This is a genomic window from Streptomyces sp. NPDC007164 (assembly GCF_040634135.1).
GTDB classification, from domain to species: domain Bacteria; phylum Actinomycetota; class Actinomycetes; order Streptomycetales; family Streptomycetaceae; genus Streptomyces; species Streptomyces sanglieri.
The window spans coordinates 1-57,671 of record NZ_JBEYFB010000024.1 but is presented as its reverse complement, the minus strand read 5'-3'; the positions used below and the strand labels follow the sequence as shown (position 1 = coordinate 57,671).

47 protein-coding genes and 3 pseudogenes (1 of these 50 running past the window's edge) are annotated in these 57,671 nt (G+C 69.3%); 38 read left to right on the top strand and 12 right to left on the bottom strand.

Going from position 1 to position 57,671, the window contains the following annotated elements:
• Positions 1 to 124, bottom strand: the 5' portion of a protein-coding gene (locus tag ABZ622_RS26345; protein ID WP_360547170.1) for a nitrate- and nitrite sensing domain-containing protein. The gene continues 2,777 nt to the left of window position 1, outside the view; the window shows 124 of its 2,901 coding nt (coding positions 1-124); it begins with the start codon at positions 122 to 124; the stop codon falls past the left edge of the window.
• Between the two features lie 285 nt (positions 125 to 409).
• On the opposite strand from ABZ622_RS26345, the gene ABZ622_RS26340 reads away from it, so the two are divergent.
• The 8 genes from ABZ622_RS26340 to ABZ622_RS26305 all read left to right on the top strand — a co-directional run bounded on the left by ABZ622_RS26340 (position 410) and on the right by ABZ622_RS26305 (position 8,369).
• Positions 410 to 841, top strand: a complete 432-nt coding sequence (locus ABZ622_RS26340) for a (4Fe-4S)-binding protein (protein ID WP_360547168.1) — start codon at positions 410 to 412, stop codon at positions 839 to 841.
• A 146-nt stretch (positions 842 to 987) separates the two neighbouring features.
• A complete protein-coding gene (locus ABZ622_RS26335) occupies positions 988 to 3,915 on the top strand; it encodes a Na+/H+ antiporter subunit A (protein WP_360547166.1) in 2,928 nt (975 codons plus the stop codon).
• On the top strand, positions 3,912 to 4,514 hold the full coding sequence (locus ABZ622_RS26330; protein WP_360547164.1) for a Na(+)/H(+) antiporter subunit C: 603 nt from the start codon (positions 3,912 to 3,914) through the stop codon (positions 4,512 to 4,514). The genes ABZ622_RS26335 and ABZ622_RS26330 overlap by 4 nt, the downstream gene beginning before the upstream one ends.
• Positions 4,511 to 6,163: a Na+/H+ antiporter subunit D gene (locus ABZ622_RS26325; protein ID WP_360547162.1), complete on the top strand. Its 1,653-nt coding sequence runs from the start codon at positions 4,511 to 4,513 to the stop codon at positions 6,161 to 6,163. Before ABZ622_RS26330 ends, ABZ622_RS26325 begins: the two co-directional genes overlap by 4 nt.
• Complete coding sequence (locus tag ABZ622_RS26320) at positions 6,160 to 6,786, top strand: Na+/H+ antiporter subunit E (RefSeq protein ID WP_360547161.1); 627 nt, start codon at positions 6,160 to 6,162, stop codon at positions 6,784 to 6,786. The genes ABZ622_RS26325 and ABZ622_RS26320 overlap by 4 nt, the downstream gene beginning before the upstream one ends.
• Positions 6,783 to 7,118, top strand: a complete 336-nt coding sequence (locus tag ABZ622_RS26315) for a monovalent cation/H+ antiporter complex subunit F (protein WP_360547160.1) — start codon at positions 6,783 to 6,785, stop codon at positions 7,116 to 7,118. Before ABZ622_RS26320 ends, ABZ622_RS26315 begins: the two co-directional genes overlap by 4 nt.
• Positions 7,115 to 7,468 carry a monovalent cation/H(+) antiporter subunit G gene (gene mnhG, locus ABZ622_RS26310; protein WP_360547159.1) on the top strand — a complete coding sequence of 118 codons (354 nt, stop codon included), beginning with the start codon at positions 7,115 to 7,117 and terminating at the stop codon, positions 7,466 to 7,468. The genes ABZ622_RS26315 and mnhG overlap by 4 nt, the downstream gene beginning before the upstream one ends.
• Before the next feature lie 76 nt (positions 7,469 to 7,544).
• Positions 7,545 to 8,369, top strand: a complete 825-nt coding sequence (locus ABZ622_RS26305) for a hypothetical protein (protein WP_360547158.1) — start codon at positions 7,545 to 7,547, stop codon at positions 8,367 to 8,369.
• A 21-nt stretch (positions 8,370 to 8,390) separates the two neighbouring features.
• Here ABZ622_RS26305 and ABZ622_RS26300 read toward each other — a convergent pair whose 3' ends face one another.
• Complete coding sequence (locus tag ABZ622_RS26300; protein ID WP_360547157.1) at positions 8,391 to 9,185, bottom strand: helix-turn-helix transcriptional regulator; 795 nt, start codon at positions 9,183 to 9,185, stop codon at positions 8,391 to 8,393.
• A 101-nt stretch (positions 9,186 to 9,286) separates the two neighbouring features.
• Between ABZ622_RS26300 and ABZ622_RS26295 the strand changes: the two genes are divergently transcribed.
• The 3 genes from ABZ622_RS26295 to ABZ622_RS26285 all read left to right on the top strand — a co-directional run bounded on the left by ABZ622_RS26295 (position 9,287) and on the right by ABZ622_RS26285 (position 14,095).
• Positions 9,287 to 10,102 carry a sulfite exporter TauE/SafE family protein gene (locus ABZ622_RS26295; protein ID WP_360547156.1) on the top strand — a complete coding sequence of 272 codons (816 nt, stop codon included), beginning with the start codon at positions 9,287 to 9,289 and terminating at the stop codon, positions 10,100 to 10,102.
• Positions 10,103 to 10,540: 438 nt separating this feature from the next.
• Positions 10,541 to 13,126: an SdrD B-like domain-containing protein gene (locus tag ABZ622_RS26290; protein ID WP_360547155.1), complete on the top strand. Its 2,586-nt coding sequence runs from the start codon at positions 10,541 to 10,543 to the stop codon at positions 13,124 to 13,126.
• A 135-nt stretch (positions 13,127 to 13,261) separates the two neighbouring features.
• A complete protein-coding gene (locus ABZ622_RS26285; protein ID WP_360547154.1) occupies positions 13,262 to 14,095 on the top strand; it encodes a hypothetical protein in 834 nt (277 codons plus the stop codon).
• Positions 14,096 to 14,193: 98 nt separating this feature from the next.
• Here the strand turns inward: ABZ622_RS26285 and ABZ622_RS26280 are convergent, their stop codons facing one another.
• On the bottom strand, positions 14,194 to 15,561 hold the full coding sequence (locus ABZ622_RS26280) for a right-handed parallel beta-helix repeat-containing protein (protein ID WP_360547153.1): 1,368 nt from the start codon (positions 15,559 to 15,561) through the stop codon (positions 14,194 to 14,196).
• Between the two features lie 30 nt (positions 15,562 to 15,591).
• Here ABZ622_RS26280 and ABZ622_RS26275 point away from each other — a divergent pair, with 30 nt between their 5' ends.
• The 6 genes and pseudogenes from ABZ622_RS26275 (at position 15,592) to ABZ622_RS26250 (ending at position 20,655) form a co-directional block, all read left to right on the top strand.
• Complete coding sequence (locus ABZ622_RS26275; RefSeq protein WP_360547151.1) at positions 15,592 to 16,803, top strand: Dyp-type peroxidase; 1,212 nt, start codon at positions 15,592 to 15,594, stop codon at positions 16,801 to 16,803.
• 519 nt (positions 16,804 to 17,322) lie between these two features.
• Positions 17,323 to 17,904, top strand: a complete 582-nt coding sequence (locus tag ABZ622_RS26270) for a YdeI/OmpD-associated family protein (protein ID WP_360547149.1) — start codon at positions 17,323 to 17,325, stop codon at positions 17,902 to 17,904.
• 238 nt (positions 17,905 to 18,142) lie between these two features.
• Positions 18,143 to 19,093, top strand: a complete 951-nt coding sequence (locus ABZ622_RS26265; RefSeq protein WP_360547147.1) for an alpha/beta hydrolase — start codon at positions 18,143 to 18,145, stop codon at positions 19,091 to 19,093.
• Positions 19,094 to 19,549: 456 nt separating this feature from the next.
• Positions 19,550 to 19,780: pseudogene (locus ABZ622_RS26260) on the top strand (transposase); the annotation flags it as partial.
• 170 nt (positions 19,781 to 19,950) lie between these two features.
• Positions 19,951 to 20,109, top strand: a complete 159-nt coding sequence (locus tag ABZ622_RS26255; RefSeq protein ID WP_360547145.1) for a hypothetical protein — start codon at positions 19,951 to 19,953, stop codon at positions 20,107 to 20,109.
• Positions 20,110 to 20,157: 48 nt separating this feature from the next.
• Positions 20,158 to 20,655: a DUF1877 family protein gene (locus ABZ622_RS26250; protein WP_360547143.1), complete on the top strand. Its 498-nt coding sequence runs from the start codon at positions 20,158 to 20,160 to the stop codon at positions 20,653 to 20,655.
• A gap of 295 nt (positions 20,656 to 20,950) precedes the next feature.
• Here ABZ622_RS26250 and ABZ622_RS26245 read toward each other — a convergent pair whose 3' ends face one another.
• Positions 20,951 to 21,775, bottom strand: coding sequence for an IS5 family transposase (locus ABZ622_RS26245; RefSeq protein ID WP_360547141.1), 825 nt, complete (start codon positions 21,773 to 21,775; stop codon positions 20,951 to 20,953).
• 231 nt (positions 21,776 to 22,006) lie between these two features.
• On the opposite strand from ABZ622_RS26245, the pseudogene ABZ622_RS26240 reads away from it, so the two are divergent.
• Both ABZ622_RS26240 and ABZ622_RS26235 read left to right on the top strand, forming a co-directional pair.
• Positions 22,007 to 22,501 (top strand): annotated as a pseudogene (locus ABZ622_RS26240) (transposase); the annotation flags it as partial.
• Entirely contained in the window at positions 22,432 to 23,199 is a 768-nt protein-coding gene (locus ABZ622_RS26235; protein WP_360547139.1) for a transposase, read from the top strand. The pseudogene ABZ622_RS26240 and the gene ABZ622_RS26235, both read left to right, overlap by 70 nt.
• 150 nt (positions 23,200 to 23,349) lie before the next feature.
• On the opposite strand, the gene ABZ622_RS26230 is transcribed toward ABZ622_RS26235, so the two are convergent.
• The 3 genes from ABZ622_RS26230 to ABZ622_RS26220 all read right to left on the bottom strand — a co-directional run bounded on the left by ABZ622_RS26230 (position 23,350) and on the right by ABZ622_RS26220 (position 26,309).
• The gene (locus tag ABZ622_RS26230; protein WP_266910946.1) at positions 23,350 to 24,879 is read right to left on the bottom strand and encodes a UDP-N-acetylglucosamine 1-carboxyvinyltransferase; all 1,530 of its coding nucleotides are present in this window, start codon (positions 24,877 to 24,879) and stop codon (positions 23,350 to 23,352) included.
• Between the two features lie 270 nt (positions 24,880 to 25,149).
• On the bottom strand, positions 25,150 to 25,773 hold the full coding sequence (locus tag ABZ622_RS26225; protein ID WP_360547136.1) for an RraA family protein: 624 nt from the start codon (positions 25,771 to 25,773) through the stop codon (positions 25,150 to 25,152).
• Between the two features lie 26 nt (positions 25,774 to 25,799).
• On the bottom strand, positions 25,800 to 26,309 hold the full coding sequence (locus ABZ622_RS26220; RefSeq protein ID WP_360547134.1) for a hypothetical protein: 510 nt from the start codon (positions 26,307 to 26,309) through the stop codon (positions 25,800 to 25,802).
• A 229-nt stretch (positions 26,310 to 26,538) separates the two neighbouring features.
• Here ABZ622_RS26220 and ABZ622_RS26215 point away from each other — a divergent pair, with 229 nt between their 5' ends.
• The 5 genes from ABZ622_RS26215 (at position 26,539) to ABZ622_RS26195 (ending at position 30,780) form a co-directional block, all read left to right on the top strand.
• Complete coding sequence (locus ABZ622_RS26215) at positions 26,539 to 26,664, top strand: hypothetical protein (protein ID WP_360547133.1); 126 nt, start codon at positions 26,539 to 26,541, stop codon at positions 26,662 to 26,664.
• A gap of 42 nt (positions 26,665 to 26,706) precedes the next feature.
• The gene (locus tag ABZ622_RS26210) at positions 26,707 to 27,831 is read left to right on the top strand and encodes a hypothetical protein (protein WP_360547131.1); all 1,125 of its coding nucleotides are present in this window, start codon (positions 26,707 to 26,709) and stop codon (positions 27,829 to 27,831) included.
• A gap of 84 nt (positions 27,832 to 27,915) precedes the next feature.
• The gene (locus ABZ622_RS26205; RefSeq protein ID WP_360547129.1) at positions 27,916 to 28,860 is read left to right on the top strand and encodes a hypothetical protein; all 945 of its coding nucleotides are present in this window, start codon (positions 27,916 to 27,918) and stop codon (positions 28,858 to 28,860) included.
• A gap of 185 nt (positions 28,861 to 29,045) precedes the next feature.
• Entirely contained in the window at positions 29,046 to 29,864 is an 819-nt protein-coding gene (locus tag ABZ622_RS26200) for a phytanoyl-CoA dioxygenase family protein (RefSeq protein ID WP_360547127.1), read from the top strand.
• Positions 29,865 to 29,913: 49 nt separating this feature from the next.
• The gene (locus tag ABZ622_RS26195; RefSeq protein ID WP_360547125.1) at positions 29,914 to 30,780 is read left to right on the top strand and encodes an AraC family transcriptional regulator; all 867 of its coding nucleotides are present in this window, start codon (positions 29,914 to 29,916) and stop codon (positions 30,778 to 30,780) included.
• Positions 30,781 to 31,091: 311 nt separating this feature from the next.
• On the opposite strand, the gene ABZ622_RS26190 is transcribed toward ABZ622_RS26195, so the two are convergent.
• Positions 31,092 to 32,702: an MFS transporter gene (locus ABZ622_RS26190; RefSeq protein WP_360547123.1), complete on the bottom strand. Its 1,611-nt coding sequence runs from the start codon at positions 32,700 to 32,702 to the stop codon at positions 31,092 to 31,094.
• A 710-nt stretch (positions 32,703 to 33,412) separates the two neighbouring features.
• On the opposite strand from ABZ622_RS26190, the gene acnA reads away from it, so the two are divergent.
• Positions 33,413 to 36,127 carry an aconitate hydratase AcnA gene (acnA, locus tag ABZ622_RS26185; protein WP_360547121.1) on the top strand — a complete coding sequence of 905 codons (2,715 nt, stop codon included), beginning with the start codon at positions 33,413 to 33,415 and terminating at the stop codon, positions 36,125 to 36,127.
• A gap of 81 nt (positions 36,128 to 36,208) precedes the next feature.
• On the opposite strand, the gene ABZ622_RS26180 is transcribed toward acnA, so the two are convergent.
• Both ABZ622_RS26180 and ABZ622_RS26175 read right to left on the bottom strand, forming a co-directional pair.
• Positions 36,209 to 36,406 (bottom strand): DUF397 domain-containing protein, encoded by a 198-nt coding sequence (locus tag ABZ622_RS26180; protein WP_360547119.1) that lies wholly within the window; start codon positions 36,404 to 36,406, stop codon positions 36,209 to 36,211.
• Entirely contained in the window at positions 36,403 to 37,233 is an 831-nt protein-coding gene (locus ABZ622_RS26175; protein ID WP_360547117.1) for a helix-turn-helix transcriptional regulator, read from the bottom strand. Before ABZ622_RS26175 ends, ABZ622_RS26180 begins: the two co-directional genes overlap by 4 nt.
• A 204-nt stretch (positions 37,234 to 37,437) precedes the next feature.
• Between ABZ622_RS26175 and ABZ622_RS26170 the strand changes: the two genes are divergently transcribed.
• Positions 37,438 to 38,082, top strand: a complete 645-nt coding sequence (locus ABZ622_RS26170) for a histidine phosphatase family protein (protein WP_360547115.1) — start codon at positions 37,438 to 37,440, stop codon at positions 38,080 to 38,082.
• A 107-nt stretch (positions 38,083 to 38,189) separates the two neighbouring features.
• Here ABZ622_RS26170 and ABZ622_RS26165 read toward each other — a convergent pair whose 3' ends face one another.
• Positions 38,190 to 42,035, bottom strand: coding sequence for a GH92 family glycosyl hydrolase (locus tag ABZ622_RS26165; protein WP_360547113.1), 3,846 nt, complete (start codon positions 42,033 to 42,035; stop codon positions 38,190 to 38,192).
• 499 nt (positions 42,036 to 42,534) lie between these two features.
• Here ABZ622_RS26165 and ngcE point away from each other — a divergent pair, with 499 nt between their 5' ends.
• The 9 genes from ngcE (at position 42,535) to ABZ622_RS26120 (ending at position 54,937) form a co-directional block, all read left to right on the top strand.
• Positions 42,535 to 43,983 carry an N-acetylglucosamine/diacetylchitobiose ABC transporter substrate-binding protein gene (gene ngcE / locus ABZ622_RS26160; protein ID WP_360547111.1) on the top strand — a complete coding sequence of 483 codons (1,449 nt, stop codon included), beginning with the start codon at positions 42,535 to 42,537 and terminating at the stop codon, positions 43,981 to 43,983.
• 50 nt (positions 43,984 to 44,033) lie between these two features.
• Positions 44,034 to 44,957, top strand: coding sequence for a sugar ABC transporter permease (locus ABZ622_RS26155; RefSeq protein ID WP_360547109.1), 924 nt, complete (start codon positions 44,034 to 44,036; stop codon positions 44,955 to 44,957).
• A 142-nt stretch (positions 44,958 to 45,099) separates the two neighbouring features.
• Positions 45,100 to 45,966, top strand: a complete 867-nt coding sequence (locus ABZ622_RS26150; protein WP_360547269.1) for a carbohydrate ABC transporter permease — start codon at positions 45,100 to 45,102, stop codon at positions 45,964 to 45,966.
• 191 nt (positions 45,967 to 46,157) lie between these two features.
• On the top strand, positions 46,158 to 47,357 hold the full coding sequence (locus ABZ622_RS26145) for an ROK family transcriptional regulator (RefSeq protein ID WP_360547107.1): 1,200 nt from the start codon (positions 46,158 to 46,160) through the stop codon (positions 47,355 to 47,357).
• A 121-nt stretch (positions 47,358 to 47,478) separates the two neighbouring features.
• The gene (locus ABZ622_RS26140; RefSeq protein ID WP_360547105.1) at positions 47,479 to 48,576 is read left to right on the top strand and encodes a substrate-binding domain-containing protein; all 1,098 of its coding nucleotides are present in this window, start codon (positions 47,479 to 47,481) and stop codon (positions 48,574 to 48,576) included.
• A 394-nt stretch (positions 48,577 to 48,970) separates the two neighbouring features.
• Positions 48,971 to 49,765: an ATP-binding cassette domain-containing protein gene (locus tag ABZ622_RS26135; protein WP_360547267.1), complete on the top strand. Its 795-nt coding sequence runs from the start codon at positions 48,971 to 48,973 to the stop codon at positions 49,763 to 49,765.
• Between the two features lie 110 nt (positions 49,766 to 49,875).
• A complete protein-coding gene (locus ABZ622_RS26130) occupies positions 49,876 to 51,105 on the top strand; it encodes a sugar ABC transporter permease (RefSeq protein WP_360547265.1) in 1,230 nt (409 codons plus the stop codon).
• Between the two features lie 233 nt (positions 51,106 to 51,338).
• Entirely contained in the window at positions 51,339 to 53,267 is a 1,929-nt protein-coding gene (dxs, locus tag ABZ622_RS26125; protein WP_360547103.1) for a 1-deoxy-D-xylulose-5-phosphate synthase, read from the top strand.
• Between the two features lie 155 nt (positions 53,268 to 53,422).
• The gene (locus tag ABZ622_RS26120) at positions 53,423 to 54,937 is read left to right on the top strand and encodes an amino acid permease (RefSeq protein WP_360547101.1); all 1,515 of its coding nucleotides are present in this window, start codon (positions 53,423 to 53,425) and stop codon (positions 54,935 to 54,937) included.
• 49 nt (positions 54,938 to 54,986) lie between these two features.
• Here ABZ622_RS26120 and ABZ622_RS26115 read toward each other — a convergent pair whose 3' ends face one another.
• A complete protein-coding gene (locus ABZ622_RS26115) occupies positions 54,987 to 56,093 on the bottom strand; it encodes an LCP family protein (RefSeq protein ID WP_360547099.1) in 1,107 nt (368 codons plus the stop codon).
• 181 nt (positions 56,094 to 56,274) lie between these two features.
• On the opposite strand from ABZ622_RS26115, the gene galE reads away from it, so the two are divergent.
• The 3 genes and pseudogenes from galE to ABZ622_RS26100 form a co-directional block, all read left to right on the top strand.
• Positions 56,275 to 57,285, top strand: a complete 1,011-nt coding sequence (galE, locus tag ABZ622_RS26110; RefSeq protein ID WP_360547097.1) for a UDP-glucose 4-epimerase GalE — start codon at positions 56,275 to 56,277, stop codon at positions 57,283 to 57,285.
• 40 nt (positions 57,286 to 57,325) lie between these two features.
• Complete coding sequence (locus tag ABZ622_RS26105) at positions 57,326 to 57,475, top strand: hypothetical protein (protein WP_360547095.1); 150 nt, start codon at positions 57,326 to 57,328, stop codon at positions 57,473 to 57,475.
• A 91-nt stretch (positions 57,476 to 57,566) separates the two neighbouring features.
• Positions 57,567 to 57,671, top strand: a pseudogene (locus ABZ622_RS26100) (transcriptional regulator); the annotation flags it as partial.

Genomic DNA, 57,671 nt, shown 5'->3' with positions numbered 1-57,671 from the left:
GCTGCCCCTGAGCGGCCTGGCGTTGGAAGTCGAGCAGGGTCTGACCACTGGTGACGGCCCAGAGGGCGGCCAGTGCGACGCCGGGAACGATGGCCAGAACGAGCAGGGCTGTCCGCAGCGACATGGTGGTCGATCCGGTCCGCCTTGAGGCGCGCGTGCGCAGGGCGTGCTCCTTGATGATGCCAGCCTCGGGACTGGTCAAATCCGTTGAGAACTTCGACAGATAGATATTAGTCACAGCGAAAAAATGAAAAGAAAGCGGGCTCACAGGTGCATCACTGATCACACACATCTCCGCCACCGTGATCCGGATGGGCCGGTTCGTCCCGGTCCGAGTAGCGGGCCGGGAGGTCCGGGGGGAGGCTTGAACCGTCCGTACCGATCACGAACCGAGCCAGGAAGGTCACCGGTGGCCACCGAACAGCCCCCGCGCCCCGCGGTCAGGTCCTACGACGGCGAGGGCATCACCGTCGACTACGACGTGCACCGCTGTCTGCACGCCGCCGAATGCGTGCGCGGCCTCCCGGCGGTCTTCGACACCGCCCGCAAGCCGTGGATCCGGCCGGCGGACGCCCCGGCCGACGACATCGCCGACGTCATCCACCGCTGCCCCAGCGGCGCCCTGCAGTACCACCGCACCGACGGCGCCCCCGACGAGGAGCCCGAGGTGCCGACCCATGTCTCGCTGCACTCCGACGGCGTGCTCCACCTGCGCGGGGACCTCGAAGTGGCCACCCCCGAGGGGCCGCGCCAGGAGACCCGGGTGATGCTCTGCGGCTGCGGACGCACCGGGAATCGGCCGTACTGCGACCACAGCGGGGTCTGCGGCGAGCACGGGTGAACCCACCGCGCGACGACGGGCGCGGCGCGCCGTACGGGTGAAGCACGGCCGGGGATATATCTGTATTGGGTGCTGTTCGCCCGTTATGCATCGCCCAGGCCCGGGACGCCCGTCCGCGGCGGGCGCGGAACGTCCCCCGGGGCCGTATGACCGCGCTCATCGTCTGCCACTTCGTCCTGGCCGCCTTCGCGCGACCGCTGGTACGGAGGCTGGGCAGACGCGCCTTCGTCGTCCTCGCGCTGCCACCGGCCGCCGCCACCGCGTGGGCGGCCACGCAGTGGAACACCGCGGCGTCCGGCGCCGCGGTCACCTGGTCGTGGCGGTGGATGCCGGCGTACGACGTCACCGTCGCGCTGCGGTTCGACGCGCTCGCCGAGCTGATGGTGCTGCTCGCGGCCGGAATCGGCACCCTCGTCCTGCTCTACTGCGCCTCGTACTTCACCGACGGGACCCCGCGACTGGCCGGATTCGCCGGTAATCTCCTGGCCTTCGCGGGCGCCATGCTCGCCCTCGTCCTGGCCGACGACCTGATCTCGCTCTATGTGTTCTGGGAGCTGACCACGGTCTTCTCGTTCCTGCTGATCGGGTACGACAGCGAGCAGAAACACAGCCGCCGCTCCGCGCTCCAGGCACTGACCGTGACCACCCTCGGCGGTCTCGCGATGTTCGTCGGCTTCCTGATCATCGGTGACGCGGCGGGCACCTACCGCATCTCCGCCATCCTCGCCGATCCGCCCCGGACGAGCCTCGCCGTCTCCGTCGCGGTCGTGCTGATCCTGTGCGGGGCCCTGTCGAAGTCGGCGATCTGGCCGTTCAGCCTCTGGCTGCCCAACGCCATGGCCGCACCCACCCCCGTCAGCGCCTACCTGCACGCCGCCGCGATGGTGAAGGCCGGGGTCTACCTGGTCGCGCGGCTCGCCCCCGGCTTCGCCGACGTGCCCGTCTGGCGGCCCGTCGTGATTGTCCTCGGCGGCGCGACCATGCTGCTCGGCGGCTGGCGGGCGCTGCGCCTGAACGACCTCAAACTCGTCCTCGCCTACGGCACCGTCAGCCAGCTCGGCTTCCTCACCCTGCTCGCCGGGACAGGCGACCGGGACACCGCGCTGGCCGCCGCCGTCATGATCCTGGGTCACGCACTGTTCAAGGCCCCGCTGTTCCTCGTCACCGGCATCGTCGACCACGCGGCCGGCACCCGTGACCTGCGTCGACTCTCCGGCGTCGGCCGGGCGCTGCCGCACGTCTGCACGGTCGCGGTGCTCGCCGCCGCGTCCATGGCGGCGCTGCCTCCGCTGCTCGGATTCGCCGCCAAGGAGGCCGCGTTCGACGCGCTGCTGCACGGATCGACCGCCGACCGCTGGGCGCCGGCCGTCACGGTCGCGGGCTCGGCGCTGACCGTCGCGTACACCGTGCGGTTCGTCTGGGGCGCCTTCTTCCGCAAGCCCGCGGTCGAGGACACCCCGGTGCACCGGGTCGGCCCGGCCTTCCTCGCGCCGCCCGCCCTGCTCGCGGTCTGCGGGCTGGTGCTGGGCCCGGGCGTCGGCTGGACCGACCGGCTGTTCAGCGCGTACGCCGACGCCTTCCCGCCGTCCGCGCACCCGTACCACCTCGCGCTCTGGCACGGCTTCGGGACCGCACTGCTGCTCTCGGCCGTCGCCACCGCGGGCGGTGTGCTGCTCTTCGCGGGGCGCACCACCGTGACCCGGCTCTCCCGGCTGATCGCCTGGCCGACCGCCGACAGCGTCTTCGGGTACCTGCTGCTCGGCCTGGAGCGGTTCTCCCTCCAGCTCACCGGCTTCGTCCAGCGCGGCTCGCTCTCCGTCTACCTCGCCACCACCCTGCTGGTGATGCTGGCCGGCCAGCTCACCGTCCTCGGCGTCGACCGGCCCTGGCGCGGAGCGGTGGCCCCGCGCGTCTGGGACGTCCCGCTCCAGGGTGCCGTCGCCCTGCTGACCTGCGCGGCGGCGCTCTGCTGCCTCACCGTCCGCCGCCGGATGAAGGCCGTGGTCCTGGCCGGCCTGACCGGATACGGCGCGGCGCTGCTCTTCGTCGTCCAGGGCGGCCCGGACCTGGCGCTCACCCAGTTCTGCGTCGAGACCGTGTCGATGATCGTGTTCGTGCTGGTGCTGCGGCGGATGCCGGTGCACTTCCAGGAGTCGGTCAGCACCTGGCGGCGCGCGGTGCGCATCCCGGTGGCGCTGGCCGCGGCGGCCACGCTCGGCGTGGTGGTGTGGGTCGCCTCGGCCGCCCGTACGGCCGACCCGGCGGGCGCGGCCATGGTCGAGGAGGTCTCCCACCATGAGCTCAAGGACGTCGTGGCGACCATCCTCGTCGACCTGCGGTCCTGGGACACGATGGGGGAGTCCGCCGTGCTCGCCGCGGCGGCGGTCGGCGTCACCAGCCTGATCTATCTGCACCGCAGGACCGAGGGACCGTCGCTGCGCGAAGAGGTACGGGGACGTACCGCCTGGTCGCTGACGGCACCCGGGATGACGGGGCTGCCGCACGGCGACGAAGGGGCACCGGAGCGCGGCTGGCTCGCGGCCGGCTCGACGCTGGCGCCCGAGCACCGCTCCGTCGTCTTCGAGGTCGTGGCCCGGCTGCTGTTCCATCCGGTCCTGGTGCTCTCGGTGTACCTGCTGTTCTGCGCCGAGAACATGCCGGGCGGCGGCTTCGTCGCCGGGCTGGTCGCCGGACTCGCCCTGATCACCCGCTATCTGGCGGGCGGCCGGTTCGAACTGGCCGAGGCCGCCCCGCTCCAGCCCGGACTCTTCACCGGCCTCGGGCTGTTCCTCTCCACCGGCGTCGCCCTGCTCGGCCTCGCCGACGGAACGGTCCTGCACGCCTGGACCCACCACGGCCGGCTGCCGCTGATCGGCGAGTACCACATCGGCACGCCCATCCTCTTCGACTTCGGGGTCTATCTGCTGGTCCTGGGCGTGGTGCTGGACATCGTGCGCGCGCTCGGCGCCAAGATCGACCGCCAGATCGAGCGCGCGGCGGCCGAGCAGGCCGCCGCCGCGGGCACCGCCGCACCACCGCACCCGGCACCCGGCACGGGAGGCACCCCCGGATGACCGTCAGCGTCTCCCTCCTGGCCACCGCCGCGGTGCTCTGCGCGGTCGGCGGCATCCTCATGCTCACCCGCCCGCTCACCCGGATCCTGCTCGGCGCCGTCATCGCCGGAAACGGCATCAACCTGCTCGTCCTCGCCGCAGGCGGCCGGGCCGGTGCGGAACCGCTCCTCTACGGCGTCCCGCTGGGACGGGTCACCGACCCGCTGCCGCAGGCCATCGCCCTCACCGCGATCGTCATCACCCTCGCCACCACCGCGTTCCTCCTCGCCATGGCCTACCGCAGCCACCAGCTGACCGGCACCGACGAGGTCCACGACGACCTGGAGGACCGCCGGATCGCGCTGCGCTCCGAGGTACGGGGCGAGCGGGACGAACTGCGCGAGCGGTACCGGGCCGCCGACGACGTCACCGACGAGGAACGCACCCGATACCGCGAGGAGCGCCGCCGCCTGCGCGCCCGGCTGCGCGCCGACCGCGCCCTTCAGGCCCGCGGCCGGGACGCCACCGGCGACCTCTGGCACGACGTGCTGGGCGCCGACCCCGAGGACTACGCGGCCCAGCAGGACCGCCCCGACGCCGACCCGGGAGCCACCGGATGAACGCACTCGTCCCCCTGCCGGTGCTGCTGCCGCTCTGCGCCACCGGCCTGAGCCTCGCCTTCGGCACCCGCCTCAAACAGCTCCAGCGCCTCATCAGCGTCGCCGTGCTCACCGCCGTACTGGGGCTCTCCGTCACCCTGATGACCGTCGCCGACCTGCGCGGCCCGCTCACCGTCCACCTCGGCGACTTCGCCCCGCCGCTCGGCATCACCCTGGTCGCCGACCGGCTGTCCGGACTGATGCTGACCGTCTCCTCGGCCGTCACCCTCTGCGTGCTGGTCTACTCCCTCGGGCAGGGCATGGCCGACCGGGAGGAGGAGACACCCGTCGCGGTCTTCCACCCGGCGTATCTGATCCTGGTCGCCGGGGTCTCCTGCACCTTCCTCGCCGGCGACCTCGTCAACCTCTATGTCGGCTTCGAGATCATGCTGGTCGCCAGCTTCGTCCTGCTCACCCTCGGCGGCACCGGACCCCGCATCCGCGCGGGCTCCACCTACGTGATCATCTCGCTGTTCTCCTCGATGCTGTTCCTCACCGCCATCGCCATGACGTACGCGGCGACCGGCACCGCGAACTTCGCCCAGCTGGCCGGCCGCCTCGCCGGACTCCCGCTCGGCGTCCAGACCCTGATCCAGGCGATGCTGCTCACCGTCTTCGCCATCAAGGCCGCCGTCTTCCCGCTCGCCGCCTGGCTCCCCGACTCCTACCCGACCGCACCCGCCCCGGTCACCGCCGTATTCGCCGGTCTGCTCACCAAGGTCGGCGTCTACTGCATGCTGCGCACCGAGACCCTGCTCTTCCCCGGCAACCGGCTCGGCGACCTGCTGATGGCCGCCGCGCTCGCCTCGATGGTCGTCGGGGTCCTCGGAGCCGTCGCCCAGACCGACCTGAAACGGCTGCTCTCCTTCACCCTCATCAGCCACATCGGCTACATGGTCTTCGGAATCGGCCTCGCCACCCGGGACGCGTACGGCGGCGCGATCGTGTACGTCGCCCACCACATCACCGTCCAGACCACGCTGTTCCTGGTGGCGGGGCTGATCGAACGCCGGGGCGGCACCACCGAACTCACCCGGATCGGCGGCCTCGCCAAGGCCGCCCCGCTGCTCGCCGCCCTCTTCTTCGTACCCGCCATGAACCTGGCCGGCATCCCGCCGCTGTCCGGCTTCATCGGCAAGCTCGGGCTGATGAGGGCCGGTGTCGCCGACGGCAGCGTATGGGCGTGGATCCTCGTCATCGGGTCGGCGGTGACCAGCCTCCTCACCCTGTACGTGATGGCCAAGGTCTGGAACCTGGCGTTCTGGCGGGCCGCGCCTCCCGGACAGGCCGCCACCGGCACCGTCCTGGAGTCCGACTCCGACGAGGACGACGACGGAGACGAGGGCCCCGACCGGATCCCCGGCACCGGCGACGAACCGGTCCGCCCCCGCCACCAGCCCGCCGGGCGGGCCGTCGCGGCCACCCTGCACGGGCACGCCGTCACCACCACGACGAAACTGCCCCTGCCGATGACCGGGGCCACCGCCGCGACCGTCGCACTCGGCCTCGCCTTCACCGTGTTCGCGGGCCCCCTGACCTCCTACACCGACCGCGCGGCCGCCGAACTCATCGCGCGGGCCCCCTACGTACAGGCGGTGCTCGGCCGGTGAAACGCCTGCTCAGGCTGTCCTTCCGGAACAAGGACCTGCCGCCCTTCAGCTGCGAGTTCGCCGGACGCCGACGACGCGTGCTCGACCTCCCGCTGATCGCCTGGCTCACCCTCATCTGGGTGCTGCTCTGGTCCAGCCCGAACCCGGCCAACCTGCTCACCGGCGTGGTCGTCGCCGTGGCCGTCTGCCTGGCCTTCCCGCTGCCCCGGGTCGACCTCGGACTCCGCCTGCACCCCTGGGGCATCCTGATGCTCGCCGGGTACCTGCTCTACGACATGTACACCTCGGGCATACGCGTCACCCGGCAGATCTTCGTCGACCACCCGCACCGGGCCGCCGTCATCGCGGTCCCGTTGCGCTGCCGCTCCGACCTGATGCTCGCGGCCACCGCCGTGGCCGTCTCCAACGTCCCCGGCGGATCGGTCGTCGAGGTACGCCGCGCCACGGCCACCGTCTTTCTGCACGTCCTCGACGCGGACCGGCCCGCCGTCCTCGACGCGGCGCGCCGCTCCGTCTGGCGCCTGGAACGGCTGACCGTACGGGCCTTCGGCACCGCCGACGAGATCGCCCGTGTCGCCGCACCACCCCCACCGACCGCACCCGACAGGGAGGGCGACGCATGAGCGTCCCGGAGACCGTCGACCGGGCGCTGCTCACCGCGGCCGTCGTGGTCATCGTCATCGCCGGAGCGGCACTGCTCGAACGCATCCGCCGAGGCCCCTCCATGCTGGACCGCGCCATCTCGCTGGACGTGTGCGCCGCCCTGATCATCGCGGGACTCGGCGCCAAGTCCGCCTTCGCACGGGACTCGTTCTACTTCCCGATCATGCTGGTGCTGGCGTTCCTCGGGTTCACGGGGTCGGTCGGCATCGCCCGCTTCATCGCCGTACGCGACAGACCGCCGCGGCACGGTACGGACCGGACCGGGGACGGCCCCGAGGGGGAACCGCGGTGAGCGTCCGGCTCCAGATCCTCGACCTGACGGGCGCGGCCCTGGTCTTCGTCGGCGCGGCGATCTGCCTGCTGGGCGTGATCGGGATGCTCCGGCTGCCGGACGTCCTGTCCCGCAGCCACGCCGCCACCAAGCCGCAGACCCTCGGCATGCTCCTGGTCCTCGCCGGGGTCGCCCTGCGGCTGCGCAGCGGCATGGATCTGGCGACTCTCGGGCTGATCGGCTTCTTCCAGCTGATGACCGGCCCCGTCGCCGCCCACCTGGTGGCGCGGTCCGCCTACCGGACCGGCCAGATCGACCACGCTGAGCTGCTCTTCGACGAACTGGACGAGCAGCTGACCGAGGAGAAGTGAGGAGAACGCGGCACCCATACGAATGGCACGGACGGCTTCCCACCCGCCGGCGGCTCCCGCGACTAGCCTCCGCATCATGCTGCGTATCGCCGACATCCGCACCGGTCACCTCGTGGAGATCCCCGCCGCACCGCGCCGCCTGCTGCGCAGCTGCGTCCACCTCCCGGCCCTCGGCGCCGGGACGGACGACGGCACCGGCATCGGCCCGCTGCACCTGCGCGTCCCACTGATCGGCGACGTACTGGCCCGCATCGCGGAACTCAACGGCCTCCAGGTCGTCACGGTCCTCACCACCCCCGAGCTGACGCCCGACCGGGCCCGCGCACTGGACCGGGTCATGGCGGTGCTCGGCATCCACCCGCCTGCCGTCATCGGCCCCCACCGCCCCGAAACAGCCCTCGGCGGCCCCGCCGACGTCCACGTGACCGCCGACGGCAGCGACCCGGACGACACCGGGGGCGGTGCCCTGATCGAGGTGGGCCAGGTCACCACGGCTCCGCCGGCGGAGGGCGCCCCCGACCCGGGCGCCCCCGACCCGTCGGACACCGCCGACCCGCTGGCCGTACGCCTGCTGCTGCTCGGCAGCCCCTACGGAACGCCGGTCACCGTCACCGGCGCCGCGCTCGCCGAGGCCAGGCGGACACTGCGCGACTGGCGCCGGTCGGTGGCCGACTGGGCGCAGGAGCCGTCCAGGCCGATCCCCGCCGACCTGCTGCGGCGGTCGCACGCGGCGCTTGCCGAGGATCTGGACGTCACCGCCGTCCTGACACTGCTGGCCGACGTGGCGGAACGGCCCGACGTGCCGCCGGGCGCCAAGTTCGAGACCTTCGCCCACCTCGACCGCGTCCTCGGCCTGGACCTGGCCCGCGACGTCGGCCATCAGCGCCCCACGGGCCCGTAAGCGGACCGGTCGGCCCGTCGCTCACTCCTCCCGGCTCCGGACGCCGGTGGCGTCGGGGCTCCGGTACGCCGTCGGCGGCCGGCCCAGGAGCTTCTTGAACGCGGCCGTGTAGGCGGCCGGGTTGTCGTAGCCGAGCCCGGTCGCGATGCGTGTGACGGGCGTACCCGCCGTGAGGTGCTGGAGGGAGTGCAGGACACAGGCGCGCTGACGCCACTGCGAGAAGGTCAGTCCGGTGCCGCGCAGAAACAGGCGGGCGAGGGTGCGTTCGCTGATGCTGAGCGCCGCGCACCAGCGGGCGGGCGGATCGTGGATGTCCGGCTGCTGGAGGAACGCCTCGCACAGGCCGCGCAGCCGGGGATCGGACGGCAGCGGCACATCGAGGGGGAGCGGAGTGAGGTTCCTGAGCTCGTGGAGGACGAGTGCGACGACCGCCGCGTCGCGGCTGTGCTCGGCGTAGTCCGGCTCCATCTCGACGGCTTCCAGGATCAGTTCCCGGAGCAGGGCGGAGACGTCGACGGCCTGGCAGCGGGACGGGAACCACGGCACGGCGGCGGGCTCGATGTAGAGGCTGCGGGTGCTGACGCCCGTCATCGCGACCTGGTGCCTGGTCGTGGACGGGATCAGTACGGCGCGGGCGGTGGGGATCGTCCAGCTGCCGTCCGCCGTCTCGACCCGCATGACACCGGTGGCCGCGTACAGGACCTGGGCGCGGCGGTGCTCGTGCCAGACGAGCAGGTGGTCAGGGGGGTAGTCGGTGCCGATGGCCAGCACCGCACGATCGAGCCCGTCCACCTCCGCGACCGGAATGTTCCGCATGCCGCGAGGCTACCCGGGACCACCCGTGGTGTCTGCTGCGCGTAGACAGTGGGCAATTCATCGATTGCCCGCCAAGCCCGGCCCTCCCTAGTGTCGGACCAGTGCTGACCTCCTTCCTCACCCTCCTGTCCCTCGGCTGCCTGACCGGCGTCACGACCGTGCTCTTCGGCTTCGGCGGCGGTTTCATCACGGTGCCCGTCGTCTACGGCGTCCTGACCATGACGGCGCGCCCCGGAGCGGACGCGGACGCCATGCACGTGGCCGTGGCGACCTCGGCGGCCGTCATGGTCGTCAACGCCTCGGCGGCGGCCCTGGCCCAGTGGCGCCAGGGCCGGCTGCGCCGCGAGTACGTCTGGCCGCTGGCGGCCTTCATCGCGGCGGGCGCCGTCGCCGGATCGTTCGCGACCACCCTGATCGGCGGCACGGCGCTGCGCCTGCTGTTCGCCGCCTACCTGCTGGTCACGATCGCCGACAGCCTGCTCAGGAAGGGCTTCCTCTCCGTGACGCAGCGGGCCCGCCCGCAGCCCCTGGAACGGCGAACCGTCACCTTCGGCGGCGTCGGCATCGGCCTCGTGGCCGCCGGTCTGGGGGTGGGCGGCAGCGTCATGACCGTCCCGCTCCTGCGGCGCAGGGGCCTTCCGATGGCCGAGGCGACCGCCATGGCCAACCCCCTGAGCGTCCCGGTCGCCGTGGCCGGCACCGTGGTCTACGCCCTCGCCCCCACCACCGCTGCCGCCGGCCCGGGCCAACTCGGCTACGTCGACCTCACCGCGGGCGCCGCCCTGCTCATCGGCTCGCTCCCCACCATCGCCGTGGCCAGACGCCTCACCGGCCGCGTCCCGGACCGCGTCCACTCCGTCGCGTACGTCGCGCTGCTCGTGGTCGTACTGATCGTGATGCTGGCGATGGGGCTCTGACGCACCCGCGGGCTCCGCCGCACGGCCCTCTCTCCCACTGCCGACAACCGTTCCCTCCGGCCCCACCGCCGCCGCCCCGCCCCCGCCGCCCCACCCGCGGTGCGTTCAGAGGCCGTCGCGCGAGGATCCGGTGGAGTGCGAGTTCTCCATTCCGCCACGATCTTGCCCAAATCACTTTTAAGATCCCGGGTAAGGCGGTTCTCCGCATCTCTATGTACTCCCTCATGAGCAGGGGCATCAGGCCCTTCTGAACGCTGAGAGCAGGGGATGACACCTACAAATGAACAAGCGAAGGGAGCCGCGCCCGAGTCGGGTCGACGGCGGCCGGGCCTGCCCGGTCGCCGCACCGTTGGCTGTGTGGCCGTGCTCGCCTTGGGAATCGGCAGTGGCTCGTTAGCCACGGCGCCTGCGGCGTACTCGCAGGCGGACGATGGGTCGGTGACGGTCCGGGTGATCCGGGCCGTGGACACCAGTGGAGTGTGGAAGCCCGCGTTGGAACCGGGCATCGCGGGCGTCAAGGTGACTCTCACCGGCGAAGCCGGGGCGGGCATCGAGGGGGTCACGGCGGCCGACGGCACCGTGAAACTGACTCCGGCGGCGGGTGAGACCAGCAGCGGCAAGTACCGGGTGCAGGTGGTGAATCCGAGGCCGGGTGTGCTGTTCCCGGCCTTCGCCTCGGGCCAGGGACTGGACGGTGCGCCCGACCGGTTGAGCAGCAATGAGGAATTCGTCGACCTCTCCGGCGGGAAGAACGTGGCGTACACCACCGGGCTGTGGAATCCGGGTGACTACTGCCAGAAGAACGCACCGCTGATGACGACCTGTCAGCCCGCCGCCCGCGAGGGCGGGGCCCAGCGCACGCTGGTCTCCTTCCCGTACGACGCACGCGGCCAGGACGGCGTCGACGTCGATGTCACGGACATCGCCACCGAAGCCGACACCGGCACACTGTTCGGCATCGCGTGGAACAAGGCCGACAAGCGGGTGTTCTCCTCGGCAGTGGCCAAGCGCTCCACGGACTACGGTCCGGGTGGCGCCGGGGGGATCTACGTGACCGACCCCGCGCAGAAGAAAACCGCACTGTTCACCGTCGTCCCGGACGCGGGGACGACGGCGCACGGTTCGGGTACCGACGACGCCTTCCTCGCCGTGCCGGGCAAGGAGAGCCTGGGCGGCATCAAGGTCACCGATGACGGCAAGAACCTGTTCGCCGTCAACCTCGGCAACCGCAAGCTCTACCGCTACGACGCCACGAAGGCGACCGCTTCGGCACCGAAGGCCGTCTACGCCATCCCGGACCCGGGCTGCCCGGCGGCCGGGGACTGGCGCCCCTTCGGCCTCGGCCTGCAGGACGGCGTCGGCTACCTCGGCGGCGTGTGCTCAGGCGAGTCCACCGGGAAGCCCTCGGACCTGCGCGCGGTGGTCATGCCCTTCGACCTCGCCACCGGAGCGTTCCGCAAGGCGGTGCTGGACCAGCCGCTGGACTACCCGCGACAGTCCACGGTCGGCGGTGGCCCGTGCGACGGCGCGGGCTGGTTCCCCTGGACCGACACCTTCCCGACCTCCCAGAACGGACAGGCCTGCCAGAACTATCTGGCCCAACCCGAACCGGAGTTGGGAGAGATCGGCTTCGAGGCCGACGGCTCCATGCTGCTGGCCTTCCGCGACCGCTTCGGCGACCGCGCCCCGGCCGGTCCGACACCCAACACACCCGGCAACGTCCTGTCGGGCGGTGACCTGGACAAGGCATGCCTGGCGGGCGGGGTGTACGTGATGGACACCAACAACGGCTGCGGGCTCTCCCCCCGGGGAACGCGCTTCTTCGACAACAGCCGGATGGGCTCCCACCACAACGCGTCCTTCGCGGGCATGGCGCTCTCCAAGGCCGAGAACACCATCGCGACCTCCGGCTTCGACCCCAACAGCACCGCCTTCGGGTACGGCACCGCCTTCGTCCAGCGCGACGGCAAGCAGGACCCGAAGGGCGGCCTGCGCCTCAACCCGCCCGGGACGGTGGCCCCGTTCGGCAAGGGCGCCTCGATGGGTGACCTGGAGGTGCTCTGCGACCAGGCCCCGCTGCAGATCGGCAACCGGGTCTGGTACGACCCCGAGCGCAAGGGCACCCAGGAGCCGGGCCAGCGCCCGGTCGTGGGTGCGACCGTCCACCTCTACGACGAGTCGGGCAAGCAGGTCGGTACGGCCAGGACGTCGGAGCGTGGTGAGTACTACTTCGACGACTCCAACGTCACCGGCGGCCTCGAACCGGCGACCAAGTACACCATCCGGCTCGACAACCCGGCCGACTACGCCGAGGGCGGCCCGCTCCACCAGTGGGTGCCCACCGACGCCGATGTCGGCGACAACCATTTCGTCGACTCCAAGGGCATCGTCCCGTCCGGCGCGAAGTACCCGGAACGGGCGCTGACCACCGGCGGGCCGGGAGAGAACGACCACACCTACGACTTCGGCTTCCGACAACAGGAGGGTGTGCTGCGCCTGGTGAAACACGACCAGAACGGAAAGCCGCTGGCTGGGGCGGAGTTCCAGCTGTGGAAGGAGACGAACGGCTCCGAGGGCGCGCAGACCACCGGGGCGACGCCGGATACGAAGGTCGGCAAGGCCTGTACGACCAAGGCCGACGGCATCTGCCGGGGCAGCGGCCTGCCGGGGACGTACTACTGGCAGGAAGTCAGCCCACCGGAGGGGTACGCGGTACCGGACGAGACGGTGTTCGGGCCACTGGTGCTGACCTCCGACAACCTCGACGCCGGGGTCTCGGTGACAGCGGTCAACCGGCGGTTGCCCACCCCCACACCAACACCGACACCGAAACCGACGTCGCCGGCACCGGGGGCGCCGGACACACCGCCACCGCCCGCACCGGGCCCCGACCCCGGCTCGCACCTGGCGGGCACGGGCGTGAGCCAGGCGGTCCTGACGGCCCTGGCCGGCGCCGCCGCGCTCACCACCCTCGGCACGGCGCTGTTCGTGCTGATGCGCAGGCGAAGGGCGCTGCGCTGCTAGCCCCCTGGCAGGGCAGCCGGCCCCGGTGACCCTCCGGGCCGGATCGGGCGGGTTCGCGCACCAGTGGTTCGCGAACCCGCCCGACTGTGTGACCAGCCGACGAGAGAAAGCGACCGCATGGCTCGGAAGTTGAGGATGAGCCGCCGTACGCCGCGGCGGACCCTCTGGTACATATCACTGATCGTGATCACGATCGCGGTGTGCGGCACCGGCCTGGCCGTCCACCGGGCACCCTCCGACGGGACCACGGAGCGGTCGGTGACGATGGAGGAGGCGTCCAGGCTGGCGCTGTCGCGGCTGAATCTGTACCAGGCAAGTCCCGTGACGGTGACCCTCACCGCCACCGAGGGCGGCGGGGTGGTGGTGCGGGTCAAGGGGGTCGTGGACTACCGAACCCATCGGGCCGTGGGGAGTTACGAGGTCACCGGAGCCTCCGGATCCTCCAGTCCCTCCGGATCCTCCAGTCCCTCCGGATCCGCCGGGCCCCTCGCCGGGCCACTCGACCACGGTCTGATCGTCTGGGACACCGGCGGCCTCGGCCTCGCCCCCATGCCGGAGGGCGACAACAGCCCGACCTGGCAGCAGGCCGAACACATCCCGCGCTCGGGCTGGTCCGCGCGCTCCTACACCACCGACCCCCTGGACGCCGGGCTGCAGTTGCTGATCGGGCTCGGCGCCGACCGCCCCGACAACCCGCTGCTGCTCGCACAGTCCGGAGCCCGCTGGCTGGGCCGCGACCGCGTCGACGGCCGCGGCTACGACCGGTTCGCCGGACCGCGCGCCCAGGGCGCCACGACCGGTGCGGGGCCCGACGGCGGGCGGTCGCCGCTGACGTACTGGATCGACGGTGACGGTGGCCTGCGGCGGGTGACGATGCGGATGCCGGGCCTGGGGACTCCGGCCACCCTGGAGTTCTCCGGACGCGACGGACGCGCGAAACTTCCCGAGGCACCGTGGCTCACCGGCTGACATCTCCGTGCCCGCACACGGCGGTTGCCCATGGTCCTCCCCGACTCACCCTCCCGAGCGGCACGGTGAACGGGGCCCAGTCCGCCGGAGCACCGTGCTCAGCGCGAGCGCGGCACGGCGTCCGCCTCCTTCGGAAGCGGGTACGCGGCCGTGTCGACGGCCCCGGGCAGGCCGGTCGCCGGGCTGCCCGGCACCGTCGGGTCCGGCATGGACGGCTGGGCGGGCGGGGCCGGCACCTGGCTGAACGGGACGCCGGGCGGCGCCTGCACCGGCGCCGTCCGGCCGCCCGGCAGCGTGCCCCGACCGCGGGCGCCGCAGCCCGCGCGGGCCTCCAGCCCGGCCGGGCTCTGGGTGGCGGGCCGGTTGTCCGCGAAACAGTTGCCGGGGTCGGCCGAGGCCAGCACGAGGTCGGTGCCGTTGCCGGTGGCGCGGTTGCCCTCGACGCGATTGCCGCTCGCCGGATGCCCCGGGGGGTCGGTGACGACCACCCCGGCCGCCCGGTTGCCCCGGACCAGGTTGCGCTGGACGCGGTTCCCGGTGCCACCGCCGATGCCGATGCCGATGCCGAAGCCTCCGTCCGCCTGCTCGGGCGTGTCGGCGGCGTTGTTGTCCGCGACCACGTTGCCCGCGATCACCGCGCCGTGCTGGGGGGCGAGGGCCTCCAGGTCATTGGAGTTGACCGTGACACCGACCCGGTTTCCGGCGACGAGGTTGCCCAGCACCGACAGGTTGTCCGAGGCATTGGTCAGTTCGATGCCGACCGCGTTGCGCTCCACGGTGTTGCCACGGACGACGGTGCCGCAGGGCTTGCACTGGCCGACATAGATGCCGGAGTCGGCGTGCCCGGAGGCGTAGGAGTCCTCGATCACCCCGTCGCGCGCGTCAAAGGCGTAGATGCCGTACAGGCCGTTGTTGTACGCCGTCACCCGGGTCGCGCGGAAGCCCCGGACAGCAGGGAACCGGGCGGTGTCCAGCGGGTCGTAGGCGGAGCCGCCGGCGCCGCGCTGCTGCAACCGCTCGTCGGTGACGCCGGTGAACAGCACGCCGTTGGCGAGGTATCCGTGCACGGTGAGGTTCTCGACCACCGAGCCGGCGCCGGTCACGGTGATGCCGTTGGCCATACGCACACCGCCGTCGAAGACCACCTTGTTGCGGTCCGCTCCACGCAGCACCACGCGGGGCTTGGTGACGCGCACGCTCTCCCGGTACACACCCGGTCCGATCAGCACCGTCTCGCCCGCACGAGCGGCGTCCACCGCCTGCTGCACCGAGGGGAAGTCCTGCGGGACGCGCAGCACACTTCCCGCCGGATGCCGAGCATCGGCGGACGTCGACCCGGTACCGGAGCATCCGGTGGCCGCCATCGCGGCCGAGACGACCAGCACCGACAGACGCAGCGCCGCCCGGACCGCCGTCACCGGGACCGCCCAACGCCTCAACAGGCCTTCTCCAGACAGGATTTGCATGGCAGCTGTTTTATCGTCTCCAATGGGCTTATGCCCACCGAACAGGGAAATGCGCAGGACTCAACCCGACCCGCGGCAACCCGTTTCGGGCGGCGCCGGGCACTGCTGGCCGGCGGAGCGGTGCTTGCCGCCGGCGTCGGCGCGGTGGCCGACGAACCGGTGAGAGACGGCCGGACGACCGGCCGTGCCACCACCGGCGCCCCATCCGCCCAGGCCGCGATTCCCTTCCACGGCGCCCGGCAGGCGGGTGTCACGGTGTCCCAGCAGCCGGCGACGCACCTGCTCTCCTTCGACCTCCCGCAGCCCTCCGCCGCCACCGGCCGGAAGACCCTGCGCAGTGTCCTCGGCGCGCTGGCCCGCACGCTCGCCACCGCGGCCTCCGACTCCCCGCCGGACCCGAGACTCCGGGGCGGCGGCGAGACCCGGCTGACCTCCCTCGTCGGCATCGGCCCTTCCCTCGCCACCCGCCTCGGCCTCAACGTCCCCGACTCCCTGGGTGAGTTGCCAACCTTCCCCGGCGACCGTCTCGACCCGCACCGCAGCAAGGGCGACATCCTGGTCCAGCTCTGCGCAGCCGACCGCTGGACCCTCGCCGTCGTCGCCGAACTCGTCGACAGGGCCGCGCTCGCCGCCGGTGCCGTACCGCGCTGGACCCAGACCGGCTTCCTGCCCCACACGGCACCGGGCACCACCCCGCGCAACTTGTTCGGCTCCAAGGACGGCATCGCCAATCCCGATCACGAGGCGGCCGAGCGGTGGGTCTGGGGCCCACCCGGAGCTCACGAGAACGGCACCGTGCTGGTCTACCGCAGGATCCGCATGGACGTCACCGGGTTCGCGGGCCTTCCCGAGAGCCGGCGCGACCGCGTGATAGGCCGCCGCGACCGCGACGGCGTCCCCCTCGGCGGCACCGCCGAGCATGACGAGCCGGACATCTACGCCAAGAACCCCGACGGTTCCTACGTCATCCCGGCCACCGCACACGTGCGTCTTGCCAGCCCCCGCTTCGACGGCGGCGCCCGTATGCTCCGCCGCAGCTACAGCTACGACGACGGCCCGACCGACCGCGGCCTTCTCTTCTGCGCCTTCATGCGCGAACCCTCCCGGTTCACCCGAGTCCAGAACCGTCTGGCCGCCCTCGACGCCCTCGCCCCCTTCCTCCAGCACCGCGCCTCGGCAGTGGCCTACGTCCTGCCCGGCACCGCACCCGACGGGACGTTCGGCGAACAGCTCTGGACATGAGTCCGCCGCACTCCGCCCAGACACAACTCGCTCCCGGCCCGAAGTCTCACCTTGTTCTTTAACCTCTGGTGCTTCTCATGGCCTGCGACATGTACGGTCCCGTGGCGACAGATGGGCTGTACCCACGACTGGCGGATGCGTTCCCAGCACTTGCTACCGAGATCGTGAACTGCTGCGTGCTAAGGGTGAACCGCTGGCCGAGGTGGTGGCTGACCTGCCCTACTACGGCCCGTGCACCTGTACCGCAACCTGCGTCAACCTGCTGACCGCGCCGCCCGGTTCGTCGGGTTCCTTCAGGCGGCCACAGCGGGGAGATCGGGCACATCCGAGTACGCGACCTCGACGTCGGCCGTCAGCTCAAGCAGTTCATCGACTCGACGGGTGGCCTGTGGCAGCAGGGCGAAGCTCGCCAAGTAGTGAGCCGGTCAGGTCGCCTGAGTAGGCCGCTTGAGCAGGTCACCTGAGCGGTGCGCTCGAGTAGGTCAGTATCTGTCCTATAGGGTCTCTAGCCTGCGGTTTATGCAGAAATACGAGGACGGCGTCGAGATCCTTGTCCCCGCGAGCCCGGCCGAGCTTGAGGCCTGGCTCGACACGCATCACGGGGAACGGACCGCGCTCTGGGTGAAGATCGCCAAGAAGCACACCGGCATCCCGTCGCTCACCTGGGAAGAGATGGTCGACACGGTGCTCTGCTTCGGCTGGATCGACGGTCTGCGGCGCGGCTTTGACGACACGTACTTCCTGCAGCGCACGACACCCCGCAGCCCCCGCTCCGCCTGGTCGCAGGTGAACGTCGACAAGGCCGAGGCCCTGATCGCGGCAGGCTGGATGCGCCCCCGCGGCCTCGCCGAGATCGAGGCGGCGCGGGCGGACGGCCGCTGGGAGACGGCATACGCCTCGCAGAAGAATGCCACCGCACCGCCGGATCTCGTCGAGGCGCTCGACGCGAACCCGGCCGCGCGGGCGTTCTACGAGACGCTCAGCAAGTCCGACCAGTTCGCCCTATACCTCCGCCTGGTCACCGCCCGCACCGAGAAGACCCGGCTGGGCCGCCTGGAGCGGATGCTGGCGGCGATGGCGAGGCCCGAGCGGCCATCATGATCAACCGCTCGGCCAACGCGCAGATCAAGGACATCAAGGCCCGCGGAGGCCTATAGAGAGCTTCAATAGCTGAGGTTACGAAGTGTAACCATCCCGTCGCATATCGGTGATCTCCGTGTCAGGCTTCATTCCGAACGGGGTCCCCTCCGTGAGAAGAGTTCGTGATTCGACAGCCCGAACTATCTTCGGGAACCTTCGCCCAAGCCTAATCACCCCGAAAAGACAATGAGGAAACGTGATGCTCAATCCAACCGATTTTCCCAAGCCCACCATTATTCCGGTCAACGGTGTGGAACTCGAAGTCTTCGAAGCAGGTCGAGAAAACGAGGGAAAGCCCATCGTGCTCTGCCACGGCTGGCCGGAGCACGCCTTCTCCTGGCGTCACCTGATGCCCACCCTCGCCGCAGCCGGCTACCATGTCATCGCACCGAACCAGCGAGGTTACGGCAACTCATCCCGCCCGACCGAAGTGACGGACTACGACATCGAGCACCTGTCGGGTGACCTCGTCGCGCTCCTCGACCACTACGGATACGAAGACGCCACATTCGTCGGCCATGACTGGGGTGCGTTCGTCGTCTGGGGAATGACCCTGTTGCACCCCAGCCGTGTGAACAAGGTGATCAACCTGAGCTTGCCTTACCAGGTGCGCGGAGAAAAGCCGTGGATCGAGGTCATGGAAGAATTCCTCGGCGGCGACTTCTACTTCGTCCACTTCAATCGACAGCCGGGCGTTGCGGACGCCGTGTTCGATGAGAACGCATTCCAGTTCCTCCGCAACCTTTACCGGAAGAACGTGCCCCCCGCGCCCCCTGAGCCGGGCATGGCAGTGATCAATCTCGCCAGAGCGGAAACACCACTCGGCGAGCCCGTCATGAGCGACAGCGAACTGGCCGTCTACGTCTCCGCGTTCGAATCATCGGGATTCACGGGCAGCATCAACTGGTACAGGAACCTCGACCGCAACTGGCGCTTGCTGGCGGACGTGGACCCGATCATCCAACAGCCCGCCCTCATGATCTACGGCGACCGGGACTGGGCGATCCCGAGGTCCGAAAACCTGACAGAGTTCGTGCCCAATGTGGAAGTGGTCGGCCTGGACTGCGGTCACTGGATCCAGGAGGAAATGCCCGAAGAAACAAACCAAGTGATTTCAAAATGGCTGGAACAGCAGGATGCCACCGTCTGAGGTTGATTCTGTCGGGGATCTTGGAGTTTCCCGGTGCGCCGACGTGATCGGTGGGCATGCTCGGGGTGTTCCGAGAGCCCGTGCAGTTGTTGAGGCGTCCGTTGTCGCTCCGTCCTCGTTCCGGTGAGCAAGTCCCGCTTCTGAGCTTGTTCTTCATGGCCTGAGGTCGAATTGGGCCTCGAACTAGGCCACTCACCTGGGTGTTCACAGGGACGCTGGGGCGGCCTTCGTCTGATCATGTGCTCCGACCAAGGTGCACCGATCGAGACGAAGGCCGTGAGGGCGAGTCTGCTGCCTGACACCGGTCCCGGGGAAGCGTTCGCGCAAGCATCACGCTTCCGGGAAGACTTTAGAGTTCACACGGATAGGCGCGTTGGAGACACCCGGCAGGGGCGGTGGGGCACCATCTTGGTGATCACGGTGCGGTGACGTTCCGTGATTACTGAGGGGTGTTTTGTGCCTGTCCTGCCGTCCTGGCTGACCGAGCCGTTGTGGGAGCAGTTCGCGGCATTACTGCCCGAGAGGCCGGTCTACGATCCGGCTCATCCGCTGGGCTGTCACCGGCCACGCATCAGTGACCGGGTTGTCTTCGACAAGTTGCTGCAGCTGCTGCGGTTCGGCTGTTCCTACCAGGCGATAGCCGACAGCACGTGCTCTGCCACCACGATCCGCACCCGCCGACCGGATAGGGCCGGGCTTGTTCGCCACCAAGGGGCCCGGTCGCGTCCACCATCGCCCATAGTGCTGGCCCCCGCTGACCGCGTCCCGCACGGCAAACCCCTGGGGGCTGCCACGTGACCGACGCCACCGGGGGCGTGCCAACGTCGATAGTGTGGAGTTGCGACGCTCTGTGACTAGTGAGCGACGAAGACCGGAACGAGGGCGAGACGCTGACCGTGCTCGGCGATTCTGCCTACGGCACCGGCGACCTGCGCGAACAACTGACCGCCCAGGGCCACGCCCTGGCGGTCAAGCCGCCCTGCTGCGCACGGCCATACCTGCCGGTCGCACGGTGAGGCCGCGGGCCGGAGCTCTCTGTCAGTAGCGGCAATTAACCTACGGGCATGACCTCACTGATGAGTTACGCCAATTTCTCCCCTGAGCAGCTGACCCGGTACACCGACGACTGGTACGCGCTGGTCCAGTGGTACCAGGAAGAGGGCGGCGACTACGGCCTCGCCATACCGGGGAAGTCCCTGAAGTTGTTCGAATTCCTGCTCAAGAACGGGGGGACAACGGTCGAGTTGCAGAGCAGCGAAGGATTCATTCCGCAGCCGGACGACGTCGAGCCCTGGCTGCAGTCCGAGTTCGGCGACATGCCGTTCGAGCCGAACCTCGTGACTCCCGCCGAGGTGGCGGCGATCGCGGCGGCCCTGGGGCAGCGCCCGTTCGACGAGCTCGTCGCCCAGGCCGATCCGGAGGAGATGGCCGCGGCGGGTGTGGCCCTGGTGCCTGACCGGGGGCGGCGCAAGGACTACGACAAGTCGTTCTACGAGGAACTCACCCGCTTCTTCGCCGACGCTGCGACAAAAGGTGAGGGCATGATCCTCTTCGACGAGTGAGAATCGGCTTCGCGGTGTGCCCTGGTCAGCGACATGGCCGTTCGTGAGCATCGCGCGGGCGTGGTCGGGCACTCCCTTGCAGTGTCTGCGGCTTGGGGCGACAGGAGTGCAGGCCAGGGCGGCTGGTCGCCGACGTACGTGCCACCAGAACCTGGTCCAGGTCGATGCTGTCGGAGTCGTCGCAGCCGTCGGCGAGGAACGCGTTGGCGCTCGTGGCGGTGGGCAAGGCGGTGGAATGCGTTTTGCGGGGCTGTTGGGTAATGAGCGCGCCCCGCATGCCGCCGTCGGTGTGCAGTCATGGGCGGCGGTGCGGGCGTTCGTCCCAGCGGTGGTTCGTCCATGCCTGGCGGATCAGACTGCGGACGGTGATGATGGTGTCGGCGAGGTCGAAGAACGCGTCGATGACGACGGCCCGGCGCTCGTAGCAGCGGGCCAGGCGCTGGAAGGCGTTCTGCCAGGCGTGGGTACGCTCCACGTGCCACCTCTGACCTGCCTGGAACGGCGCCTTCTCGCCCTTGTGCGCGATCCGGCCGTGCAGGCCGCGTTCGGCGAGCAGGGCGCGGGTCTTGTCGGAGTCGTAGCCGGCGTCCAGGTGGACGGTCACGTCGTCGGGCAGTGGCCCGAGGCCCTCCAGGAGGTCCAGGCTCGGGGCGAGCAGCGGGGAATCGTGGCGATTGGCTCCGGCCAGGACACGGCCCAGTGGAATGCCGTATCTGTCCGTCATGCCGGAACGTTTCAGGCCCTGTTTGCCGCGGTCGACCGGGGAACGCCCGGCCGCCTCACCGCCGCCGGGAGCCTTGGTGATGGAGCCGTCCACGGCGATCTGATCGAGGACGAGGCCGGCGATGCGGTCGTAGGCGTCCAGGGCGACCTGCTTGAACCGGCTGAAGATGCCCAGGCCGATCCACTCGTCACGACGGCTGCGGATCGTGTCGGCGGTCGCCTCGTAGGAGCAGCCGAAGCGCAGCAGTTGCAGCAGCTTGTCGAAGACGATCCGGTCGCTGATGCGCCTGCGGTGGCAGCCCAGCGGATGGTCCTGGTGGTACTCCGGCCGCACGGGCAGCAGGACCGCGAACTGGTCCCAGAGCGGTTCGGTGAGCCACGACGGCAGCACGGGCACAGGTCTCCTCAGTGATCACAGAGCGTCGCAACTCCATGATCACCGGGGCTTGCGCCCGTTCTGCTGCCGGTGTCCCCAACCGCGCCTATCCGCGTGGCCTCTTATTCGACTGTCTGACCGCGCGCGGGGACGAACTGTTCGACCTCGTCGACGCGTTGCTGTGCGCGGACGGGCCGGTGACCTCGCCAGTGCCTGACGCTGGTGGCCGAGCACCGGCGCGGGCACGGCGCGATGTACGAGGCGCTGAACCACGGGAGTGTGGACGTGCCCCGGCTGCGGCAGGTGCTGGCCGGTCTGCCGATGCCGCGGGCCGCCGACGGGCGCCTGGTCCTGGCGGTCGACGTCAGCAACTGGCTCCGCCCCGACGCGCCGACCAGCGCGGACCGCCTGTTCTGCCACGTCTACGGCCGCAGCGGACGCTCCTCGGACCAGTTCATCCCCGGCTGGCCGTACTCCTTCGTCGCCGCCCTCGAATCGGGCCGCACATCCTGGTGCCAGCTCCTGGACGCCGTCCGTCTCGGACCCGAGGACGACGTCGCCGAGGTCACCGCCACCCAGCTCCGCCGCGTGGTCGAGGACCTGATCGAGATGGGCCGCTGGCACGCCGACGACCGCGACATCCTCATCGTCTTCGACGCCGGCTACGACACCCGCGCATGGCCCACCTCCTCGACGGCCTCCCGGTCGAGGTGCTGGGACGGATGCGCTCCGACCGAGTCATGCGACGGCCGACACCCACGCTCAAGGAGTACGCCCTGGCCTACCCCCAGGGCGGGCGACCGCCGAAGCACGGCAAGGAGTTCCGCTTCGCCAAGTCGGACACCTGGGGCGAGTCGGACGCGGCCACGACACAGGTCACCGACCGGTACGGCATCGCCCACGCGATGGCCTGGGACCGCATTCACCCCCGCCTGATTATTCGTTCCGCATGGATCGACCACACCGGCGAACTCCCCATCATGGAAGGCACGCTGATCCGCCTCCAGGTCGACCGCCTGCCCGGCGGAGGCGGCCCTCTCCCGCTCTGGCTCTGGTCCTCCGCCACTGGCCTGAACGGCGAGGACATCGACGTGCGCTGGCAGGCGTTCCTGAGAAGGTTCGACATCGAGCACCTCTTCAGGCTGATGAAACAGACCCTCGGGTGGACGCGGCCGAAGCTTCGCACCCCCGAGGCCGGCGAGTGCTGGACCTGGCTGATCATCGCCGCGCACACCCAGATTCGCCTTCTGCGCGGGGCCGCCGCCGACTTGCGGCGGCCGTGGGAGAAGCCCGCCGAGCCCGGCCGGCTCACCCCGGCCCGAGTCCGCCGGGGGTTCAGAAACCTCCGCCCACATCACCTGCCCGACCCGTGCACCGAAACCCTCAACGCCCGGACCAGGCAGGCCACTTGGCTCGAAGAACCGGCGGTCCGCCACCCGCTATGACGTGGGCAAGACCGTGAAACGACCCGAGAGCATCACCGAACGAAACCGACTCAGACCATAAAGAGCAAGCTCACAGCCTCCGCAGAAACCCCTCCTGGCTTGCAGATAGGCAGGTCAGGAGGGGTTTGCCGGCGTCGTTCCTCAGGACTGTCAGATATCCCGGAAGATCTCGATCTGCGCGCCCACGGAGTTGAGCCGCTCCGCCAGCTCCTCGTAACCGCGGTTGATGACATACACGTTGCGCAGTACGGAGGTGCCTTCCGCGGCCATCATGGCGAGCAGTACCACCACGGCGGGGCGCAGGGCCGGCGGGCACATCATTTCGGCGGCGCGCCAGCGGGTCGGGCCCTCGACCAGTACCCGGTGCGGGTCCAGGAGTTGCAGCCTGCCGCCGAGGCGGTTCAGGTCGGTGAGGTAGATGGCCCGGTTGTCGTAGACCCAGTCGTGGATGAGGGTCTGGCCGTGGGCCGAGGCGGCGATCGCCGCGAAGAAGGGCACGTTGTCGATGTTGAGGCCCGGGAACGGCATGGGGTGGATCTTGTCGATCGGCGCCTCCAGCTTGGAGGGCCGGACCGTGAGGTCGACGAGGCGGGTACGGCCGTTGTCGGCGACGTACTCCGTCGTACGGTCGCAGTCGACGCCCATCTCCTCCAGCACCGCGAGTTCGATCTCCAGGAACTCGATCGGTACCCGGCGGATCGTCAGTTCGGACTCCGTCACCACGGCGGCGGCGAGAAGGCTCATCGCCTCGACCGGGTCCTCGGACGGGGAGTAGTCGACGTCCACGTCGATGTGCGGTACTCCGTGCACGGTCAGCGTGGTCGTGCCGATGCCGTCCACGCGTATGCCGAGCGCCTCCAGGAAGAAGCAGAGGTCCTGGACCATGTAGTTGGACGAGGCGTTGCGGATGACGGTCGTGCCGTCGTGCCGGGCGGCGGCCAGCAGCGCGTTCTCGGTCACGGTGTCACCGCGCTCGGTCAGCACGATGGGGCGGCCGGGGGTCACCGAGTGGTCGACCTGGGCGTGGTAGATCCCCTCGGTCGCGGCGATCTCCAGACCGAAGCGGCGCAGCGCGATCATGTGCGGCTCGATGGTCCGCGTACCGAGGTCGCAGCCTCCGGCGTACGGGAGTTTGAACCGGTCCATGCGGTGCAGCAGCGGACCGAGGAACATGATGATGGAACGGGTCCGGCGGGCGGCGTCCGCGTCGATGGCGTCCATGTCGAGCCGGGCGGGCGGGACGATCTCCAGATCCGTTCCCTCGTTGATCCACCGGGTCCGCACACCTATGGAGTTCAGCACCTCCAGGAGACGGTAGACCTCCTCGATCCGTGCCACCCGGCGCAGCACCGTACGGCCCTTGTTGAGCAGCGTGGCGCAGAGGAGTGCCACACACGCGTTCTTGCTCGTCTTGACGTCGATGGAGCCCGAGAGCCGACGGCCGCCGACCACCCGCAGGTGCATGGGCCCGGCGTAGCCGAGCGACACGATCTCGCTGTCGAGTGCCTCACCGATGCGCGCGATCATCTCAAGGCTGATGTTTTGATTGCCGCGCTCGATGCGGTTCACGGCGCTCTGGCTGGTGGCGAGCGCCTCGGCGAGCTGACTCTGTGTCCAGCCCCGATGCTGACGGGCGTCACGGATGAGCTTGCCGATGCGTACGAGGTAATCGTCTGACATGGCGAAAGGCTATCTCAGATATGAGATGGGACCTGCGCCGGGGTGTGGCGTTCGGGTGACGCCCGGGCGTGTCGGCGCGGCAGTTGCAGGTCGGGAGCGTATGAAATGCGCGGACCCGGTGCGCGCCGTGCGTTCAATGGTCCGCCCGGATCGCCGCGACCGCGTGCGGAGCGCGTCCGTACGGGGGACGGGGCGACCCGGACATGGGGAAGCCGGTCTCCGGGGCCTTCGGAGACTGGCGGTCGTCGTCCGGTGGTCGTCGTCCGGCGGTCAGTCCTCGAAACCGTTGTCGCGCAGGATGCTGTCGATACGGGTGCGATGCGCGGCCTCCCACGCGTCCAGGGACTCGCCCGCCTCCTTGGCCGCCTTCGCCCGCGCGTCCAGGAGCACCTGTTCGTGCCGGGCGCGGGGTACGACGACGACGCCCTCCTCGTCCGCCACGACGATGTCACCGGCGTCCACGTCCACCCCGCCGCACCGCACGGGGCCATTGAGCGGCCCGACCGCCTTCTTGGTGCCGGGGATGGGGATCACGCCCCTGGCGAAGACGGGGAATCCCATCTCGCGCACCTCGGCGAGATCGCGGATCACGCCGTCGGTCACGAACGCCGCGATTCCCCGGCGTTGGGCGACGGCGCAGACGTTCCCGCCGGCCAGCGCGTAGTCCACGTCACCCGACTCGACGACGATGACGGCGCCGGGCTCCGCGCGGTGGATGGCCGCGTGGAGCATGAGGTTGTCGCCCGGAGGGCACCGCACGGTGAACGCCGGTCCGGCGACCTTGGGGACCGAGGGCCACAGCGGGCGGACACCGATGTCCATGACCTGCCCGCGCCCCAGGAGATCGGCGAGGGTGGTCGGGGAGATGCCCTCGAACTCACTGATGTCTTTCATGTTCCTCCGTCGTCCGGGCCCACACGTCAGGTGTCGTACTGGCCGTCCCAGGGAGCGTAGAAGCCGAGCTGGTCGGGGTGGAGCTCGGCCCAGTCGTCCTCGCCGTCTTCCCCGTCCCCGTCCCCGCTCTCCCGGTCGTGGTGCTCGACGACCAGCCCGAAGAGCACGCCGTCGACCGTCAGCCGGAAGGGCCGGATCGCGATGTCTCCGTACTCGCGCTCGGGAAGACCGTCGAGGAGCGCCGCCATCCGCGCCTCCGCACGCGCCATGACGGAGTCGTCGCCGCCGGGGTGCCGCTGCTGCTCGGCCTGCGTTCCCGCGTACCAGATGTCCGAATCGATGTGCCGGCCCTCGTGGTCGAACCGGTGCAGAACGGCATAGAGCCGCTTGTGCTCCTCCCAGTCGTCGCCGACCGTGTACCCGTCCGGGAAGGCGTAGGTGACCGAGGCCAGGAACTGTCCGTCTGCGTACCGCCCGATGGTGTCGGTCCGGTAGTCCGGCTCGTGGGCGATGGGGATGATCTCGGGGACTGCCATGACGGAACCATAGATCCGGCATCTGACATCGCCCCCAGGACCTGCTCCGGCCATGAGCTGTGCCGCTCGGCACTCCTGAGCCCTGCCCCGTTCGCGACCACGGTGTCTAAGGTGGGTGCCGCGCGCGGCGGGTCCGGTCCGATCCGCAGTGCGCGCGGGTCATTTCGGCGCCCGGAGGGCTTGGTGTCGCCGACACGGGGAAGGGCGGCCGGAGTTGGCGACGGTGCGGATGCGTAAGCTGTACTACTTCGACCACGGGCAGGACTTCGGGCTCAGCGGCTTCGCCGGCACGCTGTGCTCGCGTGCGACGCTCCGCATTGACGTACCCGTGGTGCTCGCCCTCGCCGGGGCGTAGGCGGACGACGAGGACGACCAGCTCGGCAGGGACGTCCGGCTGTTGCTGGAGTCGCCACTGCCGGACGAGGTGCTCCACGCCGTATGGCTGGCCGCCGTGCGGCGGTGCTTCGACCCGGCCGAGGAGGGCCCGGACATCCGGGGCTGGTTGCGCCGGGTCGCGGAGGTCTGCCCGCCGTGCACACGGGAGCGGGAACGGGCCGAGGCGGAGTTCCTCGACCGGGTGCGGCCGACGGTGCCGGAGGAGGAGCTGCGCGGGACCGTGGCGGCGGAGATCGAGTCGGCCGCGGCCGCGCTCCGACGCGCCGTCGCGGTCCCGGACATCGTCCCGGCGCTGTTGCGGGTCGTGCGCGAGGCGGACGCCGACCTCGGGTTCCGCCTGTTCCTGCGGGCCGCGAAGGCGTACTCCGTACCGATCGGCAACGAGGCGTACGACCGGCTGCTGGGGATCGGCGAGCTGTTGGCCCACCCCCTGTCCGCCGTCCACGACGAACTGAACGTGCGCTGGCGCCCCGTCGACCCCGGCCGGCGCGACTTCGACCTGGGCCGCTTCGGGCTGCCGCTGCTCGCGGGCGTGTTCCACGGGACGGACTGGAAGTACCAGGGCACCGTGGCGGAGAACATCCGCAGCCTCGTCGGCGATGACGCGGTGTCCGCTCCGGGCTCCTACGCGGCGGTGCTGCTGGAGGACGTACGGCGGCTGCTGGACTCCGCGCTGTCCGACGAGGCGGTCACCGCACTGTGGCGGACCGCCTCGCGGCGGTTGTACGTCGACGCGGCGTTCGACGCCGACGAGGGGTTCGACGCCGACGTACGGGCCTGGCTGGAACGGGTGGCTCAGGCGTGCCGGGAACGGCTGAGGGAGGTCGACCCCGTCCATGTGCCGTACCTGTCGCCCGCCCGGACCGATCTGGCCGAGGCCGTGCTGCGAGAGGTCCGCGAGGCGGCGGGCGCCGAAGCGGCCGAGGTGCGGGACGTGGCGCGCGTACTGGAGGACGTGGTCGCCACCGTGGACCCGGACCTGGGCTTCCGTCTCCTCCTCCAGATCCTCTTCACGTACGACGTCCCCGTCCACGACACCCGGCGCGACCGCTACCGGGCCCTCGGCGAACGGTTCGGATTCAGCGCGGACCAACTGGACGACCAACTGCCGCGCGGGACGGGCTGACTTGCCTTCCGGCCGGGCCGTGGAGCCGTCCGCTGAGTACGGGTACTCATGTGTGCCCGGAAGCCGGTTGACAGGCTCCGCGGTATGACGAGTGGCAGAGGCACGACGAGTGGCAGAGGGGCGCTCACGGCCCTGCATCTCTTTCTGGTCTGGGCGATGACGGCGACCGCGGTGCCGGCGCTCGGCTTCGGGCTGGTGGTGGCGGCCTGGGGCGGCGGCGCCGGCGCGACGGTGCCGGTCCTGGCACTGGCCGCGCCGCTGTTGGTGGGCCTGCTGGCCGTGGCGGGCCTGCCCGTGAAGGACGTGGTGCCGCAGTGCGGATCCGTGCCGCGGCGGTTGGGCTGGGCGGTGCTGGTCTTCGTCCTCGGCACGCTGGGCGTCCTGTCGGGTCTGGCCGCCTACGGCGGGGACGTCGGCCTGGGGAGCGCCGGTACCCGGATCGCGCTGACAGGGGTGCCGTACACCGTGGCCGCGGCGTTCTTCGTGCCGGGCCGGTGGGTGCGGGCGGGGGCGCTGGTGGTGCTGGCGGCCGGGGTGGTCTACGGGGGTTTCGTCGGTCCGGCGCAGTCGCGGGAACGTCAGCACGAGGCGGAGGTCGCGCGGTACCGGGAGAAGGCCGAGCTGCTGTACCTGGGCGCTGCGCCGCCGGGCATGCACGTGTCCCGTGCGGAGCTGGGCCCCGCCACCTTCGTCGTCGACTACCGCCCCGTGCGGGAGGGGTACGAGACGGGGTACGCGGGCCTCGTCGTGCGCTTCTCGGACACGCCGGAACCCCGGTGCCCCGAGCCCGTGGGCAAGTCCGTCACCTGCGCGGTGGACGCGCACGGGGAGATGGTCATGGTCCGCGGTTTTCCCGACGGCACCCGCGAGGTCACCCTCGTCCGCCGGCACGGGAAGGCGGAGGTCTCGGTCGCCGGTCAGAGCGTCGGCGAATCCGGGCTGCGTCATCTCCTGGACACTCTGCACCCGTTGTCGGACACGGAGCTGGGGGAGTTGATGCGGGAGAAGGAGATCGACCACGGATTCTGAGTGCCGCCGGCGTGTGCCGCCGGCCCCCGACGCGACGCCGATCGGCTCCCCGCGGCCGCGCCGGCCCCTGCGGAGCACCGGGCGTGGCCGAGTCGGAGGAGCGGGGATGGGCTCGGTGAACACCCGACAGAAGCGGTGCGGACAATGTCGGGTGGCCGGGGCCGTTGCCGCCGCACGATGGGCGCATGGACGATACGACCTTGGTATCCCGCTTCCTCCGCGACGGCTTCGTGAAGCTGGAGGGCGCCGTCGCACCACGTGTGGCCGCGGACTGCGCGCGTCTGCTGTGGCGGGAGACGGGCTGCGACCCGGAGGACCCGGCGACGTGGACGCAGCCCGTGCACCGGGTGCCCGGCATGGCGCAGGGACCGTTCGCCGCCGCACCCAACTCCCCTTCCCTGCACCGCGCCTACGACCTTCTCGTCGGTGCGGGACGCTGGGAACCGCGCTACTCGCTGGGCACGTTCCCGTTGCGCTTCCCGCACGCGGAGGAGCCGGACGACGCGGGCTGGCACATCGAGGGGAGCTATCTGCCTGAGGGCGAGAGCTGGTACTTCACGAATCTGCGCTCCCGGGGCCGGGCGCTGCTGATGCTGTTCCTGTTCAGCGAGGTCGGCGAGGAGGACGCCCCGACCCGGATCCGGGTCGGCTCACACCTCGACGTGCCGAAGGTGCTGGAGAAGTACGGGGACGACGGGGCGAGCGGGCTGACCCTCGCGCCCGACCTGGTGGCGGCCTCCGACCACCGGCCACTCGCCCTCGCCACCGGGTCCCCGGGCGATGTCTTCCTGTGCCATCCGTTCCTGGTGCACTCGGCACAACCGCACCACGGGACGCGGCCGCGCTTCATGGCCCAGCCGCCGCTGATGCCGGCCGCACCGTACGAACCGGAACGGGCCGACGGCGCGTACTCTCCCGTGGAGATCGCGATCCGTCGGGGCCTGGGGCAGGACACGCCCGGTCCGGACGGGGGCGGGGACGGCACCGGCGGCAGCGCCGGGTAGACAGGGACGCTGCCCGGCGCCGTGGTCGCCAGGAGGAGGGAGACCGGGCGTGCTGGAGCGGCTGAACCAGGCCATGGAGCACATCGAGCGCCATCTCGACCAGGCTGTCGAGGTGGCGGAGCTGGCACGCATCGCGGCCACCTCGGAGTACCACCTGCGCCGGATGTTCTCCGCGCTCGCGGGCATGCCGCTGTCGGAGTACATCCGGCGCCGTCGGCTCACCCTCGCCGGCGCCGAAGTGCTCGCGGGGCGTGACACGCTGCTGGAGATCGCGGTGCGTTACGGCTACGGATCCGGCGAGGCGTTCGCGCGGGCGTTCCGTGCCATGCACGGCATCGGACCGGGCGAGGCCCGGCGTACCGGTGCCGCGCTCAGCTCCCAGTCGCGGATGGCCTTCCGCCTCACCGTCGAGGGGAGCAGCAATATGCGATACCGCCTCGTGGACAAGGCGGACTTCACCGTCGTCGGCTTCAAGGCCCGGGTGCCGCTGGTGCATGCGGGGCCGAACCGGGCGATCATGGACTTCGTCCGCGGGATCGACCCGCGGGCCCTGGAGCGCGTGGAGAAACTGTCGGACCAGGAGCCGCACGGCATCGTCGCGGTCTGCGACGGCCTGGACCCCAGCCGTGCCGAGGGCACCGATCTCGACTACCACCACGGCGTAGTCACCTCCGCAGCCGCTCCCGAGGGCACCACCGCGCTGTCCGTCCCGGCCGGCACCTGGGCGGTCTTCACCACCTCCGGGCCCGCGCCGCAGGCCATCCAGGAGCTGTGGCGGGACGTGTTCACCGAGTGGTTCCCGTCGAACCCGTACCGCACCCGCACCGGCCCCGAGATCCTGCGTATCCGCCCGTCGCCGGAGAAGACCGGGGCCGACGCCGAACTGTGGCTCCCGGTGGAGTCCGAGCAGGGCTGAACAGGGCGGCAGGCGCGTCCGCCCCGCGCGCCGGCCACCTCACCCGTCCGAGGACCGCGCTCCGGCCAGCGCGCCAGCCTCCGGTGAGGAGGAAGCCCGTCCACCAGGGGTTGGTGAGAACGCGCGGCCTTCGTCGCGAGAGAACACAAGTGTCCTGTCCCAGCCGATCTGAGCCATCACACTCGGCCTGGCCAGGGGTGCATCAGATTGATCGAGACGTTGGTGCCGGAGTCGTCTCAATCGATCTGAGGCAATGGTGAGAGATCAAGTTGAGCGAGATCGATGACGTCGTGAGGCAGCGGGCGTCCGATTCAGGCCATGGAGGCATTTCCGCCGACTCGCGATTGGGCCTGCTGCGCGTTCTGGTGGCTTTGCGCCCAGCGGACCGCGAGTGGTGCTGCCAGGCCCGTCAGCGCGAACATGGCTCCCACGACATACCACCCGGGGCGGCCCCATGTGATGCAGAGCCAGATGAGCAGTCCGGGCCCGAGGGCCTCGGCCAGTCCGGCGCCGAGGCCGAACACGCCCAGGTACTGACCGGTGGCGTGCGGTGGAGCGAGGGCGAAGGAGACCTCGAATCCGGCGGCGGAGTGCCATAGCTCGCCGACTGTGTGGATCACCACTGCGCCGATGAGCAGCGTTGCGGCAGCCCACGCCGGTATCCCTCCTGACATCGAGATCATCAAGCACGCGATGAGGAAGGCGATTCCTGCTCGGCGGTAGGCGTTTCCACCAGCGGTGGGGGAATCGATGTTGCGGCTGGCCCTGACTTGGAATGCGACGACGATGACGGTTCCGGTGAGCATGGTGCCCGAGATGAGCCAGTGTGGGGCGGTGGTGGCGCCGACGATCCAGAGTGGGATGGCGACGGTGAGCACCTTGAACTGGATGGCCATGATGCCGTCGAGGGTGGTGAGTAGTAGGTAGGGGTGGTCTTGCAGGGCGATCCAGCGAGGGCCGTCGGTTCTGGGGAGGGGCTTGACCGACGGGAGGGAGACCAGGAGCGCCGCGGAGACGACGAAGGCGATCGCATTGCCGATGACCATGAGCTGGTAGGCGGTGACGGTGCCCACTTGCACGACCCATCCTGCTCCCACGGCGCCTAGGGAGATGCCGACGTTGGTGACCGCGCGGAGATAGGCGCGGAACTCCTGCGGTCGGTCCCCTCCATAGTGCCTGATGAGCGGGGAGCGGGCGGCTATTCCGGCTGCCTTCGCCCCGGAGGCTGCGCAGACCACGAGGACGAACGGCCAGAAGCTGTCCGCCAACACGAAGCCGGCTGTGGCCAGAGCCTGGACGATCAGGGTGGTCGCATAGACGCCGCGGGCTCCATGCCTGTCCGCGAGGTGGCCAATGGCGATCCCCAGGGCCAGCGAGATGAATCCCGCGATACCGAGTCCGAGGCCCACCTGGCCGGCAGGCAAGTGGGCAGCCTGGGTGAAGTAGAGGACGCCTGCCGTCAGATAGAGGCCGCTGCCGATGGTGTAGACGAAGTTCGATGCGGCTAAGACGCGTTGCGGTCCGGTATCCGGCAGCAGTTGGGGCACGAATGGCTCCGCATCCAGGTCAGCGGTAAGGACTGGAATAGCTTGTTGCATGTTACTTGCAATAGCAAGAGGCTTGTGGCTCTGTCCGCCCGCCTGGTCGGCCACGGATTTCCCGGAGGGGCAGGTCGGGGCGGTCAGGTGCCGGACGATGGCTTCCTCCGGGCGGAACTCGTAGCGCTCCTTCCAGGTGAGGAAGATCCTCTTCGCGTCGTGGGAGGCGAGGTTGGCCCAGCGCCGCCCGTGGCGCGCGACGAGGTTGCGGCGCTGCCGATGGGCCGGAACGGTGGCGGCTAGTGGGGAGATGTCGACCTGGTCATCCGGGTTTCGGCAGCCGTCACCTATCCAGAGCGTGGCGGAGACAGGCATCGCGGTCATGGGTGTCGGTGTTTGTCACCGTGATGAACTCAGGCAGGCCAGGGTTGGTTGGTGCTCGGTGTAGCCGGAAGCGGTGGCGAGCGGTTCTCGCAACGCCGTGACGGGGTCTGCTTCCGTATGCGGAAGCTGAGAAGCGCTCGGAGTTCCTCGGCGTTCACGTGGTTGGCTGCGGCCAGCCGTGCGAGGAACGAGTTGACTGTTCCGTCCCGCTCGTACCCCCAGGCGACCAGAGCGCACGCATCCCTGGTTCCGGCGAACTTCACCGCGTCGCGCTCGCCGATCCGGTCATCCGGCCCGACCGGCCGCACTCGGAAGTGCGCTGCATCCATCCAAGCCCCCACGACCAAGCACCGACGCGGTACGGCGGCCGCAGGGAAGGCGCGGCAGCGGAGCCTCAGGGGGTGAGGCATGGCGCTACTTGCCCGAGAGAGACTGAGGCGCGGCCACCGATGCCACAAAGGACCGAGGCTGCCCCAGCCCCACTGAGACAGGACACCGGCGCCCCCGCATGACCGTGCGACGGTGATGTACTAGAGTTATCTCGACATCGAGATATATGCCGAAGGCGCACCGCAGTCCGCCAGTCAGTAAGGGTTACCTAACTAAGCCTTACCTTAGCGGATGGTCGAGGAGCCGTAGGCGGCACCACGCGGCGCCCGCCGTAATGAGGCGCGGCGCGGAGTACGCGCACATTGATGAAGGAGACTGTCGTGTCGGCGAACAGCTTCGACGCCCGCAGCACGCTGCGCGTGGGCGACGAGTCGTACGAGATCTTCAAGCTGGACAAGGTCGAGGGCTCCGCGCGCCTCCCCTACAGCCTGAAGGTGCTGCTGGAGAACCTGCTCCGCACCGAGGACGGCGCGAACATCACCGCCGACCACATCCGGGCCCTCGGCGGCTGGGACTCCCAGGCTCAGCCCAGCCAGGAGATCCAGTTCACGCCGGCGCGCGTGATCATGCAGGACTTCACCGGTGTGCCGTGTGTCGTGGACCTCGCCACCATGCGTGAGGCCGTCAAGGAGCTGGGCGGCGACCCGGCCAAGATCAACCCGCTCGCCCCGGCCGAGCTGGTCATCGACCACTCCGTCATCGCCGACAAGTTCGGTACGAAGGAGGCATTCGGCCAGAACGTCGAGCTGGAGTACGGCCGCAACAAGGAGCGCTACCAGTTCCTGCGCTGGGGCCAGACCGCCTTCGACGAGTTCAAGGTCGTCCCCCCGGGCACCGGCATCGTCCACCAGGTAAACATCGAGCACCTGGCCCGTACGGTCATGGTCCGGGGCGGCCAGGCGTACCCCGACACCCTCGTCGGCACCGACTCGCACACCACCATGGTCAACGGCCTCGGCGTGCTGGGCTGGGGCGTCGGCGGCATCGAGGCCGAGGCCGCGATGCTCGGCCAGCCGGTCTCCATGCTCATCCCGCGCGTCGTCGGCTTCAAGCTGACCGGCGAGCTCCCGGCCGGCACCACCGCCACCGACCTGGTGCTGACCATCACCGAGATGCTCCGCAAGCACGGTGTCGTCGGCAAGTTCGTCGAGTTCTACGGTGAGGGCGTCGCCGCCACCTCGCTCGCCAACCGCGCCACCATCGGCAACATGTCGCCGGAGTTCGGCTCCACCGCCGCGATCTTCCCGATCGACGACGAGACGCTGAAGTACCTGCGCCTGACCGGCCGTGACGAGCAGCAGGTCGCGCTCGTCGAGGCGTACGCCAAGGAGCAGGGCCTCTGGCTCGACCCGGCCGCCGAGCCGGACTTCTCCGAGAAGCTGGAGCTGGACCTGTCGACGGTCGTCCCGTCGATCGCCGGCCCGAAGCGCCCGCAGGACCGCATCGTCCTCGCGAACGCCAAGGCGCAGTTCGCCCAGGACGTGCGCAACTACGTCGCGGACGACGAGGAGGCGGGCAAGGAGTCCTTCCCGGCCTCCGACTCCCCGGCCGCGCACAACGGCGTCCCGTCCAACCCGGTCACCGTGACCGCCCCCGACGGCACCACGTACGAGATCGACCACGGCGCCGTCACCGTCGCCGCGATCACCTCCTGCACCAACACCTCGAACCCGTACGTCATGGTCGCCGCCGCGCTCGTGGCGAAGAAGGCGGTCGAGAAGGGCCTGACCCGCAAGCCGTGGGTCAAGACCACCCTCGCCCCGGGCTCGAAGGTCGTCACCGACTACTTCGACAAGGCGGGCCTCACCCCGTACCTCGACAAGGTCGGCTTCAACCTCGTCGGCTACGGTTGCACCACCTGCATCGGCAACTCCGGCCCGCTGCCGGAGGAGGTCTCCAAGGCGGTCAACGAGCACGACCTGGCCGTGACCTCGGTGCTCTCCGGCAACCGCAACTTCGAGGGCCGGATCAACCCCGACGTCAAGATGAACTACCTGGCGTCCCCGCCGCTGGTCGTCGCGTACGCCATCGCCGGTTCGATGAAGGTGGACATCACCAAGGACGCCCTGGGCATCGACCAGGACGGCAAGCCGGTCTACCTCGCGGACATCTGGCCCTCCGAGGCCGAGGTGAACGACGTCGTCGCCAACTCCATCGGCGAGGACATGTTCAACAAGTCCTACCAGGACGTCTTCGCGGGCGACGCCCAGTGGCAGGCGCTGTCGATCCCCACCGGCAACACCTTCGAGTGGGACGCGAAGTCCACCTACGTGCGCAAGCCCCCGTACTTCGAGGGCATGACGATGGAGACGACCCCGGTCGCCGACATCACCGGCGCCCGCGTGCTCGCCAAGCTGGGCGACTCGGTCACCACCGACCACATCTCCCCGGCCGGTGCGATCAAGGCCGACACCCCGGCCGGCAAGTACCTGACGGAGCACGGCGTCGAGCGCCGCGACTTCAACTCGTACGGCTCGCGCCGCGGCAACCACGAGGTCATGATTCGCGGCACCTTCGCGAACATCCGCCTGCGCAACCAGATCGCCCCGGGCACCGAGGGTGGCTTCACCCGCGACTTCACCCAGGCCGATGCTCCCGTGTCGTTCATCTACGACGCCTCGCAGAACTACCAGGCCGCCGGCACCCCGCTGGTCATCCTGGCGGGCAAGGAGTACGGCTCCGGCTCGTCCCGCGACTGGGCCGCCAAGGGCACCGCGCTCCTCGGCGTCAAGGCCGTCATCGCCGAGTCCTACGAGCGCATCCACCGCTCGAACCTCATCGGCATGGGCGTCCTCCCGCTCCAGTTCCCGGAGGGCGCGACCGCCGAGGCCCTCGGCCTCACCGGCGAGGAGACCTTCTCCTTCACCGGCGTCACCGAGCTCAACAACGGCACCACGCCGCGCACGGTCAAGGTGACCACCGACACCGGTGTGGAGTTCGACGCGGTCGTCCGCATCGACACCCCCGGTGAGGCGGACTACTACCGCAACGGCGGCATCATGCAGTACGTGCTCCGCAGCCTGATCCGCAAGTAGTCGCGAGGCAGGCAGCAGAGCCGAAGGGCCGCACTCCGGAATTCCGGGGTGCGGCCCTTCGCGTGTCTTCCGCGCCGATGCCTACTGCTTGATGCGCTGCACGAAGGCCGTCCAACTTGCGGTGCGCAGGGCCAGGACCGGGCTGTCGGCCAGCTTGGTGTCGCGTACGGGGACGAAGCCGGGGACGTTGTCGGCGACCTCGACGCAGCTTCCGCCGGATCCGTTGCTGTAGGACGAGGTCCGCCAGGCGGCACGGCTGAGATCGGGTGTGCTGTTCATCGGTCGTAGTCCTTCGCCGCCGAGGCGATCAGTGCCAGGGACGCCTCCGGCGACAGCGCGACGGCCCTGGCCAGATCGTATGCCGATCGATACTGCTCCACCAGGGCTGCCTCCTCGATGAGTTGACCCGTGTAGGCGCTCTCCGTGTACACAACGGGCGGCGCATCGGCGAACTGCATCAGCGAGGACATGGCGTTGAGAAATGGATGGAAGCCGGCGGAGAAAGGCAGGACCTGCACGATCGCCTGCGGATGAGCCCGAGCCGTCTCGACGAGGTGGGTGAGCTGCTCCCTCATGGTGCGCGGGTCGCCGATCGGAACGCGCAGTGCGGCCTCGTGAATGATTGCCCAGAAGTCCGGCCCGTTTTCGCAGCTGAGAAGTTGAGCACGCTCCATGCGAGCGCTGACCGTCTGTTCCACCTCTTCGTCGGACGCCCGCCGCATCGTGCCTCTGGTCAACGCCGTGGCGTAGGCACGTGTCTGGAGCACACCCGGCACCAGCATCGGCGCGTACTCCTGGATGGACCTGGCCCGCTTCTCCAGTTCCGCCGCATCCGCGAAGAACCCCGCCACCTTCGACTTCCGCGCCAGTCGGCACAGCCGCTGAAGGTGCTCGCCGCTGCCCAGCACTTCGTCGAAGACACGGGACATGTCCTCCTGCGGATTCCGTTCCCCCATCTCGAACAGCCCGATGTACGTGCCCGAGCAGAATGCTCGGTCGCCCAGCTGGGTCTGGGACATCCCGGCGGCCTCCCGCAGGCGGCGTAGTTCGGATCCGTAGAACGAGCGGGCGTCGGCGTACGGGTCGAGATCCTTGGGCAGCGGCATGCGCCGCAATGTAGTGGCACGTGGACGTACCGCACCCGGAAAGCCGGAATGTGTCACCCGTAGGTGGCCCGTGCCGTCCGGACGCACGAGGGCGAGCCACCCTGCCGTCGGCCCGGTGGAATGCGATCGTGGGGCCGCAGGTTCACACAGCGACAGTGGCAGCGCCGACGGCATCGGCATCGGCACGGAAAGAGCGGAAACATCATGGGCGAGCTGATCCTGATCCGGCACGGCGAGACGGAGTGGTCGCGGTCCGGGCAGCACACGAGCCACACCGACCTGCCCCTGACCGCCTTCGGGGAACGGCAGGCCCGAGCCCTGGCGCCGCTGCTCACCGACCGGCGGATCGCGCTCACCCTCGTCAGTCCCGCCGTACGCGCCCGGCGCACCGCCGAGCTCGCCGGGCTGGCCGCGCCCCGCATCACGCCCGAGCTGCGGGAGTGGGACTACGGCGGCTACGAAGGGGTGACCACCGACGAGATCCGCCGGACCCGTCCGGACTGGAACCTCTGGACGGACGGCGTCGCGCCCGGACCCGAGGCGCATCCCGGTGAGACCCCGGCCGAGGTCGGGGCGCGTGCCGACCGGGTGCTGGCGGAAGCGGTGGAGGTGGCGGGGCGGGATGCGGACGAGGACATCGCGCTCGTTGCCCACTCCCACTTCCTGCGGGTGCTCACCGCTCGCTATCTCGGTCTGACCCCGGCCGAGGGGACGCTGTTCCAGCTCGCCACGGGCGCCGTCTCCCGGCTCGGCACCGAGCACGGGAAGCCGGTCATCACAGCGTGGAATGTGACATTGCCGGAGAGCCTGTTCCCCCGGGCAGTGCCGGAGAGTCCGGAGCGGGACTGAACGGGACTGAGCGGGACTGAGCGGGAGCCGTGCCTGCCCGCACGCACCGGCGGCCGGCACCCCGCCTCGGGGTACCGGCCGCCGGCCGTGGTGACGGGGGCGTCGGATCAGGAGAGCAGCTCCAGTTCCGCCAGCGTGCCCTCACCGGCGAACACCAGGCGGTAGTGCGCGTACGAGCCCGGATCGCTCACCGAGAACACCCGCGTCTGCCTGTCCCAGGCGAAGGACTCGGCCGAGCGCTTGTCGAGGTCCTGCCACGTCATGCCGTCCGACGAGCCCTGGAGGACCCAGCCGGACGGGGCGTCGGCCGCCTTGTCCGACGTCAGCGTGTAGCGGACCGCGTCGGTGGCCGAGGGGACCGGCAGGTCCACCGAGGTGACCTTCGCCGAGGTGGCCGACGTGTCGTCGAACAGGGCGCCGTCGCCCTTCAGCACGTCCGCCTGCGGCGACGCCACCTTGTCGTCCGTGGTGATCGAGGTCGGCGCCGCGGCCTTGCCGGTGCCCCACGACGACGGCCTCGGGCCCATGTCGAAGTCCAGCACGCCGCCCTTGGCCAGCAGCTCGTGCGGCAGTGAAGTGGAGGTCCACTTCTTGCCGTTGACCCGCAGGCCCTGCACATAGATGTTCCGCGCGCTGTTCTTCGGTGCCCTGACGACCAGGTCGCGGTCGTTCTCCAGATGGACGGTGGTCTTCTTGAAGAGCGGGGAGCCGATCGCGTACTCGCCGCTGCCCATGACCAGCGGGTAGAAGCCGAGCGAGGAGAAGAGGAACCAGGCCGACTGCTCACCGTTGTCCTCGTCGCCGTGGTAGCCCTGCCCGATGTCGCTGCCCGTGTAGAGCCGGCCCAGGACCTCGCGGACCTTCTCCTGCGTCTTCCAGGGCTGCGAGGCCGCGTCGTACATGTATGTGACATGGTGCGCGACCTGGTTGCTGTGGCCGTACTGCCCCATCCGCACATCACGCGCCTCGGTCATCTCGTGGATGACACCGCCGTACGAGCCGACGAACTCTGGGCCCGCCGTCTCGGGAGTGGAGAAGTACGTGTCGAGCTTCTTGGCCAGGCCGCCCCGGCCGCCGTACAGGTTCGCCAGGCCCCGGCTGTCCTGCGGGGCGGTGAAGGCGTAGCCCCAGCCGTTGGTCTCCGTGTAGTCGTAGCCCCAGACCCGGGGGTCGTACCGGTCCGAGGGGAGCCGCCAGCCACCCTTGGCGTCCTTGCCCTGGAAGAACCCGGCCCTGTCGTCGAAGAGCCGGACGTAGTTGCGGGCGCGGTTGAGGAAGTACTCGGACTCTTCCTTGTAGCGCTGCTTCTTCGTCTTCTTGTAGAGAGCCTCGCCCATCCGCGCGATGCCGTAGTCGTTGAGGTAGCCCTCCAGCGACCAGGACAGGCCCTCGTGGGTGTCGGTGTTCGCGTAACCGGTGAACGGTGACGTCACCATGCCCTTGCGTCCGACACCGGAGGACGGCGGGACCACCGTGGCGTTCTTCAGCGCCGCGTCGTACGCCGCCTCCGCGTCGAACTTCACGCCCTTGACGTAGGCGTCCGCGAACGCGACGTCCGAGGAGGTGCCGGTCATCAGGTCGGAGTAGCCGGGGGAGGACCAGCGGGAGATCCAGCCGCCGTCCTTGTACTGCTGGACGAAGCCGTCCACCATCTCGCCGGCCCGGTCCGGGCTGAGCAGGGAGTACGCGGGCCACGTCGTGCGGTAGGTGTCCCAGAAGCCGTTGTTGACGTACACCTTGCCGTCGACGATCTTCGCCCCGGTGTGCGTCGGAGTGTCGGAGCCGACCTGCGGGGAGAACGGGCTGGCGTACTTGTCCTTGCCGCCGACCTTCTCGAAGCCCGAGTTCGGGTACAGGTACAGCCGGTACAGGCTGGAGTAGAGGGTGGTCAGCTGATCGGCCGTGGCACCCTCGACCTCCACCTTGCCCAGGATGTCGTCCCAGGCCCGCTGCGCCCGGTCCTCGACCCGGCCGAAGGAGCGCGAGGCGGGGATCTCGGCGGCCAGGTTCTGCCTCGCCTGGTCGATGCTGATGAGCGAGGTCGCCAGGCGCAGCCCGACCGTGCGGTCCTTGCCCGCGTCGAAGCGGAGGTAGCCCGTGACATCGTCGCCACCGCCGCCGGACAGCTTGCCGCTCGCGGCGACCGGGGCGTCGAAGACGCCGTACACGAAGAGCCGGGTGGCGCCGGTCGAGCCGCCGCTCTTCACGTCGGAGAAGCCGGTGAAGGAGCTGGTGGCCGGGTCGAGGGTGAGGCCGCCGTCGTTGGAGACGTTGTCGAAGACGATGCTCGCGTCGTCACCGGGGTAGGTGAACCGCATCCGGGCCGCATGGTCGGACGGTGTCATCTCGGCCTTGAGACCGTTGTCGAATGTCACACCGTAGTAGTGCGGCCTCGCCGTCTCGTTCTCGTGGTGGAACGGCAGCGCACGCGCCTTGCGGGAGGCGTCCGGGGTGCCGGCGACCGCCGAGGGCATCAGCTGGAAGGTCTGCCGGTCGCCCATCCAGGGGCTCGGTTCGTGGCTGGCGCTGAAGGCCTGGAGGGTGGGCAGGTTGTCCTCGTTGTTGCCCCGTGCGTAGTCGTACAGCCAGCTCGTCGAGCCGGCGTTGGTGACCGGTGTCCAGAAGTTGAAGCCGTTCGGGACCGCGGTGGCGGGGAAGTTGTTGCCCCGGGAGAAGGCTCCGCTGGAGTTGGTGCCGCGGACCGTCGACGCGTAGTCGGAGAGGTGGGAGCGGCGCTTCTCGGGCGCCTTCGGGGCGATCTCGATGTCGTCGATCCAGCCCTGGAACTTCGCCGTGCCCTTGGGGGAGTCGTACGCCACCAGGATCCGGTCGACGGTCCTGCCCGCCGCGACCGTGCCGATCGTCGACTCGACCTTGTTCCACTGGTTGACGTACAGCCGCTTGGCGTCGGCCTGGCCCTGCGGGGTCAGCAGCCCGCCGTTGCTGTCGGTGGCCCGCAGATCGCTCAGATGCGTGCCGTCCGTGAACGCCAGGTCCACCGAGACATGGGTCGCCGGGTACGAGAGGTCGGTCTCGCCCATCTGGGGATAGACCAGATACGACAGTGAGGTGTCACGGGTGACAGCCGTGTTCACGTCGAAGACCTTGTTGTACGAGTACGCCCGGCCGTCCGCCTTGTGCGTACCGGCGTACCGCAGGGCCCGCTTCCCGGTGAAGCCCGCGCCCGCCTTGGCGGTGGGGGATCCGGAGGGGCCGCGGTCGGCCTGGCTGCGCATCTCGTCCGGGGCCGGGGTGGAGGTGTCGCCGTCGGAGAACTGGACATCGGCGAGCTGGGTGGCGTCCGAGGCGCCGTTGTTCTTCGTGATCCGCAGACGGAAGTGCTGGTATGCGGTGTCAGATGTGAAATCGTACGACTTCGTCTGGAACCGCTCGGTGAACGTCTGGCCGGTCCGGGAGTCGAGGTCCCGCCAGTCCTTGCCGTCGGCGGAGCCCTGGAGGGTCCAGTCCTTCGGGTCGCGCTCGTCGTGGTCATTGGCCGAAGTCAGCGCGTATGTCACGACCTCGACCGGTTCGGCCAGATCGAATTCGACCCAGCCGGTGGGCTCGAAGGCCAGCCATTTGGTGCCGGACTCCCCGTCGATCAGGTTTTCCTTGACCTCTCCGCCGCCGGTGTTCTCACCACTGGCGCGGACGTCTGTCACCTTGTCGGTGACATTGCCCGGTATTCCTGCGGAGAAGCCGCCATCGACACCTGATGACCGCTTCTTTCCGTCCGGACCCTCTTCTACGGTGTTGCGCCAGTCCGGCTGCTTTTCGTCCGCTTCGAAGGACGAGTTGAATGTCCGGTCTCCCGAAGGCGGCCGGCCCTTTTCGTGCGCGCCGGCCGACTGTGCGGCGGCGACGGAGGGGGCGGTCACGACCAGAACGAGTGAAGCCGCGATCAGTGCGGCCGTACGGCTTTGTCTCGTGCGAGAACCATGTCGGGGCTGCATGCCGAGCCATTCCTCCCGAGGAGTGCATCTGGACAACGTTGTCAGAGAGATGCGCAAGGTCCAGTAGGGAGCCAAGTGCCGGGATGTGTCAAGGGTGTTGGGCGGGAAGCGCAAGCCGAATCGACCGGAATGCGGAAATCGTTACACCCGGGCCAAGAGCGTGCGGGGGCCATGTATCCGCGAGGTCTCAACTCGGGAAAGACTGCTGCTCAAACTCGCATTCGATCTTGCTCAGTCGACCGGAAGTGGACTATACCTGTCGGCGTCCGCACAGCTTTTCCGGCGACGCGGACAAGGGGGACACGGGGGAAGGGCCGAGGACAGCACGACGGGTGCATCCGATGTCCGGTCTCCCCGACCCCCCACTGCACATGGCTAGCCTGAAATCAGCACCACCCAAGCGCAACTGACCGCGGTGGCGGGGCCCTTCGCCTGAGGCGAATTTCTACGGGCGACCGGTACACACCGCCTGAGTCCTGGAGAAGGCGAGGACTTGAGCATGGGATCCACCTCCGCCCACAAGAATGAGGGCCTTGGCCGTCGCGATGTGATCAAGCGATCGGCCGCACTCGGCCTGATCAGCGTTCCGGCGATGGGCTTCCTGTCGGCGTGCGCCAGCGGCGACAGCAGCAGCGACAAGAAGGTCGAGAAGGGCAAGGTCACCAAGGCCAACCCGCTCGGCGTCAACGAGACGGCCCCGCTTGAGGTGGTCATCTTCGACGGCGGCTTCGGCCAGCAGTACGCGATCGACGCGGAGAAGAAGTACAACGCGGCGTTCCCGAAGGCCCCCAAGGTCAAGCACGTCGCGACGCAGAAGATCCAGTCGCAGCTTCAGCCCCGCTTCAACGGCGGCACCCCGCCGGACCTGATCGACAACTCCGGCGCCGAGCAGATGGACATGGGTGTCCTGGTCGGCAAGAAGCAGCTGCTCGACCTGACGCCGCTGATGGACGCCCCGTCCATCGACGACCCGAGCAAGAAGGTCCGCGACACGCTGCGCCCCGGTGTCCTGGAGATGGGTCAGTTCGACGGCGACCCGGTCTGGATCATGTACTACGCGTACACCGTGTACGGCGTCTGGTACTCGCAGACCGCGCTGGAGAAGCTCGACGCGGAGTACCCGGAGGACTGGGACGCCATGCTCGCCCTCTGCGCGAAGGCGAAGAAGCAGGGCATCGCGGGCTGGACGTACGCCGGTAAGTACCCGTACTACCTGCCGTTCTCGCTCTACCCGTTCATCGGCAAGATCGGTGGCCGGGAGGTTCTCGACAAGATCGACAACCTGGAGCCGAACGCCTGGAAGGACCCCGCGGTCAAGGCGGCGTTCGAGGCGTACTACGAGCTGTACAAGAAGGGGTACATCCTCAAGGGCACCCCCGGTCTGACCCACATCCAGTCGCAGACCGAGTGGACCAAGGGCAAGGCGCTCTTCCTCCCGAACGGTTCGTGGGTGGAGAACGAGGCCGCGCCCACCACGCCCAAGGACTTCAAGATGATGGTCGCGGCGCCGTCCAGCCTGGACTCGTCCGACAAGATGCCGTTCGGCACCATCTGGGCCTCCGGCGGCGAGCCCTTCGTCGTCCCGGCCAACGCGAAGAACCCCCAGGGCGGCATGGAGCAGCTGCGCATCATGCTCTCCGAGGAGTCCTCGAAGAACTTCACCAAGCAGGTCAAGTCGCTCAGCGCCTTCAACGGCGGCACCGACGGTCTGACCCTGTCGAGCGCCATGCAGTCCGGCGTCGACTCGCTGAAGAAGGCCGGCGACAACGTGGTGAACCCGCGTCTGCAGGACTGGTACGTGAAGCTCCAGAAGGAGCAGATCGGTGTCGCCGGCATCGGCGAGATGATGGCCGGCCGCGCGACCCCGGCGGAAGCCATCAAGAAGATCCAGGCCTTCGCGGACGCGGCGGCCAAGGACCAGTCCATCAAGCACTACAAGCACCAGTGAGCAACCGTCACCAGCGGCGGCACCCGCGGAAAGATCGGGGTCGGTAAACGATGCAGCATGGCAAGTACCGTTTCATCGTGGGATTCTTGGTACTCCCACTCGCGTTGTACGCGGTCTTCGTCATTTGGCCGTTCATCCAGTCCATCTACTACTCGTTCACGGACTGGACCGGCCTGAGCCCGGACTTCAAGATGGTCGGGTTCAGCAACTACACGAGGATGCTGAAGGACGACATCTTCTGGAAGTCGTTGCAGCACAGCGTGTTGCTTGTGCTGCTGCTGCCGCTGGTGACGCTGGGCCTGGCGCTCTTCTTCGCCTTCATGCTCAATGTCGGGGGCCGGCGGCGCAAGAACGCCGCGGTCTCCGGCGTGCGCGGCTCAAGTTTCTACAAGATCGCCTATTTCTTCCCGCAGGTGCTCTCGATCGTCATCGTGGCCCTGCTCTTCCAGTTCGCGTTCAATCCCACCAGCGGGATGCTGAATTCGACACTGAAGACGATCGGTCTGGGCTCCATCCAGCCGGACTGGCTGGGCGACCCGAGCCTCGCGCTGGTCTGCGTCATGTCGGTGCTGATCTGGTCGACGGTCGGATTCTTCGTCGTGCTCTTCTCGGCCGGAATGGCGTCCATTCCGAAGGACTTCTACGAGGCGGCGCTCCTCGACGGCGCCAACCGCTTCACCACGTTCTTCAAGATCACCCTGCCGCTGCTCTGGGACACGGTGCAGTCGGGCTGGGTCTACATGGGGATCCTGGCCCTGGGCGTCGAGGCGTTCACCGCCGTGCAGGTCATGACCGTGGGCCCCGGTGGCCCCGACTACTCGACCACCGTCCTGCCGCTGTACGTGTACCAGACGGCCTTCCGTGACGGGCAGGCCGGCTACGCGACGACGATCGGTGTCGGACTGCTCATCGTCACCATGGCCTTCGCCGCCATCGTGATGCGACTGGGCCGGCGCGATCGGCTGGAGTTCTGATGCTGCGATTCCCGGGAGACCTTCCCCGGACCCCCAGCAGGCACCACAGGTCGGCCTCCGTGTCCGGCTCGACAGTACGAGGTGAGTACACGTGAAGACGACTGACACCGCTCCCGCCGCCCCGGCCTCGGACCCGGCCCCGGTGACCAAGGCGCCCGCGCCCGCCGCCAAGGAGAAGAGCGGCGAGGGCCAGGTCCTCAATGTGTTCTCGCACGGTGTGCTGATCATCTGGGCGATCCTGGTCGTCCTGCCGCTGCTCTGGGCGGTGATGGCGTCGTTCAAGACGGACGACTCGATCCTCTCGACGCCGTGGGCGCTGCCCGACAAGCTGCACTTCGAGAACTGGTCGCGCGCCTGGAGCCAGGCGCACATGAGCGACTACTTCTTCAACACCGTCGTGGTGGTGGGCTGCTCGCTCGTCGGCACCCTGCTGCTCGGCTCGATGGCGGCGTACGTACTGGCGCGGTTCGACTTCCCCGGCAACCGCTTCATCTACTACCTGTTCATCGGCGGGATGAGCTTCCCGATCATCCTGGCGCTGGTCCCGCTGTTCTTCGTCATGAACAACATGGACCTGCTGAACACGCGGCACGGACTGATCGCGGTCTACATCGCGTACTCGCTGCCGTTCACCGTCTTCTTCCTCACCTCGTTCTTCCGCACACTGCCGAGCTCGGTGGCGGAAGCCGCGATGCTCGACGGCGCCTCGCACACCCGGACGTTCTTCCAGGTGATGCTGCCGATGGCGAAGCCCGGCCTGATCAGCGTCGGTATCTTCAACTTCCTCGGGCAGTGGAACCAGTACATGCTGCCGACGGTGCTCAACACCGAGCCGAAGTACCGGGTGCTCTCCCAGGGACTCGTCGAACTGGCCACCAGCCAGGGGTACAAGGGCGACTGGTCCGGTCTCTTCGCCGGTCTGGTGATGGCGATGCTGCCGGTCCTCGCGGCCTACATCATCTTCCAGCGCCAGGTCGTCGCCGGGCTCACCGCAGGCGCGGTGAAGTAACGTCCCGGCACCGTCCCCGTACACCCGAACCGCCCGTCGGCCACACGCCGGCGGGCGGTTTCGCGCGTGCGCGGGGCCGTCCCACAGTGCTCATCCGAGGCTTCGCTTGCTCAAGGTCTTGACGGGGAGTGCCGCAAAACGCTCAGCTTAGAGTTCACATGTTAGAGAAAACGGTAGGAGTGAGAGAGTCGATGGAGACTCCGGGGTCGCAGACATCTCTGCATCGCGCCAACCTTGAGCGGGTCGTGCGAGCGGTACGCATGGCCGGTTCGCTCACCCAGGCGGAGATCGCACGGAGCACCGGCCTGTCAGCGGCCACCGTCTCCAACATCGTTCGTGAACTGAAGGATGGAGGCACGGTCGAGGTCACCCCCACCTCGGCGGGCGGCCGCCGGGCCCGCAGCGTCTCGCTCAGCGGTGACGCGGGCATCGTGATCGGCGTCGACTTCGGCCATACGCACCTGCGGGTGGCGGTCGGCAACCTCGCCCACCAGGTGCTCGCCGAGGAGGCCGAGCCGCTGGACGTCGACGCCTCGTCCGCGCAGGGGTTCGGACGGGCGGAACAGCTGGTCAGGCGGCTGATCGAGACGACCGGGATCGGTCCGGACAAGGTGATCGGGGTGGGCCTCGGTGTACCCGGCCCGATCGACGTGGAGTCCGGCACGCTGGGCTCCACGTCGATCCTGCCGGGCTGGACGGGCATCAACCCCAGCAAGGAGCTGGAGGGCCGGCTCGGTGTGCCGGTGTACGTCGACAACGACGCCAATCTCGGGGCGCTCGGCGAGCTGGTGTGGGGGAGCGGCCGGGGGGTCAAGGACCTCGCGTACATCAAGGTGGCCAGCGGGGTCGGCGCCGGTCTGGTGATCGACGGGCGCATCTACCGGGGTCCGGGCGGCACGGCCGGCGAGATCGGGCACATCACACTCGACGAATCGGGCCCGGTCTGCCGCTGCGGCAACCGCGGCTGCCTGGAGACCTTCACGGCCGCCCGGTACGTCCTGCCGCTGCTCCAGCCCAGCCACGGGCCCGATCTCACCATGGAACGGGTGGTCCAGCTGGCCCGCGAGGGCGATCCGGGCTGCCGCCGGGTGATCGGCGACGTCGGGCGGCACATCGGCAGCGGGGTGGCCAACCTCTGCAATCTGCTCAACCCCAGCCGGGTGGTCCTCGGCGGATCGCTCGCCGAGGCGGGCGAGTTGGTGCTCGCGCCGATCCGTGACTCGGTCTCGCGCTATGCCATTCCGAGCGCCGCCCGGCAGCTCTCGGTGCTGCCCGGCGCACTGGGCGGCCGGGCCGAGGTGCTGGGCGCCCTGGCCCTGGTGCTCAGCGAGATGGGTGATTCAACCCTTTTGGAAAGCACCCTGCCGAAAGCCACTCCTGCCTTCACTTAGATAACGAATGGCACCGTTGTCATCTCGTTAAGGATTTACTCCTTGACGCTGACGTTGCAGCCGAGTTGACTGCCAGCCACCTCGGCCGCAACGTTGCGGCCTCGTCAGGGAGGCAACCGAAATGAACGCAACGACGCGACGCATCGTCATAGGCACGGCCGCACTCTCCATGGCCGTCTCCCTCGCGGCGTGTGGCAAGGCCGGTGACGACAAGGACTCCGGCAGCGGCGGCGACGGCAAGACCATCGGCCTGCTCCTTCCGGAGAACAAGACCACGCGTTACGAGACGTTCGACCGCCCCATCATGGAGGCGAAGATCAAGGCGCTGTGCTCCGACTGCGAGGTCAAGTACAACAACGCCGCGCAGGACAGCGAGACCCAGAAGAAGCAGTTCGACGCGCTCGTCACGCAGGGTGTGAAGGTCATCATCCTGGACACCGTCGACTACAAGGCCGCGAAGTCCTGGGTCCAGCAGGCCGCGAAGAAGGACGTCAAGGTCGTCGCGTACGACCGGCTCGCCGAGGGCCCGATCTCCGCCTACGTGTCGTACGACAACGAGAAGATCGGCCAGCTCCAGGGCGAGGCGCTGGTCAAGGCGATGGGCGCCAAGGCCAAGGACAGCAACGTTGTCATGATCAACGGCTCGCCGACCGACCCGAACGCCCCCTTCTTCAAGCGGGGCGCGCACAGCGTCCTCGACAAGCAGGTCAAGAAGGTCGTCTACGAGCAGGACATCCCGGACTGGTCGGCGGACGAGGCCAACAAGAAGATGGGCGCGGCCATCGACTCCCTGGGCAAGGACGGCTTCCAGGGCGTCTACTCCGCCAACGACGGCATGGCCGGCGGCATCATCACGGCCCTGAAGAAGCAGGGCGTGAAGATTCCGGTCGGCGGTCAGGACTCCGAACTCGCCGGTCTGCAGCGCATCCTCGCGGGCGAGCAGTCCTTCTCGATCTACAAGCAGATCAAGCCGGAGGCGGAGACCACCGCCGAGATCGCCGTCCGGCTGCTCAAGGGCGAGAAGATCGACGACCTGGCACCGCTCAAGGTCGACAGCATCTCGGGCGAGTTCAAGGGCACCCCGTCCAAGCTGTACGACGCCTCCGTCGTGACCAAGGAGAACATCGCCTCCACGATCGTCGCCGACAAGGTCTACAAGGCCGAGGAGATCTGCACCGCCCAGTACAAGGCGGCCTGTGACGCCGCCGGCATCAAGTAAGCCACCGCCGGCCGGCGTCACCCCCGGTCCGGTCCGTCGCCCGCCCCGTCCAATGCCCCGCAAGCAGGGGCGGGCGCCGGACTTCTCACCGGTTCCGGACCGCCCACCGGTCCCGGGCCACTCAAAGGTCCCGGGGCTCTCAGCGGTCCCGACCTCATGCCGGTCCCGACCTCATGCCGGTTCCGGACCGATCGCCGGTCCCGACCTCATGCCGGTCCCGACCTCATGCCGGTTCCGGACCTTCCCATCGGCTCCGGTCCTCGGCGCGCGGCCGTCCCCGTCGACGGCGTTCGCCGGGACAGCCCCCCTGAGCCGTCCCGGCCCCGGTGGTCCGGCGACCGGCACTGCCCCTGTGCTCAGCAGCACCATCCCCGCCGGTCAGGCGGCGAAGGAGATGATTCACGTGTCCGCTACGCCCGTGCTGGCGTTGCGCGGAATCTCCAAGCGGTTCGGCGCCGTCCAGGCGCTCACCGATGTGGACCTGGAGATTCGTTCCGGCGAAGTGGTCGCCCTGGTCGGCGACAACGGCGCCGGCAAGTCGACCCTCGTCAAGACCATTTCGGGTGTCCACCCGATCGACGAAGGCGCCATCGAGTGGGAGGGCGCACCGGTCCGCATCAACCGGCCGAACGACGCCCAGGAGCTCGGAGTCGCCACCGTCTACCAGGACTTGGCGCTCTGCGACAACCTCGATGTGGTCGCCAACCTCTTCCTCGGCAACGAACTGCGCAAGGCCTCCGTCCTCGACGAGATCGGGATGGAGAAGCGCGCCAAGGAACTGCTCGACACGCTGTCCATCCGGATACCCAGCGTCCGCATCCCGGTCGCCTCGCTCTCCGGCGGTCAGCGCCAGGTCGTGGCGATCGCCCGCGCCCTGATCGGTGACCCCAAGGTCGTCATCCTCGACGAGCCGACCGCCGCCCTCGGTGTCGAGCAGACGGCCCAGGTCCTCGACCTTGTCGAGCGACTGCGCGAGCGCGGCCACGGCGTCATCCTCATCAGCCACAACATGGCCGACGTGCGCGCCGTCGCCGACAAGGTGGCGGTACTGCGGCTGGGCCGCAACAACGGAGTCTTCGACGTGGCGACCACGTCCCACGAGGAGATCATCTCCGCGATCACCGGTGCCACCGACAATGCCGTCACGCGCCGCCAGGCACGCACAGTCACGAAGGAGGACGCGAAGTGAGCGACCTCGCCAAGACCCCCGGGGCCTCCACCGAGAAGCCCGCCACCGAGAAGCCCGCCACCGAGAAGTCCGCCGCGGCGGTACCGGAGGCCGAGCCGTCGGCGGCCCCGCTGCCCGCGGTCGACCCGCGCCTGCTCGTCCGCGATGAGGGCTTCAAGGGCTACTGGTCCGAGTTCATCCGCAAGGTGCGCGGCGGCGAGCTCGGTTCCCTGCCGGTCCTGGTCGGCCTGATCGTCATCGCGGTCGTCTTCCAGTTCCAGAACAGCAACTTCCTCTCCGCCAGCTCCATCGCCAACGTCGCCGTCTACAGCTCCGGCCTCGGCATCATGGCGGTCGGCATCGTCTTCGTGCTGCTGCTCGGCGAGATCGACCTGTCGGTCGGTTCGGTCGCCGGTGTCGGTGCGGCCGTCTGGGCCGTGCTCAGCGTGAACCACGGCTGGAACGACTGGTCGGCGGTGCTCGTCGCAGTGCTCTCCGGCATGGTGCTCGGCGCGCTGCACGGCTTCTTCTTCGCCAAGATCGGGGTGCCGGCCTTCGTCGTCACCCTGGCCGGATTCCTCGGCTGGAGCGGTCTGCAGGAGTGGATGATGGGCGGTGAGGGCTCGATCAACACGCCGTCCGGCAGCATCGTCGAGAACCTCACCAACTACTTCTTCGAGGACAAGGCCGTCGCGTACGGTGTCGCCCTGGTCGCCGTCCTCGCCTACGCCGCCTCGCTCCTGATGGACAGCCGGCGCCGCAGGGCCGCGGGGCTGCCCGCCCGTCCCACCACCGAGGTCCTGCTCCGCACGGGCATCGTCGCGATCCTCTGCTTCGCCGTCGCGTACGTCCTGAACGAGCCCTCCGGCGCCCGCGGCCTGCCGCTGGCCCTGGTGATCTTCCTCGCCGTGCTGGTCGTCGCGGACTTCGTGGCCCGCCGGACCACCTTCGGCCGTCAGGTCTTCGCGGTCGGCGGCAACCCGGAGGCGGCACGCCGCGCCGGCATCAGCGTCGACCGGATCCGGATCATCGTCTTCGCGCTCTCCGGAATGCTGGGCGCCTTCGGCGGCCTGTTCATCGCCAGCCTCTCCGGCGGCGCCACCAAGAGCGTCGGCGGCGGCAACACCCTGATGCTGGTCATCGCGGCCGCCGTCATCGGCGGCACCAGCCTCTTCGGCGGCCGGGGCAAGGTCTGGTCCGCGCTGCTCGGCATGATCGTGATCCAGTCGATCCAGCAGGGCCTGAACATGATCGGGATGGCCAACGCCATCCAGTACATGATAACCGGCGCGGTGCTGCTGGCCGCCGTGGTCATCGACTCGGTTTCCCGCCGCACGCAGAAGACCGCGGGCCGCGCGTAGGAAGTACCGCGCGCAACCCTGGACATCACACCGCAATATCACACCGCAATATCACACCTGCACGGTCCAGTGCCCGGCGCCCCCGACGGGGTGCCGGGCACTGTCCGGTGCGGGGCACGAGGTGTGACAGCACTCTCCCTGTACTCTCCCCGCCCGATGCCCGCCACGGCGGACGGAACATTAGACTCATCGGATCGGCATGCTCGACCAGCTCAATACGCAAGGAGGCACGGGTGGCTCTGCTGACCCGCATCGGTGGACCGCGTGACCTGGACCGGCTCACTCCCGAGCAGCTGGACCAGCTCGCCGAAGAGATCCGGACCTTCCTGGTCGACGCCGTATCGAAGACCGGCGGCCACCTCGGCCCCAACCTGGGTGTGGTCGAGCTGACCATCGCCCTGCACCGGGTCTTCGAATCGCCGAAGGACAAGGTCCTCTGGGACACCGGCCACCAGAGCTATGTGCACAAGCTCCTCACCGGCAGGCAGGACTTCTCGAAGCTCAAGAGCAAGGGCGGCCTCTCCGGCTACCCCTCCCGTGCCGAGTCCGAGCACGACGTCATCGAGAACTCGCACGCCTCCACGGTCCTCGGCTGGGCCGACGGTCTCGCCAAGGCCAACCAGGTGCTGGGCAAGGACGACCACGTCGTCGCGGTCATCGGTGACGGCGCACTCACCGGCGGCATGGCCTGGGAGGCGCTGAACAACATCGCCGCCGCCAAGGACCGCCCGCTCGTCATCGTCGTCAACGACAACGAGCGCTCCTACGCGCCGACCATCGGCGGCCTCGCCAACCACCTCGCGACGCTGCGCACCACCGACGGCTACGAGCGTTTCCTGGCCCGCGGCAAGGACCTCTTGGAGCGCACCCCCGTCGTCGGGAAGCCGCTGTACGAGACGCTGCACGGCGCCAAGAAGGGGCTGAAGGACTTCATCGCCCCGCAGGGCATGTTCGAGGACCTCGGCCTGAAGTACGTCGGCCCGATCGACGGCCACGACATCGAGGCCCTGGAGTCCGCGCTCCAGCGCGCCAAGCGCTTCGGCGGACCCGTCATCGTGCACTGCCTCACCGAGAAGGGCCGCGGCTACACCCCCGCCCTGCTCGACGAGGCGGACCGCTTCCACGCCGTCGGCAAGATCCACCCCGACACCGGCCTCCCGGTCGCCACCTCCGGCCTCGACTGGACCTCCGTCTTCGGCGAGGAGATGGTCAAGCTCGGCAAGGAGCGCGAGGACATCGTCGCGATCACCGCGGCCATGCTCCAGCCGGTCGGCCTGACCAAGTTCGAGAAGGCGTTCCCGGACCGGATCTACGACGTCGGCATCGCCGAGCAGCACGGCGCGGTCTCCGCCGCCGGCCTCGCCACCGGCGGACTGCACCCCGTCTTCGCGGTGTACGCCACCTTCCTCAACCGCGCCTTCGACCAGGTCCTGATGGACGTCGCGCTGCACAAGTGCGGTGTGACCTTCGTCCTGGACCGTGCCGGAGTCACCGGCACCGACGGCGCCTCGCACAACGGCATGTGGGACATGTCGATCCTGCAGTGCGTGCCCACCCTCCGGATCGCCGCCCCGCGCGACGCCGACCAGGTCCGCGCCCAGCTCCGCGAGGCCGTCGACGTCGACGACGCACCGACCGTTGTCCGCTTCTCCAAGGGCGCGGTCGGCCCGGCGGTCAAGGCCGTCGGCAGGGTCGGTGGCATGGACGTGCTGCGCGAGCCCGGCACCACCCGTCCGGACGTACTGCTGGTCTCCGTCGGCGCGCTCGCCCCGATGTGCCTGGAGATCGCCGACCTGCTGGAGGCCCAGGGCATCTCGACGACCGTCGTCGACCCCCGCTGGGTCAAGCCGGTCGACGAGGCCATGGCCCCGCTCGCCGAGCAGCACCGGGTCGTCGTCACCGTCGAGGACAACAGCCGGGCCGGCGGCGTCGGCTCCGCCGTGGCCCAGGCACTGCGCGACGCCGGGGTCGACGTACCGCTGCGCGACTTCGGCATCCCGCCGCGCTTCCTCGACCACGCCTCCCGCAAGGAGGTCATGGCCGAGATCGGGCTGACCGCGCCGGACATCGCCCGCCAGGTCACCGGCCTGGTCGCCAAGCTGGACGGCCGCTTCGAGAGCGGCGCCGACAGCCGCTCCCTGATCGAGCCCGCCCGCGACTGACGCGAGCGGACACCGGTACGGCCGATGGGCCGGTCGGGTCACCCTGTACGGGTGGTCCGACCGGCCCATTCGCGTGAAATCGCCCGGTGCCGAGCGGTGTGCCGCCGGTGCGGTCCCAATCATGGCGTACACGACGAGTGCGTGGAGGTACGCCGGTGACTGCCCAGCAGGACACACCACCCAGCAGTGAAGGACTGTTCCGGACCAAGACGGTCGAGCAGTCCATCCGCGACACCGAGGAGCCGGAGCACGCGCTGCGGAAGTCACTCTCCGCCCTGGACCTCACGGTCTTCGGAGTGGGTGTCATCATCGGCACCGGCATCTTCGTCCTCACCGGCAAGGTGGCCAAGGAGACGGCGGGGCCCGCCACCGCACTCGCCTTCGTCGTCGCCGGTGTCGTCTGCGCGCTGGCGGCGCTCTGCTACGCCGAGTTCGCCTCCACCGTCCCGGTCGCCGGCTCCGCCTACACGTTCTCGTACGCCTCGCTCGGCGAACTGGTCGCCTGGATCATCGGCTGGGACCTGGTGCTGGAATTCGCGCTGGGCACAGCGGTGGTGGCGGTCGGCTGGTCCGGCTACGTCCGCTCACTGATGGACAACTTCGGCGGGAGCATGCCCGACGCGCTCTCCGGAACGGACGTGGCAAAAGGATTCGGCTTCGACATCCTGGCCTTCGCCCTGGTGCTGGTCCTGACCGTGGTGCTGGTGCTCGGCATGAAGCTGTCCGCCCGGGTCACCACCGTCGTCGTCGCCATCAAGCTCGTGGTGGTCCTGATCGTGATCATCGCGGGGCTGTTCTTCGTGAAGGCCGCCAACTACTCGCCGTTCATCCCCGAGGCACAGCCGCAGACCTCGGGTTCCGGGCTGACCGCACCGCTGGTCCAGCTGATGTTCGGTTACGCACCGACCAACTTCGGCGTCATGGGCGTCTTCACCGCCGCGTCCGTCGTCTTCTTCGCCTTCATCGGCTTCGACGTGGTGGCCACCGCCGCCGAGGAGACCAAGCTTCCGCAACGTGACATGCCACGTGGCATCCTGGCTTCGCTCTTCATCTGCACCATGCTCTACGTCGCCGTGTCACTGGTGGTCACGGGCATGGAGCACTACACCGAACTGTCGGTGGAGGCCCCGCTGGCGGACGCCTTCAAGGCCGTCGGCCATCCCGTCTACGCCGGGCTGATCAGCTTCGGTGCCGCGATCGGCCTCACCACGGTCTGTCTGATCCTGCTGCTGGGACAGACCCGGGTCTTCTTCGCGATGAGCCGCGACGGGCTGCTCCCGAGGTTCTTCTCCAAGACCCACCCGAAGTTCGGCACCCCGTACCGCCCGACCATCCTGCTCGGCGTGATCATCGCGATCGTCGCGGGATTCACCAGCATCAACGAACTGGCGACGCTGGTGAACATCGGCACGCTCTTCGCGTTCGTCGTCGTGGCCCTGGGTGTGATGGTGCTGCGCCGCACCCGCCCCGACCTCCACCGCGCCTTCCGTACCCCGTGGGTACCACTGATCCCCCTCCTTTCGGTGGCCGCGTCGGTGTGGCTGATGCTCAATCTGCCTGCGGAGACCTGGCTGCGGTTCGGCATCTGGATGGTCATCGGCGTGGTCGTCTACTTCGTCTACGGACGCGGGCACAGCCGGATCAACGACCCTGTAGGCCGCCGGTCGTAGCCAGGCCGGTGCGCGACGGGGTGTAGGGCGCACCGGCCGTCCCCCGTCGTCAGCCGCCGGTGGCGGGGGACTTCTTCGCGGACTCCGGGATCGCGCCGTCCTCGCGGATGGCCTTCCAGAGATCGCCGGCCTGCGGCTCGGCCGCCACCACCCGATTGCGGTCCCGAGTGTCGTACGCCACCGGAAGCATGATCGTTTCCATGTTGCCCGGGTCCACGCCGTTCATCGAACGCCCGAACTCCGCGAGGGACTTGAGCGAGGCGAGCCCCGCGTCGGTGGTCAGCGACCTGGTGGCCGAGCCGGCGATCCGGTACGACCTGGCCGGACTGCTCAGCAGGTTCTGCGACTTGATCTCGCTCAGCAGGGCGAGCAGGAACTGCTGCTGGAGCCCGATCCGGCCGAGGTCGCTGCCGTCCCCGATGCCGTGGCGCGTACGGACGTAGGCGAGGGACTCGGTGCCGTCGAGCCTGTGCCGGCCCTTGGTGAGGTCGAGGCCGGAGGCCCTGTCGTGGATGTCCTGCGGGACATCCACGGTGACGCCCCCGATGGCGTCCACCAGATCCTTGAACCCGGCGAAGTTGATCTCCAGGTAGTGGTCGATCCGGACCCCGGACAGCTTCTCGACAGTCTTGACCACACAGGCCGGACCGACCTGCGAGTAGACGGAGTTGAACATCACGCGGTTCGCCGACGGCACCGTCGAGCCGTCCGCCCCGGTGCACTCGGGCCGGGTGACCAGGGTGTCGCGGGGTATGGAGACGGCGACCGCCCTGGAGCGGCCCTCGGGAATGTGCACCACCATCGCGGTGTCGGACCGGGCGCCGCTGACGTCACCGCCGCCGCCCAGCTCCTTGTTCTCGGCACCGGCCCGCGAGTCGGAACCGAGCACCAGCAGGTTCTGGCCGCTGGTCGGCAGCTTCTCGGGGCGGTCCTCACCGAGCGCCTTGTCGATGTCCACGCCCCGGATGTTCCCGTCGAGCCGGCTGTAGAGCCAGTAGACGGTGCCACCGCCGGCGAGCAGCAGGACGAGCAGGACGCCGAGGGTGATCCTGAGGCCGCGGCGGCGCTTGCGAGGACCTTCCCGCCGCCTCCGTCCGCCGCTGCGGGAGGCCGGACGATCCTCGTGGGTGCCCTGTGACATGCCGTCGTGGCTCATCGTGGTCGAGACCTCAAATCTCGTGGCCCGAGGCGGGCCGTGGAGCGCGTGGGACTCGGGTGGGAGGTGTGGCCGGTCCGTGCGTGCATGGCTGAGCGTGCACTGTAGAACAGAGGATCGTGCGAATGGATGTTTTGGCCCCAGGAATCATGATCTGTGCGGCTCGAATTACTATTCGTTCATGACTTGGTTGATCACGGGCGGGGCGGGATTCATCGGGGCGCATGTCGTCCGCGCCATGCGCGAGGCCGGCGAATCGGTCGCCGTGTACGACGACCTCTCCACGGGCGACCGCTCGCGCCTGCCCGCGGACGTCCCGTTCATCCAGGGCTCGACGCTCGACGCGGACCGCCTGCGGCACGCCTTCACGGAGTTCCCGGTGCGTGGGGTGGTCCACCTCGCCGCGAAGAAGCAGGTGGCGGAGTCCGTCGAGCGCCCGCTGTTCTACTACCGGGAGAACGTGCAGGGCCTGCAGACCCTGCTGGAGGCCGCCGCCGACAACGCAGTGCGGGCGTTCCTCTTCTCGTCGTCGGCGGCCGTCTACGGCATGCCCGACGTACCGCTCGTCACGGAATCGACCCCCTGCGCCCCGATCAACCCCTACGGCGAGACCAAGCTGACGGGCGAGTGGATGGTGCGCGCCGCCGGGAAGGCGCACGGCATCGCCACCGCCTCGATGCGGTACTTCAACGTGGCCGGCGCATCCGCCCCGGCCCTCGCGGACACGGGCGTCTTCAACCTGGTGCCCATGGTCTTCGAGAAGCTGACGCAGGGGGCGGCCCCGGTGGTCTTCGGCGACGACTACGACACCGCGGACGGCACCTGCGTACGCGACTTCATCCACGTCGACGACATCGCCTCGGCACATCTCGCCGCGGCGCGAGCCCTCCTCCACCGGGAGCCGGGCACCGACCTGACCGTCAACATCGGCCGGGGCGAGGGCGTCTCGGTGCGCGAGATGATCGAACTGATCGGTGAGGTGACGGGGTACGGGGCCGAGGCGGCCCCGGTCTCGGCACCGCGCAGGGCGGGCGACCCGGCCAGGGTGGTCGCCTCGGCCGACCGGATCCGTGCCGAGCTGGGCTGGTCCGCCCGGCACGACGCCCGCGAGATGGTCGTCTCCGCGTGGGAGGGCTGGTGCCTCGGGCACCCCGCGGCGCGCCGTCCGAATGGTGCCGCCGGCTCTGCCTGAGCACGCCATGGCTTGTTCATGATGTCTCGCTCCAGCGCCCGTGGAGGCGGACGGCGCACTGCTCCTCGACGGCCGGGGCCCGGACGGCGCGGGTGCCGCACTGCGGGAAGCGGCGGCGCTCCCGGGCGACCTGGGAGCGCCGGTGCGGGAGCGGGCGGCGGCCGATGCGCCGGTCGTCGTGGAGCGCTGACGGGTGTGCGGCAGCCGTGCCGGTACGGGAGCGAGAATGGACGTGTTCGCCACAGCACCAGCACGCCGACCGGAGAAGGGGTGAGCGAGCGGTGAAGCCCGCGGTTCCGCTGTACCAGGCCAAGGCCGAGTTCTTCCGGATGCTCGGGCACCCGGTACGCATCCGGGTGCTGGAACTCCTCCAGGACGGTCCGATG

Excerpts from the sequence above, each read along its gene's own strand:
- ABZ622_RS26335 (WP_360547166.1), top strand. The coding sequence starts at position 988 with ATGACCGCGCTCATCGTCTGCCACTTCGTCCTGGCCGCCTTCGCGCGA.
- ABZ622_RS26330 (WP_360547164.1), top strand. The coding sequence starts at position 3,912 with ATGACCGTCAGCGTCTCCCTCCTGGCCACCGCCGCGGTGCTCTGCGCG.
- ABZ622_RS26325 (WP_360547162.1), top strand. The coding sequence starts at position 4,511 with ATGAACGCACTCGTCCCCCTGCCGGTGCTGCTGCCGCTCTGCGCCACC.
- ABZ622_RS26315 (WP_360547160.1), top strand. The coding sequence starts at position 6,783 with ATGAGCGTCCCGGAGACCGTCGACCGGGCGCTGCTCACCGCGGCCGTC.
- ABZ622_RS26305 (WP_360547158.1), top strand. The coding sequence starts at position 7,545 with ATGCTGCGTATCGCCGACATCCGCACCGGTCACCTCGTGGAGATCCCC.
- ABZ622_RS26300 (WP_360547157.1), bottom strand. The coding sequence starts at position 9,185 with ATGCGGAACATTCCGGTCGCGGAGGTGGACGGGCTCGATCGTGCGGTG.
- ABZ622_RS26285 (WP_360547154.1), top strand. The coding sequence starts at position 13,262 with ATGAGCCGCCGTACGCCGCGGCGGACCCTCTGGTACATATCACTGATC.
- ABZ622_RS26280 (WP_360547153.1), bottom strand. The coding sequence starts at position 15,561 with ATGCAAATCCTGTCTGGAGAAGGCCTGTTGAGGCGTTGGGCGGTCCCG.
- ABZ622_RS26275 (WP_360547151.1), top strand. The coding sequence starts at position 15,592 with ATGCCCACCGAACAGGGAAATGCGCAGGACTCAACCCGACCCGCGGCA.
- ABZ622_RS26270 (WP_360547149.1), top strand. The coding sequence starts at position 17,323 with ATGCAGAAATACGAGGACGGCGTCGAGATCCTTGTCCCCGCGAGCCCG.
- ABZ622_RS26265 (WP_360547147.1), top strand. The coding sequence starts at position 18,143 with ATGCTCAATCCAACCGATTTTCCCAAGCCCACCATTATTCCGGTCAAC.
- ABZ622_RS26250 (WP_360547143.1), top strand. The coding sequence starts at position 20,158 with ATGACCTCACTGATGAGTTACGCCAATTTCTCCCCTGAGCAGCTGACC.
- ABZ622_RS26235 (WP_360547139.1), top strand. The coding sequence starts at position 22,432 with ATGGCCCACCTCCTCGACGGCCTCCCGGTCGAGGTGCTGGGACGGATG.
- ABZ622_RS26230 (WP_266910946.1), bottom strand. The coding sequence starts at position 24,879 with ATGTCAGACGATTACCTCGTACGCATCGGCAAGCTCATCCGTGACGCC.
- ABZ622_RS26225 (WP_360547136.1), bottom strand. The coding sequence starts at position 25,773 with ATGAAAGACATCAGTGAGTTCGAGGGCATCTCCCCGACCACCCTCGCC.
- ABZ622_RS26220 (WP_360547134.1), bottom strand. The coding sequence starts at position 26,309 with ATGGCAGTCCCCGAGATCATCCCCATCGCCCACGAGCCGGACTACCGG.
- ABZ622_RS26215 (WP_360547133.1), top strand. The coding sequence starts at position 26,539 with ATGCGTAAGCTGTACTACTTCGACCACGGGCAGGACTTCGGGCTCAGC.
- ABZ622_RS26205 (WP_360547129.1), top strand. The coding sequence starts at position 27,916 with ATGACGAGTGGCAGAGGCACGACGAGTGGCAGAGGGGCGCTCACGGCC.
- ABZ622_RS26200 (WP_360547127.1), top strand. The coding sequence starts at position 29,046 with ATGGACGATACGACCTTGGTATCCCGCTTCCTCCGCGACGGCTTCGTG.
- ABZ622_RS26190 (WP_360547123.1), bottom strand. The coding sequence starts at position 32,702 with ATGACCGCGATGCCTGTCTCCGCCACGCTCTGGATAGGTGACGGCTGC.
- ABZ622_RS26180 (WP_360547119.1), bottom strand. The coding sequence starts at position 36,406 with ATGAACAGCACACCCGATCTCAGCCGTGCCGCCTGGCGGACCTCGTCC.
- ABZ622_RS26175 (WP_360547117.1), bottom strand. The coding sequence starts at position 37,233 with ATGCCGCTGCCCAAGGATCTCGACCCGTACGCCGACGCCCGCTCGTTC.
- ABZ622_RS26170 (WP_360547115.1), top strand. The coding sequence starts at position 37,438 with ATGGGCGAGCTGATCCTGATCCGGCACGGCGAGACGGAGTGGTCGCGG.
- ABZ622_RS26165 (WP_360547113.1), bottom strand. The coding sequence starts at position 42,035 with ATGCAGCCCCGACATGGTTCTCGCACGAGACAAAGCCGTACGGCCGCA.
- ngcE (WP_360547111.1), top strand. The coding sequence starts at position 42,535 with ATGGGATCCACCTCCGCCCACAAGAATGAGGGCCTTGGCCGTCGCGAT.
- ABZ622_RS26155 (WP_360547109.1), top strand. The coding sequence starts at position 44,034 with ATGCAGCATGGCAAGTACCGTTTCATCGTGGGATTCTTGGTACTCCCA.
- ABZ622_RS26145 (WP_360547107.1), top strand. The coding sequence starts at position 46,158 with ATGGAGACTCCGGGGTCGCAGACATCTCTGCATCGCGCCAACCTTGAG.
- ABZ622_RS26140 (WP_360547105.1), top strand. The coding sequence starts at position 47,479 with ATGAACGCAACGACGCGACGCATCGTCATAGGCACGGCCGCACTCTCC.
- ABZ622_RS26135 (WP_360547267.1), top strand. The coding sequence starts at position 48,971 with ATGATTCACGTGTCCGCTACGCCCGTGCTGGCGTTGCGCGGAATCTCC.
- ABZ622_RS26115 (WP_360547099.1), bottom strand. The coding sequence starts at position 56,093 with ATGAGCCACGACGGCATGTCACAGGGCACCCACGAGGATCGTCCGGCC.
- galE (WP_360547097.1), top strand. The coding sequence starts at position 56,275 with ATGACTTGGTTGATCACGGGCGGGGCGGGATTCATCGGGGCGCATGTC.